Below are 56634 nucleotides of genomic sequence, written 5' to 3'. Positions count from 1 at the left end.
TGACGCTGGCTTTGGCAAGCCGCCGCATCAGCTGCGTCTGCACTTCCTGGGCGGGGCGGAACGTATCGGTGAATGTCGGCTTCAGCCCTTGCGTCTCCAGCGCATTACGCACCCATTCGGCGGTGTCGCGGCTGGTGATCGTGCCGTCGTCGAGAAGGGCGAAGGGCTTGTCGGCCCAGTAGCGGCGAATGGTTTCAGTGATGCGCTCGCGTTCGGCCTGCGGACCCGGCGCGAGACGGAAGAGCGGCCAGCCATGCCTGAGCGCGTCTTCCATGGGGATGGGCGCGCGGATGCCGATGGTGATCACCGGGATCTTCGCTTCGGATAGGGGCGCGAGCGATCCGTCGAGCGAGTCCGTGCAGAGAAAGCCCACCGCCGCCTGGACGCCGGCCGCCTTGATCATGTCGGCGAGTTTCGGGCCGGAGCCGTCCTCGCAACTCTCGCTCAGCATCACCAGTTCGGCTCTGTCGCCGGCTGCGGCGTTCGCTCCGCGCCGCGCCTGATCGCCCAGCAGTCCCAGCGCGTCGCCCTCTGGCGCCACGACGGCGATCTTGATCGGCGCGGACAGCGCTGAAGACGCGAAGGCCGCGACGAGGGCGGCGAGGAGGAACGGCTTGATCGACATAGGTTTTCGTCCCCTGGGGATGAATGCGCATCAAAAGCCGTATTGGCGCAATTTCGCAAGCGCCTATCGCGTCGCTTCGAACTTTTTCAATCCTTCACCTGTATATAGCCTGTCACCAAACAAATGAAGGCGGGAAGACATTGGTCGAATCCAAACTCTATCGCGACGCCATGGCGCGTTATGCCGGACATGTGCAGATCGTCACCACGGCGTTCAACGGCGAGAGACGCGGCGTGGCGGTCACGGCGGCCTGCTCTGTGTCGGATGCGCCGCCGACGGTGCTCGTCTGCCTCAACCACAACAATGAGAAGAACAAGATCTTTTTCGACAGCGGCGTCTTCGCGCTGAATTCGCTCGCCGCCCATCACCAGCCGCTAAGCCATGCGTTTTCCGGTCTGGAAAAGCTGACCATGGACGAGCGCTTCGCAAAGGCCGAGTGGGACGTGCTGGCCACCGGCGCGCCGGCGCTCAAGGATGCTGTGGCGACCTATGATTGCCGCATCGCGCAGATGATTCCTTACACGACCCATACGATTTTGATCGGCGAAGTCGCATCCCTGCGACTGGGCGGGCAGGATGCCGCGCTCGTCTATATGGACCGTGCCTATCATTCGCTGTAGTCTGGCGCGGACGGATGCCCGCGCGACCGCGGGTCGAGAGGAGTTCGCCTGATGGTCCAGACCGCGCTGCCCGCTTCGATCGACGAAACGCTGCGGCTTCTGGAAGGTCAGGATTATCTGGCAGGGCGGTCGCTCGCCACCGTGCTCTATCTCGCGCTGAAGCTCAGGCGTCCCTTGTTTCTCGAAGGCGACGCCGGCGTCGGCAAGACCGAAATCGCCAAGGTGCTGGCCAAGGGGCTTGGTCGCGAACTCATCCGGCTGCAATGCTATGAGGGGCTCGACGTCTCCTCCGCCGTCTATGAATGGAATTACCCGGCCCAGATGCTGGATATCAGGCTGGCCGAAGCGGAGGGCGTCACCGATCGCGGACGGCTCGAAAAAGATCTGTTTTCGGAAAAGCACCTGATCCGCCGCCCGGTGCTGCAGGCTCTATCCAATGCCTCTGGCGCGGCGCCCGTCTTCTTGATCGACGAACTCGACCGCACCGACGAGGCTTTCGAAGCCTTCCTGCTAGAAATCCTCTCCGATTATCAGGTGACGATCCCGGAATTCGGCACAATCAAAGCCGCCGAGCCGCCGCTCGTCATCATCACCACCAACCGCACCCGCGAAGTGCATGACGCGCTCAAGCGCCGCTGCCTTTATCACTGGGTGGATTACCCCAGCGCGTCACTGGAACTCGCCATCGTCAGGCGCAAGGTCCCCGGTTGCAACGAGCGGCTGGCCTCCGAAATCGTCGGCTATGTGCAGCGGCTGCGGACGCTGGACCTGTTCAAGAATCCTGGCATCGCCGAGACGATCGACTGGGCCACCGCGCTGACCGAACTCGATCGCGTCGCCCTCGATCCGGAAACGATTTCCGACACGGTCGGCGCGCTGCTCAAATATCAGGAAGACATCGCCCGCATTCAGGGCAGCGAGGGGCGCCAGGCGCTCGACGCCGTCAAGGCCGAACTGTTGGCGGCGGGCTAGGCGAGGCCATGATCGAGGGTCGTTCGAGCGTTCAGGACGGTTTCGTCGTTCCCCCGGTCGCGCCGGGCGCAGGCCGCTTCGCCGACAATATCGTGCATTTCTCGCGGGCGCTGCGTCGGGCCGGCCTGAAGATCGGGCCGGGCGCGGTGATCGACGCCATTGAGGCGGCGGAGGCGATCGGCGTCGGCTCCCGCGACGAATTCCACACGGCGCTATCGGCCACGCTGGTGAAGCGGCATGAGGACATGGCCGTCTTCGACGAAGTCTTCGAGATTTTCTGGCGGCCGCGCGATTTCGAGGGCAAGCTGATCCAGATGCTGTCGCGCATGACGCCGGATCTGGGCGAGAAGCAAAAGCCTCGGCCGGCGCAGGCGCGCGCCACAGATGCGCTCTATGCCGAGCGGCCGGAGCAGACGCGGGAGCGGCAGGAGATCGAGATCGATTCCCGCTTCTCCGTCTCCGAGCGGGAAACCTTCCGGCAGATGGATTTCGCCCAGATGAGCGCCGTCGAGCTGCGCGAGGCGCGGATTGCGCTGGCCAAACTGACGCTGCCGATGGACGAGGTTCTGACCCGGCGCTACGAGCCCTCCAAGCGTCCCGCCCGCTTCGACGCCCGCGCCACGCTGCGGGCGGCCATGCGCACCGGCGGCGACCTGATGCTGCCGAAATGGCGCAAACGCCGGCGGGTGCAGCCGCCCCTGGTGGTGCTCGCCGATATCTCCGGCTCGATGAGTCAGTATTCGCGCATCTTCCTGCATTTCATGCATGTGCTGACCGAGCGCCGCAAGCGGGTGCATACGTTCGTGTTTGGCACGCGGCTGACCAACGTCACGCGCGCCATGCGTCACCGCGATCCCGACGAGGCGGTGGCGCTCTGCCTCGGCTCGGTCAAGGACTGGTCGGGCGGCACCCGTATCGGCGAGACGCTCAAGGAATTCAACCGTCGCTGGGCGCGCCGGGTTCTGGGGCAGGGCGCGACCGTTCTGCTGATCACCGACGGGCTGGAGCGCGACGACGCCGCACTCTTGGCCCAGGAGACCGACCGGCTGCATCGCTCCTGCCGGCGGCTGATCTGGCTCAATCCGCTCCTGCGCTTCGAAGGTTTCGAGGCGCGGGCGCGCGGCGTGATCGCCATGGCCGCCCATGTCGACGAACTCCGCGCCGTGCACAATCTGGACGCCATCGGCGATCTCGCCAAAGCGCTGTCTGGCGCTCACGCGCGTGACGCCGATCCGCGCCGGTTTCTTCCCGAAAGACGAAAGGACTGAAAGCCATGCCGCTTGATCCGCTCGATATCGCCGAGGCCTGGACCGGAGAGGGCCGCAGCGTGGCGCTCGCCACCGTCATCGAAACCTGGGGCTCGGCGCCGCGACCGGTGGGATCGCATCTGGTCATCGACGCCGACGGCAATTTTGAGGGCTCGGTGTCCGGTGGCTGCGTCGAGGGCGCCGTCATCTCCGAGGCTCTTGAGGTGATTGAATCAGGCGCGCCGAAGATGCTGGAATTCGGCGTCGCCGACGAGACCGCCTGGCGCGTGGGGCTGTCCTGCGGCGGCCGCATCGCGGTCTATGTGGAAAGGATCGCCTGATGAAGCGCGCGGATCTCGTCCGGTTGAACGCGCTGAGGGCGGAGCGGCGCGCGTCCATCTATGTCGCCGATCTCGATCAGGGTGGCGGGCGGTTGATTGCGGAGGGAGAGGTTGTCGACGACAGTCTCGCCGCAGCCGTCAGGACGGCCTTTCTCAGCGGCAAGTCGGCGCAGGTCGAGATCGACGGAAAGCGTTTGTTCCTCAATGTCCAGGTTCCGCCGCCGCGCATCGTCGCCATCGGCGCCGTTCACATCACTCAGGCTTTGGCGCCGATGGCGGCCATTGCAGGCTTTGATTTGAGCGTCATCGATCCGCGCACCGCGTTTGCGACGCCGGAAAGGTTCGAGGGCGTCAATCTTGTCGCCGATTGGCCAGAGGATGTGTTGGATGCGCGGTCGCTTGACGCCTATACGGCGCTGATCGCGGTGACGCATGATCCGAAGATCGACGACTATCCCATCGCGGCGGGCTTGAAGGCCGGCTGCTTCTATGTCGGCGCGCTCGGCAGCCGCAAGACGCATGCAAAGCGGGTGGAGCGGTTGTTGGCGCTTGGCCTGACCGAGGATCAGATCGCCCGCATCAATGCGCCCATCGGGCTCGATATCGGCGCAATCAGCCCGGCAGAAATCGCGGTGTCGGTTCTGGGCGCGGTCATCCAGGCCTTCCGACGTCGCGACATCCGCTGATCAGCACAAACAAAAAGCGCGTCAGCCGGTGGGCGACGCGCTCTCATTCCGGAACCGGAAGACCAAGACTACTTGATCTTGGTTTCCTTGAACTCGACGTGCTTGCGCACGACCGGGTCATACTTGGTCTTGACCATCTTCTCGGTGAAGGTGCGGCTGTTCTTGGTGGTCACGTAGAACGTGCCGGTGTCAGCCGTCGAGAGAAGCTTGATCTTGATGGTGGTTGCTTTCGCCATGGTCGTACTGCCCTTAAAAAGTTGACGCCGTGAAAACCGGTGAGGCCACGGCGAAATCTGGCGCGAAACTACGCATAAAGCCTGGAAAGTCAAGTCCGGCGCGGATGAAAAATCAGGCGGTAGAGAGCGAAGACCACGAAGACCACGAAGAAGGCCGTCAAAGTCCAGGCGAAACCATCGGTTCCGCCGAGATCCATGCCCGCGCCGATCGCCGCCGGACCGGCCACCGTGCCGACCGCATAGAAGAAAATGAAGGCCGCGTTGGCCGCCGCCAGATCCGACCCCGAGAATCGCTGGCCGATGAGACTCAGCCCGACGGTGTAGAGACCGGCGACCACCCCGCCCCAGATCAGCAGCAATATGGCGAGTTTGACCCAGGAGGACGAGGCATGCGGCAGCAGGAAGGCGCCGATGAGACCGATCACGCCCATGGTCAGAAGCAAGAGGCGGCGGTCGCGAATGCGGTCCGCCATCAGTCCGATCGGGATCTGCAGCGCCACATTGCCGATCGCCATCACCGTCAGCAGCGTGCTCGCCTGGGATTCGGTGAAGCCCAAACGCGTCGCATAGACCGGAAGCAAAGCCAGCCCGCCCGCTTCGACCGCGCCGAAGACGAACACTCCCATGATGGCGGTCGGCACGGCGAATGTATAGCGCAGGAAATGCTGGCGCGGCTTCTCGTCGAGATAGGGGCTTTCCTTGCGCGCGATGAAGATCGGGATCGCGGCCAGCGTGATCACCAGCGCGCCGATCACGAAGGGCAGCACGCCCTGCGTTCCGACCAGCGAGAAGATCGCCGTGCCGCCGGCGAAGCCCATGGACAAGACCGTGGCGTAGACGCCGAGCACGAAACCGCGTTTCGACGGCGGCGCCGCATGGTTGATCCAGAATTCCGACAGAATGAACAGCGTGGTCGTTGCGCCGTGGAAGACGATGCGCAGCGGAAACCAGGCCCAGAAATTCTCGATATAGTAGAAGCCGAGCGAACTGATCGCGGCGACGAAAACCGCCCAGATCATGGTGGTCGCCACGCCGTAATCATGGGCGAGCTTGGTGGTGATCGGGGCCGCGATCATCGCGGCGATGCCGGCGGTGGCGGTGTTCAGGCCGTTCAGCGACGAGGGAATTCCACGCTGTTCGAGCAGCAACGACAAGAGAGGAAGCCCGAGACCGATGGCGATGCCCACGGCGGAGATGGACGCAATCGCAGCGATCAGCGAAGGCCAATGGATCGCCTCGCTCTCGCCTCCCAAGGGTTCACTCATGCAAACTTCACTTTCAAGGGCTCGATTCCTGCTCGCTGCGCACACGCATGTCTCGCCGGCGGCTCCAGACAGTTAGACGGCTCAGGGCCGGATTTCAAAGCCTGGACGCGCATTTTCCGGTAATTTTTAAAGATGTCAGGATTCGGGCTTCGGTTCTTCTCCACCGAATCCGTGCATACGCGCGCCCCATTGCAGTCCGATGACAGCGCCCTTGATGGGCTGGATGGTCGTCAACGCCAACAGCAGGGTCACCGGCGTCCAGATGGCCAGATGCGTCCAGTTGGACGCCGGCCAGACGAGATCGGTCATCATGAAGCCGCCGACCACGATATGGCCGACGACGACGATGGAGAGATAGGCCGGCAGATCGTCGGCGCGCTGATGCGTCATGTCTTCGCCGCAGACCGAGCAGACGTCGACCGGTTTCAGATAGGCCTTGAACAGGCGACCTTGGCCGCAATGCGGGCAGCGGCAGAACAGGCCTCGCTTGACGGCGCCCCAGATGTCGCGCGGCGGGCGTTCGCTCGCCGGTGCATTGGTCCAGACTGCGCTGTCTTCGATCTCGGCCATGGGTCTCTCCTTGGGCTTTGGGTCACCGTCTCCCGCGAGGCGGTCTTGTGCCCGGCGTCTTGCGCGCCGGTTCGCGTCCGCGCTTACCCGATTTGTGGAAGGAGCGCGTGGCCGTCGGCATTTTGCGGCCTTCGCTCAGAATATCGAAACGCAGCGCTCCGGCAAGCGGAACCGCTTCGGCGAGCCTCACCCTCACGGGATCGCCCAGCCGGAAGCCGAGGCCGGATTTGTCCCCGGTCAGGGCCTGATGCGCCTCGTCGTAGATATAGTAGTCGCGGCCGATCGTAGATACGGGCACGAAGCCGTCGGCGCCATAGGCGGGCAGTGAGACAAATAGTCCCGACTTGGTGACGCCGGAAATGCGGCCGTCGAATTCCTCGCCGATGCGGCCGGCGAGATGATGGGCGATCAGCCGCTCGATCGTCTCGCGTTCGGCCGCCATGGCGCGGCGTTCGAAGGTGGAGATCTCGGCGGCGATATCCTCGAGCTGCTCTTCCTCCTCGGGCCGCAGCCCGCCCGCGCCGAGCCCGAGCGAGGCGACCAGCGCCCGGTGCACGATCAGGTCGGCATAGCGGCGGATCGGCGAGGTGAAATGGGCGTAGCGCAACAGGTTCAGGCCGAAATGACCCATATTGGCGGGGCTGTAGACGGCCTGGCTCTGCGAACGCAACACCATTTCGTTGACCATGGCCTGATAGGGCTTGCCGTCGGCCTTCTGGAGGATCGTATTGAAATTGTTGGAGCGCAACGCGCCGTGCGCCAGCGTGATGTCGAGGGTGACCAGGAACTGCCGGAGCGTTTCCTGCTTGGCCAAGGAAGGCTGATCATGGACGCGATAGATCAGCGGCTGTTTCTTGGTCTCCAAGGTCTCGGCGGCGCAGACATTGGCCTGGATCATCATCTCTTCGATGAGCTTGTGCGCGTCCAGCCGTTCCGGCACATAGACGCGATCGACCGTGCCGTCGGGCTTCAGGAGGATCTTGCGCTCGGGCATGTCGAGTTCGAGCGGCTGGCGACGGTCGCGGCCGTTCTTCAGGATCGCATAGGCGTCCCAGAGCGGCTTGAGGATCGGTTCCAGGAGCGGTCCGGTCTTGTCGTCCGGCGCGCCGTCGATCGCCGCCTGCGCCTGCTGATAGGAGAGCTTGGCGGCGCTGCGCATCATGATGCGATGGAAGGTGTGGCCCGCCTTGCGGCCTTCCTTGGAGAAGACCATGCGCACGGCCAGCGCCGGGCGGTCGACATTTTCCTTGAGGGAGCAGAGATCGTTGGAAATCCGCTCCGGCAGCATGGGAACGACGCGATCTGGGAAATAGACGGAGTTTCCGCGCTTCAGCGCCTCGCGATCGAGACCCGAAAAGGAGCGGACATAATAGGAGACGTCGGCGATGGCGACGACGACGATCACGCCGCCGGGATTGTCGGGCGAGGGATCGGGCTCGGCCCAGACGGCGTCGTCATGGTCTTTGGCGTCGGCGGGGTCGATGGTGATCAGCGGAAGCTGCCGCCAGTCGTCGCGGTCCTTCATGTCGGCGGGGCCGGCTTCGTCGGCCTCGCGCAGCACGACGTCCGGGAAAATGTGGGGAATGCCATGGGCGTGGATGGCGATCATCGAAATCGCCTTTTCCGAAGCGACCGAGCCGATCACCGAAACCACCTTGGCGCGCTGCAGGCCGAAGCGGCCGATCTTCAGCGTTTCGACCTCGACCAGATCGCCGTCCCTGGCGTCGCCGACGAAGGAGGGATCGACCTCGATCTCCATGCCGCGCTTTTCGATCGGCATGATGCGGCCGCCCGCGCCCTGGGAGCGAAACACGCCCAGCGCCGCGTTCTTGCGCTTGTCGATGATCTTGACGACGCGGGCCGTATAGGCCGGGCCGCCGCGATCCTTGTTGACGAAGATCTTGGCGACGACGCGGTCGCCGAGACCGGCCACCGGCGCTTTCGACTTCGACCGTTCGGAGGAGCGGCGGATCAGCACGGCGGGCGCCACGCCGTTCTCGTCGTCCCATTCTGCGGGCCGGGCGATCAGCTCGCCCGAGGAATCGCGCAGCGTGATGTCGAGCACGGTGACGGGCGGCAGCGAGCCGGGACGCATCAGCGTCTTGCGGTTCTTCTCCACCATACCGTCGTCCTCGAGCGAGCGCAGAAGCTCTTTCAGCTCAATGCGCTGCTCGCCCTTCAGGCCGAACGCCTTGGCGATATCACGCTTGGTGGCGAGATCGGGATTGTCCTGAATGAATTCGAGGAGAACCTCGCGCGTCGGCGCCACGCCCTGAATGATTGCGGAACGGCTGGTGGTTTTCTGATCCGGTTTGCCCGTCCGGGATCTCGGCGCCTTGGACACTGAGCTCAGCTCTCCTTCGATTTCGTCTTCGCAGCAGCCTTGGTCTTGGCCGCGCTGGTCTTGGCCGTCGCGGTCTTGGCGGCGGTCTTCGTCGTCTTGGCCTTCGCCGCTGCCTTCTTGGGCGTAGCGCCCTCGGCGTCCGCAGCGGCGGCCTTCTTCGCCGGCGCCTTCTTGGCGGCCGGCTTCTTGCCAACGCCCGCCTTGGCCGCGCGTTCCGCGATCAGGACCAGAGCCTGTTCGATCGTGACGCTTTGCGGATCCGTGCCCTTGGGAATGGTCGCGTTGACCTTTTCCCAATTGACGTAGGGACCGTATTTGCCGTCGCGGACGGTGATCTTGCCGCCGTCGGGATGGTCGCCGAGTTCCTTCAACGCCGCCGGCGTCGAGCGGCCGCGGCCCGGACCCTTGGCGGCCTTGTCGGCGATCACCGAGACGGCGCGGTTCAGCCCGATCGAGAAGACGTCCTCGACGCTTTCCAGATTGGCGTAGCCGCCGTCATGCAGCAGGAACGGTCCATAGCGGCCGATGCCGGCGGAGATCATCTTGCCGGTTTCGGGGTGTTGGCCGACATCGCGCGGCAGGTTGAGAAGCGCGAGCGCCTTTTCATGGTCCATGCTGTCGGGCGTCCAGCCCTTGGGCAGGCTGGCGCGCTTGGCCTCCTTGCCGTCGCCGCGCTGGACGTAAGGTCCGAAACGGCCCGAACGCAGCGAGATGTCCTCGCCGGTCATCGGATCGGCGCCGAAGGAAACGGGTTCGCTCGACACCGAGCCTTCGGCATCCGCCGCATCGGCCGACAATTGCCGGGTGAAATTGCAGTCCGGATAGTTGGAGCAGCCGATGAAGGCGCCGTAGCGGCCGAGCTTCAGCGACAATTTGCCGGTGCCGCAGACCTGACAGACGCGCGGATCGCCGCCATCGGCGCGAGCCGGGAACAGCAGCGGCGCGAGCGCCTCGTTCATGGCGTCGATGACGTCGGAGACGCGAAGCTCCTTGGTCTGTTCGATCTGGGCGAAGAACTCGTTCCAGAAATCGCGCAGCACGTCCTTCCAGTTCAGGTCGCCGGCGGAGATGCTGTCGAGCTTCTCTTCGAGCGAGGCGGTGAAATCATACTCCACATAACGGGTGAAGAAGTTTTCGAGGAAGGTTGTGACGATGCGGCCTTTGGCGTCCGGTACGAGCTTGCGCTTGTCGATCGCGACATAGCCGCGATCGCGCAGCGTCGCGAGGGTGGACGCATAGGTTGAGGGCCGGCCGATGCCGAGTTCTTCCATGCGCTTGATCAGCGTCGCTTCCGAATAGCGCGGCGGCGGCTCGGTGAAGTGCTGGCTGGCGTCGATCTTTTCCTTGGCGAGGCTCTCCTTGGCGCGGATATCCGGCAAGCGGCCGTCTTCCTCCTCGCCGGAATTGTCCTCGATCTCCTCGCGCTGATCGGTATAGGCGGCGATGAAGCCGTCGAACTTGATCACCGAACCGACGGCGCGAAGGCCGGCGACGCGTCCGGCGTTTTCCGCGATGATTTCGGCCGTGGTGCGCTCGATGTCGGCGCTCGCCATCTGGCTGGCGATGCCGCGCTTCCAGATCAGGTCATAGAGACGGAACTGGTCGGCGTCGAGGAACTTGCGCACGCTGTCCGGCGTGCGGGTGAAGTCGGTCGGGCGGATGGCTTCGTGCGCTTCTTGGGCGTTCTTGGCCTTGGTGGAATAGAGCCGCGCTTTGTCGGGCACGTAACGCGCGCCGAATTGCTGGCCGATCGCGCTGCGGGCCGCGTCGATCGCTTCCGGCGCCATCTGCACGCCGTCGGTACGCATATAGGTGATGAGACCGGCGACTTCGCCGCCGATATCCATGCCTTCATAGAGCTTCTGCGCCACCTGCATGGTGCGCGAGGCGGAGAAGCCGAGGCGGGAGGAGGCCGCCTGCTGCAGCGTCGAGGTGGTGAAGGGCGGCGAAGGATTGCGCTTGACGGGCTTGGCCTCGATGCTTTCGACGCGATAGGACGCGCCTTCCAGCATCGACTTCAGATCTTTCGCCTGGACGCCGTCGCCGATGGAGCGGGCCTGCAGCTTCTTGCCGTCGGCAGAGACCAGACGCGCCTCGAACGTATCGTTGCGCGGTGTCCGCAACAGCGCGACGATGTTCCAGTATTCCTCGGCCACGAAGCGTTCGATCTCGGCTTCGCGGTCGCAGACGAGCCGCAGCGCCACCGACTGCACGCGGCCTGCGGATTTCGCGCCGGGAAGCTTGCGCCACAGCACCGGCGACAGGTTGAAGCCGACGAGGTAATCGAGCGCGCGGCGGGCGAGATAGGCGTTGACGAGCGGCGCGTCGATATCGCGCGGCTCGGCCATCGCGTCGAGCACGGCCTTCTTGGTGATGGCGTTGAACACCACGCGCTTGACCGGCTTGTCGCCGATGACCTTCTTCTTCTTGAGAATGTCGAGAACGTGCCAGGAAATGGCTTCGCCTTCGCGATCCGGGTCGGTCGCGAGAAACAGTCCGTCGGACTTCTTCACCGCATCGGCGATTTCATTCAGCCGTTTCTGCGAGGCGGCGTCGACTTCCCAGCTCATCTCGAAGTCTTCGTCCGGGCGCACCGAGCCGTCCTTGGCAGGCAGGTCGCGCACATGGCCGAAAGAGGCGAGAACCTTGTAGTTCGAACCGAGATATTTGTTGATCGTCTTTGCCTTCGCAGGCGATTCCACCACCACTACATTCATTATCGACATTCCGCCTGACGGCTTCAGATTGTGGTTTTGTTGACCCTTTCGCCGCTTGCGAGAGGGAAATCTTGCTGGCTTGGCGTCCAGACTTCGCCGCGCTTATAGCCTTGCTACGCCCGCCAATGCAATCCATGGGCCAGACAAACCTTTCTGAACCGAGAAGGTCGCCGATACAACGCGGTACAACCATAAAATGTTATGCAATTTGTTGCAATCTGAAATCAGTCGTCTATACTAACCTTAAGTCAGTACTGGCTCGTGAATCTATCACAGGTAGAGATTGGTTGTGCGATGGATAGACGATTGGAAGCAGGCTCCACGGCCGTGGCGACCTCCTGGGAGCGCATCTCCTATATCAAACAGATGCTGGCGGAATTATCGCAGGTGGCGCGCGCCGAACGCGCCGATCTTCTCGTCTATCTGATCGAAATGGCCTTCACCGAGGCCGGCGAAATCCTCGATGCGCGGCCGCGTCAGGTCATATCGAGCGACACCAGGCCGCCGGGGTGGCGGTAGAGCCTGCCGGCCAGATCAAGCTCCAAGAGCACGAGATAGACGGTTTGCGCCGACGCGCCAGTGTGGCGAATGACATCGTCTATCTCCACCGGGCTCGGCCCGAGCGCATCGATGATGCGCTGGCGGTCGCTGTCGGATGGCGGCGACAGATGCGCGCCGTCGCCCTCTCGCGGCGGTTCCTGCGCTTCGGGCGGCGAAAACAGGTCGCGCTCGGTGATCGGAGCCATCGCCCGTATCACATCCTCCGGTTCGGTGACGATCTGCGCGCCGTCCTTGATCAGGCCATTGGCGCCCTTGCAGCGCGGGTCGAGAGGCGATCCGGGGGCGGCGAAGACCAGCCGACCGAATTCGGCGGCGTAACGGGCTGTAATCAACGAGCCCGACCGTTCCGCCGCCTCCACCACCACCAGCCCGAGGCCGATGCCGGCAATCAGGCGGTTGCGCCGTGGAAAATCGCGGGCGCGCGGCTCCCAGCCGAACGGCATTTCGCTGACGGCCGCGCCGCCTCGCGCGACGATATCGCGCAGCAGATCGAGATTTTCGGGCGGATAGGGGCGGTCGAGCCCGCCGGCGAGAATGGCGATCGTGCCGCTGTCGAGACTGGCGCGATGGGCGGCGGCGTCGATGCCGCGGGCGAGGCCGGAGACGGTGGCGTAACTCGCGCGACCCAAATTTTTGGCGATCAGGCTCGCGAATTTGGCGCCCGCCACAGAGCAGTTGCGGGAGCCGACGACCCCGACGGCGACATTGCGCAGGATTTTGGGATCGCCTTCGACCGCGATCAGCGGCGGGGCCGCCTCGATCTGGCGAAGCGCCTGCGGATAATCCGGCTCGCCAATGCCGATGAAACGGGCGCCGCGTCGGGCCGCTTCGTTCAGTTCGGCTTCCGCTTCTTCGCGGCTCGCCACCCGGATCGGTCGGGTCGAGCCGCCGCGCGCCGACAGTTCCGGCAGCATGTCGAGTGCGGTCTCGGCGGAGCCGAAATGATTGATGAGATCGCGAAACGTGGCGGGCCCGACATTGTCGGAGCGGATCAGCCTGAGCCAGGCGACCCTTTGTCGGTCGGAGAGCGCTATTCCCTTGGCGCTCCCCTGGGACATGGAGCCTTAACCCTTCTTGCCGATCTTGCTTTCCGTGCCCGACAGCAGCCGGGAAATATTGGCGTGATGCTTGGCGTAGGCGATGACCGTCATGACGGCCGCGACAGCGGCGATCTTCGGATCTCCGGTCAGATATTGCACCACCGGCACAACCAGCATTGCAACCAGAGCGGATAGAGAAGAGTAGCGTGTGATGGCCGCCGTTGCAATCCAGACCAGCAGAAAAAGCAGACCCATCCGCCAGTTGAGGCCGAACATCACGCCGATATAGGTCGCCACGCCCTTGCCGCCCTTAAAGCCCAGCCAGACCGGGAAGATATGGCCGATAAAGGCCGCAAAACCGGCGATCACGCCCGCTTCGACACCGAGGAAGGCGTAGGCGAGGGCCGCCGGAACCGTGCCCTTGACCGCATCCAGCAGCAGCGTAGCGGCCGCCAGCTTCTTGTTGCCGGTGCGCAGCACATTGGTCGCGCCGATATTGCCCGAACCGATCGAACGGACATCGCCGAGGCCGGCGAGCCGGGTCAGGATAAGGCCGAACGGCACCGAGCCCGAGAGATAGCCGAGAATGAGGGCGATGAGCGCGGGCATGGCCGCGATGTTCCAGGTGGTGAGCGAATCCATGCGATCCCCCTCTAGTAGATGGTCTATGCGCCGGTATCTAGCGCGAAATCCCGCTGGCGCATAGGCGCGGAGCGCCGACTGCGCCGCGATCAGCTGGCAAAAACTATGATATCGAGCAAGCCCGCCGGCCCGCCGTGGTCGTTAGGCGCCGAACACCTGCCTGCCGCCCACATAGGTCGCCACCGCCCGGCCCGAGAAGCGCGCGTTTTCGAACGGCGTGTTCTTGGAGCGGGAGATCAGGTCTTCTTTGATGCAGAGCCAGGGCTCGTCGAGATCGATCAGCGTCACATCGGCCAGAGCGCCCGGCTTCAGCGTGCCGCCCGGCAGGCCGAAGATCTGGGCGGGACGAGTGGACAGCGCGTCGATCAGGCGTTTGAGCGACACTGAACCGTCGTGATGCAATCTCAGCGCCGCCGACAGCAGCGTTTCCAAGCCGATGGCGCCATCGGCGGCCTCGGCGAAGGGCAGGCGCTTGGTGTCGACGTCCTGCGGATCATGCGAGGAGACGATGATGTCGATATCGCCGCGCGCCAGGGCTTCGACCATGCCGACGCGATCGTCCTCGCTGCGCAGCGGCGGATATAGCTTGAAGAAGCTTCTATATTCCCCGATGTCGTTTTCGTTGAGCGCCAGATTATTGATCGACACGGCGCAGGTGGCGCGGGCGCCGCGTTCTCGGGCGATATTCACCGCCTCTATCGAACCGGGGACCGAGAGCTGCGCGGCGTGATAGCGGCCGCGGGTGAGGGCGGCGACGCGGAGATCGCGTTCGAGCGGGATGATCTCGGCCTCGCGCGGAATGCCTGAAAGGCCCAGCCAGCTTGCCAGCAGGCCTTCGTTCATCACGCCTTCGGAGCCGAGATATTTGTCGCGGGCTTCGAGCGCGATCACCGCGTCGAAATCCCGGGCATAAGTGAGCGCCCGGCGCAGCACCTGGGTGTTGTGCAGCGACTGGCGGCCATTGGTGAAGGCCACCGCGCCCGCCTCTTTCAGCAGACCGATTTCGGTCATCTCGTCGCCGGTCAGGCCCTTGGTCAGGGCGGCGGCCGGATAGACGCGCACGGGCGAGGCGTCGCGCGCCATCTTGCGCACAAATTCGACCAGCGCGATGTCGTCGATGACAGGATCGGTGTCCGGCATCATGATGAAGGAGGTGACGCCGCCGGCGGCAGCGGCGCGGCCGGCCGAGGCGATGGTTTCGCGGTGTTCGCCGCCGGGCTCGCCGGTGAAGACGCGCGCGTCGATGAGGCCCGGCGTCGCGACGAGGCCCTGGCAATTGCGGATTGTCGCGCCTTCGGGCGCGCCCTGATTCAACGCGTCCTTGCCGCTGGCTGCGATCACGCCGTCCCGGATGATGATGGCGCCGACTTCGTCCATGTCGCGGGAGGGGTCGATGATGCGAACCCGATCGAGAACCGTGACGCTCATGCGCGTTCTCCCAAATTCTGACTGATCAGCAGCGCTTCCATCACCGCCATGCGCACGGCGACGCCCATTTCCACCTGTTCGCCGATCACGCTTTGCGGACCGTCGGCGATCTCCGAGGCGATCTCGACGCCGCGATTCATCGGGCCCGGATGCATGACCAGCGCATCCTCCTTGGCGGCCTTCAGCTTTTCGGCGTCGAGGCCGTAATGGTGGAAATATTCGCGCACCGAGGGCACGAAGGAGCCGGCCATGCGCTCGCGCTGGAGTCTCAGCATCATCACCACATCGGCGTCTTTCAGCCCTTCCTTCATGTCGTGGAAGACTTCGCAGCCCATATCGGCGATGCCGGAGGGTAGAAGCGTCGAGGGCGCAACGACGCGCACGCGCGCGCCCATGGCGTTGAGCAGCAGGATATTGGAGCGCGCCACGCGCGAATGCAGCACGTCGCCGCAGATGGCGACGATGATGCGCGACAGCTTGCCCTTGGCGCGGCGGATGGTCAGCGCGTCGAGCAGCGCCTGGGTCGGATGTTCATGCTGGCCGTCGCCGGCGTTGACGACGGAGCAGGAGACTTTCTGCGCCAGAAGAGCGGCGGCGCCGGCGGCGGAATGGCGGATCACCAGCACGTCGGGGCGCATGGCGTTCAGCGTCATCGCGGTGTCGATCAGCGTTTCGCCCTTCTTCACCGAGGAATTGCCGACCGACATATTCATGACGTCGGCGCCGAGCCGCTTGCCCGCGAGCTCGAAACTGCTCTGGGTGCGGGTGGAGGCTTCGAAGAACAGATTGATCTGGGTGAGGCCTCTGAGCGTCGAGGTCTTCTTTTCCCGCTGCCGGGAAATCTTGACGGCCTCGTCGGCCTTGTCGAGGAGAAATCCGATATCGAGCTCGTTCAATCCCTTGATGCCGAGCAGATGGCGGTGCGGAAAAAAGACCATGCGGCGCGTCCTTCCTGAATTTTCACGGTCTATAGGGGGCGACCGCATCAGGAGCAAGGCGGGAAGGGCGGAAAAAGCGGCCCGTCCCCAGCCGGAGCGAGGTTATTTCAGCACGAGCAGGCCGGAGACGATGATGATGGCGGCGCCGGCGATGGTGTAGGCGTCGATGCCCGTGTTGAACAGGAGATAGCTGATCAGCGTGCCCCAGACGATCTGGCTATATTGGGTGGGGGCGACCAGCGAGGGTTCGCCCAGCCGGAAGGCGCGCACCAGGAACATGCTGCCGCCGACGATCGCCGCGCCGCCGGCGAAGAAGGTGGCGGCGGCTGCAAAGGTCAACGGCTTCCATTCGCCGGAATAAGCGAGATAGGCGGCGGCGCCGATCGCCAGCAGCAGCGCCGGCGCGATGGCCAGCGCCGTATCCGACTCGTCGGGATGGGCTTTCTTCACCATCAGCAGGGTGACGGAGAACAGGCAGGCCGAGCCGATGGCCGCGAGATGGCCGGCGGTGAACTCGCCAGCGCCGGGGCGCAGCGCCACGATTACGCCGATGAAGCCGAGCACCACGCCGGCCCAGGCGATCCGCGTCAGCCGCTCCTTGAAGACGAGATAGGACATCACCGCCACGAGAATCGGCGACATGAAGGCGATCACATAGGCTTCCGGCATCGGAATGGTGGCGAAGGCGTAGTAGATCAGCGCCGTTTCGATGGCGAGCAGCAAGGCGCGCAGATAGGTGAAGCCGGGCTGGCGTGGAACGACGCTCTTTACCCGCCCGCTTGCGGCGGCGATGGCGAGCAGGATCACGGCCGCTGAAATCTCCAGCATCAGCGTCACCTGCGCCAGCGCATAGGCGCCGCTCTGCAGTTTCACCGTTGCGTCGGCGAGGGTGAAGGTGCCGTAGGAGGCGAGCCCGATCAGGGCGGCTTTCAGCTTGACGGCGGAGACGGTCGGCATTGCGGGCTTGGCGGCGAGGTCGGACATGGATTCTCAGGGGGCTCGAAAGGCGGGTGTCGCGAAGGACGCGATCGGGCCCCGCGCTTTACCGCGCCGACGCCTCCTGATTCCCCTCCGCATGTACCTCACGGTACGGTCGTTTCAGCCCGGCCACAACGAGAAAAGCAGGCCCGAAGGCCTGCTTGACGATTCTCGGAAACGACCGTGTCCGCAAGGCTACAGCACGAAGCTGCCGGCCATGAAGGCGAGGACCACGAAAACCAGGAAGATGATCAGCGCCAGCACGAACAGCACCTTGGCGATGCCGGCGGTCGCCGCCGAAACGCCGGAGAAGCCGAGAAAGCCCGACACGATCGAAATCAGAAGAAAAATCAGCGCCCATTTGAGCATGTGTTGCCTCCATCATGTTTCGCAAACCGAACGTGAGAGCGGCGGATTTGTTCCGTTGCGAACGCAGATGCGGGCAGGATCCGGCTGAGATGCGAGATGGGGGCGGGCGAAAAATGGCGATCCCTGCAGGGCTCGAACCTGCGACAACCTGCTTAGAAGGCAGGTGCTCTATCCAGCTGAGCTAAGGGACCGCTTCGGGGCTGATGGAAAGCTACTCTGTTTGAGATGCAGGTGGTGGGGATCAATTCTAAAATTTTGACAGGATAGTTGCATGCAATTATAAATTGATTTAGAAGAAGTAATGTGGCTGTTTGAAATTAATCGAGCTTTTCAATGTCTCATAATAGTCCCCCCGAAAATTCGCCCAATGAAAATCCAATCGTTATAAAGTTCACAAGAAGCGAATTTAAAGAATTTGTACTTGAAACTTCACAAACTCCGAGCGAAGAACGGAGAGTGTTTTCGTTGGGTTTTGATATAACAAGGGAAGATATAAAACAATTGTATGACAAGCTCTTCTATGTCATATCAACAAATAACAATCTTTTTTCATCTGAGTTTTCTGCTACTATATACATGAAGAAGAATAAAATAAGAAAAGTTAATTCAGTAAATGATTTTTTTAATATTGAAAATTATCCATCTGAATTACTTAAGGGTATTAGCATTACGTTATCGTATTTCATCTTCTTTTTGCGAGATGATGGCCTCAATATACCTGAAAAGCAGATTGTAAATATTCGGTTTTCTGGAGGATCTATAGGCTCAATTGAGGTTTCCGTTAGGTCAACCGAGTTTAGCTGGCCTGAATCAATTTTTAGCCAAGTGGAACTGGAGATTGAAGCTTTACGTGAAAATATTTTCAGGAAGAATCCTGTTTCACGCAATGTATTTCTGAGGGGCCACGAATTATTTAGTGAATACATAAATATTGCTCCAAATCTGATATTTTTATTTTTCCTGTTTTCCGCCTCGCTGGTTTTTGGTGTCTTTGGTTCAACAGTTGGTGCATCCTCCAATAACAACAATATACAGATTTATTCTCAAGAAGAGAAGAGATTCAAAGATGTAGGTCTGGACTATATCACTAATTCTAGTGATATTGGTGTGGCTGTAAATCGAGTTAGGGATGCAGAATTTATTAAAAAAGTGATCCCCGATCAGGGTGGGGTAGGTAAATTATTTAGAGATTTAAAGCGATTTATAGTTGATATACCATTGTATTTAATTTTTGTTTTCTCTGTTTTTTGCGTGTTCGTATACTTAAATATTAGGGAAATGAAAAAATTAGCTCTAAATAAAGTGGGGCGCATCTGGCTGTCTTCGAAGCCAATACCTGACCGAGAAAGCTTGCCTCCGGCCGGTGGAGTAGTCGAGTCATTTGGAATTTCTCTCTTCGCATCGGTTGTTTTTGCATTGCTCGTTGCGTTGTTGGGGTCTCTCGCGAATTAGCGGCCAGTTTGAAGCGTTTGTTTTCACTCCGAGAGATCTCAGGGCATCGCGGTATGTGCAGATTGCTTACATACAGTCGTGCTAAAATTGATTGCTAAACATGTAGTGCTGCCAACTTACGTCGTATGCTCGGGCATGACATTTAATGTGAACATGAATTGTCTTGCACAGAGCAAAAGGACGAGTTGAATCCCGTGGTAGCAAACATGGAATGGCGATCCCTGCAGGGCTCGAACCTGCGACAACCTGCTTAGAAGGCAGGTGCTCTATCCAGCTGAGCTAAGGGACCGCTTCGGGCCCCGTAGACCGGGGCCGTGACACGAGCGCGGACGATCAGTGCGTCCAGGGCTGGGTGCGCGTATAGCGGAAATTGTCGGTGTAGGAAACGGCCTTGCGGGTGGCTTCCTTGGGCTGGATCACGCGATAGGCGATGCCATGGCGCTTGGCGTAGGCTTCGGCGAGTTCCTGGGTCTCGAAGGTCAGCTTGACCTGCTGCTTCATGTCGGCCGAGCCGGTATAGCCGAACAGGGGGTCGATGACCTTGGGCTTTTCCATCTCATGCTCCAGCACCCAGAGATGGGTCTTGGCCTTGCCGGACTGCATGGCGGTCTTGGCGGGACGGTAGATCTTGGCCGTCATAATCTCGGACACCTCATCAAGCATCAAAAGCGGTCGTCGGTCGGCTGATCGCCGCGACATCGGCACTGTGCCACAAAATCCTGAAAAGGAAAACAACGCGCCGAGCATTTCAGACTGGTCGGAGTGGAGAGATTCGAACTCCCGACCCTCTGGTCCCAAACCAGATGCGCTACCAGGCTGCGCTACACTCCGTCCGTCTGAATGCGCTCCGATTACACGCTTGGCCGGGTCGCCGCAACAGCAAAATGGCGGAATGTGTCGAGGATGTACAGAGGATGCGCCGCGCCCCTGCGTCAGGGCTGCAACGCCTTGGCGATTGTGGGGCTTTCGGCTCTGTCGCCCACGGCGATGCCGAGCTTGGCCGCCAGTCCGGCGTTGATCTCCACGACGAATCTCACCGGCGCATGCGAATCGATGATGTCCTCTGAAAGCGGCGTCGTCTCGGCGCGGATGTGCCTGATGACGCCGGACTCGTCGAGGAACAGCATGTCGAGCGGGATATAGGTGTTGCGCATCCACATATAGACGGGGCGCGTCTCGCCGAAATCGAACAGCATGCCGCGGTCCTCCGCCATGCTCTTGCGGTCCATCAGGCCGACGCGGCGGTCGTCCTCGGTGGCGGCGACTTCCACAGTGAAGGTCGCGGAGCCGCCGGTGGCTTTCGTGATGGTCAGCGTCTCGCGATTCGGCAGTTCGGCCGCGAGCGTGAGAGCCGGGGATAAAAAAAGCGCCAGGACGGCGCTTTTCAGGATGGTTCTGCGAAGGATCACGTCAATGCGCCCGGTTGATCGGGGTTGCGACGTCGGGATGAATCTCGGCGGCCATCAGGCCCTTGTCGCCGTCGCCGAAGCGCACCAGCACGGTCTGTCCCGGACGAAGCTCGGTGATGCCGTAGCGGCGCAGCGTTTCCATATGGACGAAAATATCTTCGGTGCCTTCGCCGCGGGTCAGGAAGCCGAAACCCTTGGTGCGGTTGAACCACTTGACGATGACGCGCTCGAGCCCGCTCGACGGCGTCACCTGCACATGGGTGCGCACCGGAGGCAGCTGCGAGGGATGCACGGCGGTGGAGGTGTCCATCGACAGGATCCGGAAGGCCTGGTAGCCGCGGTCGCGTCGCTGGATCAGCGCCACCACACGGGTGCCTTCGAGGATCGTCTGATACCCGTCCCGCCTGAGGCAGGTCACATGCAGGAGGACGTCGCCAGAATTGTTGTCCGGAACGATGAAGCCGAATCCCTTGGCGACGTCGAACCACTTGATCACCCCCGTGATCTCGATGAGATCGACGGGATCCGAGGCCATCTCCTCGAATAAGGAGATATTCTTGGAAGAAATCCTATCCGCCATCCTGCCTTGCCCCTCTACGCGCCACATGCTCGGTTAACTGATTCTTCATTTCAAAGATTAACATCCCGAAATGATACATATGCAAGTCCTGGGTGTTGCATTCCCGGACCTTTTCCTGCCAGAAATGCCTTGCCTCAAGCTGGCTTTCTGGCCAGAACTGGCGCCGGTTGTTCGCTTATGAGGAATTCCAATGCGTTATCTCCACACCATGGTTCGCGTCAAAGATCTCGACGCCTCGCTCGATTTCTATTGCGGCAAATTCGGCCTGAAGGAGGTCCGCCGCATGGACAATGAAGCCGGCCGCTACACGCTGGTCTTCCTGGCGGCGTCCGAGGATGTCGAGGCCGGCAAGGCCGCCTCCGCGCCGCTGCTCGAGCTCACTTATAACTGGGATACGGAAGACTATACCGGCGGCCGCAATTTCGGGCACCTCGCCTATGAAGTGGACGACATCTACGCGCTCTGTGCCTCGCTGCAGGAAAAGGGCGTGGTGATCAACCGTCCGCCGCGCGACGGCCGCATGGCCTTCGTCCGCTCGCCCGACGGCATCTCGATCGAGATTCTGCAGAAGGGCGGGGCGCTCGCGCCGTCCGAACCCTGGCTCTCCATGCCCAATACCGGCGCCTGGTAACTTTTTCTTCACCAAGCCCGCCTATCCACACAGGGCCTGCTCGCGGAGCAAATGCGCCGGAACGCTGTTCTGGCGCAAGTTTCGCGAGGCATAACGAGATCGGCGCGGCGCCCTTTGACCGGGTTCGCTGCGCGATCACGCGGATGTGACGGCAGTTTACAATGCGCGAGGAGTGCTTTAACTCTGGCGCGACAACGAGGACAGGCCTGGCGGGGATGGATAGTTGCGATTGAACCGGATCATGTCGTTCGTACCGAGGCCATCCATCCGGCTCGCCCTTCTGCTCGCATCCGTCGCCTGCATCAGTTCCTGCATGGCTTCGCCCGGCGCGGAACTCGCCTCGATCCAGACCAATGAAGCGCCCCGCGCCTCGGCCGGCCGTCAGGTCGTCGCGACGACCCCGGACGACGCCTCGAAGATCGCCAGCCAGGCCTATGCCGATATCCAGTCGATGAGCGCCCGCGACGCCTCCGTGGTGCCCGACGCCTGGAGCGCCGAGGAAAGCAACGGTGAGCCCGCGGCGCCCATGGTGGCTGCGGCGCAGAACAGTATCTTCGCCACCGGCGCCGCAAGGCCGCAGACCGGGCAGCCGGCCGGCGTCAACGCCGCCCAGAACAGCATCTATGCCGGCGCGGCCGCGCAATCGCGCGACATGGGCGCGATCCCGCTTCCGAACGCCGATCTCGCCAGCGAGGCGCAGGATCTCGCGCTCGCCGGCTTGCCGATTCCGGAAGAACTCGCCAGCGCCGATCCGGCGGCCGCGCAAAGCCAGCAGGCTCAGGCGATGCCCTCCTATCAGACGGCGCTCGCCGACACCGAGGCCGAGCCGGCGGCCAAGCCCGCGCCGCGCAGCCGGCGGGTGAAATCTCTCGCCGACTTCTTCCGCTCGTCGATCGACGACGACAAGGAGCGCAAGACGGCGTCCTTCAACCGTTCGCGCTTTGGCGAATCGCCGCGCCAGATCAGCACGGCGTCCATTCCGAATATGCGCACCGCAAGCGCGGCGGAGACGGATCTGCCCGGCGTCAACGCCATGATGCCGACCGGCCGCGCGCCCGATATGGGCGACGAGGACGACCGGCCCGCGGGCCTGATGAAGCTCGCCTCGCTTTCGGGCATGGCGCGTCTCGGTCCGAACGGATTGTGGACGCAGACCGACGAAGTGCAGGTGTCCTGTCTTCGCCCGCAGCTGGTCAGCATGCTGAAAATGGTCGAGAAGCGCTACAACAAGCCGGTGGTCGTGACCTCGGGTTTCCGCGATCCCCGGCACAACCGCGTCGCCGGCGGCGCGCGGCATTCGCTGCACACGCTTTGCGCGGCCGCCGACATTCAGGTGGAAGGCGTCTCCAAATGGGAGCTCGCCGATTTCCTGCGCTCGATCCCCGGCCGCGGCGGCATCGGCACCTACTGCCATACCCAGTCGGTGCATGTGGATATCGGCAGCCAGCGGGACTGGAACTGGCGCTGTCGGCGCAGCTCCCGCCGGAGCTGATGATCGCTCTGGAATTCGACCGCGATCGCGCATGCGCCAATTCGGCCCATGGATTTCGGGATGGCGAAGCCCTATGTCCTTGAGGAGGCGGCGCGAGCCGTGCGAGACCGCAGGATAAGGAACAGCGTGATGAGCCAATTCGACATCGCCGTCATCGGCGGCGGCCTGGCGGGATCGATCGCCGCGATCGCTTTTGCCGGGCAGGGCTTCACCGTGGCGATGATCGCGCCGCAAGGCGGCGGCGACCGGAGAACCACGGCGCTGATGGACGATTCCATCCGCTTCATCGACCGGCTCGGCCTGTGGGACGGTATCCGGCCGCATGCGGCGGCGCTCGCCACCATGCGTATCATCGACGGCACCAACAGGCTGCTTCGCGCCCCCGTCGCCTCCTTCCGCGCGAGCGAAATCGGGCTCGACGCCTTCGGCTACAATATTCCCAATGCGCCCTTCCTCGATGTCCTCGCCGAACGCATTGCGGCGATGCCTGCTATCACCCGCATGGGCTCGGTGGTCGAGGCTTTCGATTTCCAGGGCGACGTCGTGCGACTCACGCTGGCCGATGGCGAGACGATCGAGGCGCAGCTCGCCGTCGGCGCCGACGGCAAGCAGTCGCCGACGCGGCATGCCGCCGGCATCGGCGTCAAGACCACCTCCTATCCGCAGACGGCGCTGGTGGTGAACTTTTCCCATGATCTGCCGCATCAGAACATCTCCACCGAATTCCACACCGAGACCGGGCCCTTCACCGCCGTGCCGCTCGGCGATCTCAGGTCCAGCCTGGTCTGGGTCGTCAGGCCCGAACAGGCGAATGATTTGCTCGACATGACGGAAGAAGCGCTCAATCGGCGGATCGAGGAGAAGATGCAGTCGCTGCTCGGCAAGATCCGCATCGAGGGCAGGCTTCAGGCCTGGCCGCTGTCGGCCATGACCGCCGAACGGTTCGGCAGTCGCGCGGTCGTGCTGGTGGGCGAGGCGGGGCACGCTTTTCCGCCGATCGGCGCTCAGGGGCTGAATCTCTCGCTGCGCGACATCCGCGACGCCGTCGATCTCGCGGTCAAGGCGCGCGACGCCGGCCGGCCGCTTTCGATCGGCGAGGCCTATGACCGGGCGCGGCGCTTCGACGTCGTCAGCCGCACGGCGGGCGTCGATCTGCTCAACCGCTCGCTTTTGTCGAACTTCCTGCCGGTGCAGATGCTGCGGGCGGCCGGCATCCATCTTCTCGCCAGCCTGCCGCCGCTGCGGCTGTTCATGATGAACGAGGGCGTGTCGCCGGGCCGCGCCTTCAAGCGCCTGCCGGAATTGCTACGGGAAAAGGTCGGGCGGCAGCGCGCCTGACTTGAACAGATAGAGCGCGGCCGATACGCTCAGCACCGAGATCACCGTGGTGATCAGCACCGCCGCCGAGGCGCGCTCCTGCCAGATCCCGTATTGTTGGGCGATGACGAAGACATTGGTCGCGGTCGGCAATGCGGCGAGCAGCACCGCCGTCTCCACCCAGATCGCCGGGTAATCGCCAGTCGCGCTCATCGCCAGATACATCAGCGCCGGCAGCAGGGCGAGCTTCAGGGGCGCCAGCGCATAGATCTCCTGCGGCACGCGTTTCAACGGCCTGAGCGCCAGCGTCACGCCCATGGCGAACAGCGCGCATGGCGCGGCGGCGAGCGCGAGATTGTCGATCATCGTCTGCAGCATTGTCGGCGCGGAAAAGCCGGTCGCGGCGGCGGCGAAGCCGGCGGCGGTGGCGATGATGAACGGGTGCGTGACGATCTTGCGGCCGACATCTTTGGCCAGCACGAGGGCCGGGCGCTTCTCCTGCCCGTCGAAGGCCATCAGCGCCGGCGCGGCGATGAAATGCGCCATATTCTCGAAGGCGAAGATCAGCGCCAGCGGCAACGCCGCCTGTTCGCCGAAGGCGGCCAGCGCCAGGCCGGGGCCGAGATAGCCGATATTGCCATAGGCGGCGGCGAGCGCCTGCACGGTCGATTCCCCCACCGGGCTCTTGCGCAATCCGCGCGCAAACAAAAAGGCGATCAGGAACACGGTATAGGTGGCGGCGAGGCTGGTGAGGATGAAATCGAAGCGGGTGAGATCGGCGATCGGCGTCCGGCCGATGATCTTGAAGAACAGCGCCGGGAGCGCGATGTAGACGATGAAGAAATTCAGCCAGCCCAGCGCCGCCGCATCGAGTTTTCTCACCCGTCCCGAGATGTAACCGAGCAGGATGAGGCCGAAAAACGGAATGACGAGGGCGGAAATTTCGGCCATGCGGAACGCCCTGTCTCAGCCGATCCGCGACAGGATCGGGAAGGTCTGCTGGAACCAGATCGCCACGTCGCCGATATAGCCGAAAATGAAGGCGAGGCCGGTGAGCACGAGAAGCGCGCCGAGCGCTTTCTCCACCAGGCCGAGATGGCGGCGGAAGCGGGTGAGGAAGGCGAGGAACGCGCCGGAAAAACCCGCCGCCAGCCAGAAGGGCAGAGCGAGCCCCAGCGAATAGACCGACAGCAGGGCCGCCCCTTGGCCGACCGTGTCGCTCGCCGCCGCAACGCCGAGAATGGCGCCGAGAATCGGGCCGATGCAGGGCGTCCAGCCGAAGGCGAAAGCCAGGCCCATGACATAGGCGCCGGTCCAGGTGGCCGGCCGCCCGCCCGACTGGAAGCGCGCCTCGCGCGAGAAGAAGGGGATGCGCACCAGTCCGAGGAAATTCAACCCCATCAGGATGATCAACAGCCCGCCGACCTGGGCGAGAATGTCGATATGCTGGCGCAGCGCCATGCCGATGGTGCTGGCGCTCGCGCCGAGCGCGATGAAGACGGTGGAAAAGCCCAGCGTGAAGAAGACGGAGGCGATCATCACCGAGCGCCGCGGCCGACGGTCTCCGGCGGCGTCGGTCTGGTTGGCGAATTCCTCGATCGACACGCCGGCCATATAGCAGAGATAGGGCGGAACCAGCGGCAGCACGCAAGGCGACAGGAAGGACAGGGCGCCGGCGATCAGCGCGCTCAGATAGGAAATATCGGCGCCAGCCAAGGCGGCCTCCTTGCCCAGAAGATATCGGCCGACTAAATCGGTCGCGTTTATTCGCGCTGTTTAGCCGAGCCTTTCTGCGCGCGCCAGTCACCATTTGTTGACGACGGTACGCTTCTCAAAAAATCTTCGCCAAACGGGTTGACCGGCCCGGCGGCTTTACTTATGACACGCCCACTTCCAGGGGACGGCGCTTCGCCGGTTTCGCGATTGGGAGAGCGTAGCTCAGCCGGTAGAGCAACTGACTTTTAATCAGTAGGTCATGGGTTCGAATCCCATCGCTCTCACCACCTTCGCGACCACCTTGCGGGGGCGATTAGCTCAGTTGGTAGAGCGCTTCGTTTACACCGAAGATGTCGGGAGTTCGAGTCTCTCATCGCCCACCATTTCATCTTAAAGAGCAGCAATACTTCCCCACCGGTGAGACTTAAGTTGGCGTCTTGCGGAAGCTGTCCGCGGGCAACTGGCGCGGCGCGGCAATCGCTAGGGTCGGTGAGCGAAAGCCCGCGCTGATCGGCGGGCTTTCGCTTTTGGCGGTCGTCCGCTCAGCGAGAGCGGCAGCGTCCGGTTCTCGTGGTCTCCTGGTCGCCGTCGTCATAGGCGATGCCGATTTTCGCGCCGGCGAGCGAGGCGATGGTGCCGCGATACCATTTGCCCTGGCCCTGGTAGTTGCATTCGACCTTTTTGCCTATCGACCAGTTGTAGGGCTTGGTCTCGCTGACCGGAAGCGTCTCGCGGTCGCCGTCGTCGTATTGAATCGTGACCTTGGAGCCTTTCACCGAGGCGATCACGCCGGGATACCAATAACCGCCGCCCTTGTAGTTTCCAAGGATCCAATCGCCCTTGGTCTGCGCCATGGCGGCGGACGAAAACAATGCAATCATCGTTGCGGCTAAGACTGTTGCTGGAATGACTTTCACGATTTTACCCTCCCGGGACTGCGTCCCATTCGTCCGTCCTATCGACGGGTCCGACTCCAGAAAAGCTGGATGAGATCTACTTATCGGTCTCGAATGAACCGAAGATGAATGGACACCCTCAGTTGGCGCGACGCACTATAAATATGTCTCACGACGAAGGGTAAAAATCATCTCTTCCATATAGTTTTATTTACAAACGAGATGTGTTTCGGATATTTTCCGAGAAACGAAGTTTTTACGTGAATATATAAATATTCGATGGATATCGAGGCGAATAGACCCAATAATGGTGTCTTGACACTTCTGTAGTTCTGAGTTCTTCGCGTCACTACGACCAAGGCCGAGCCCCTTGATGGGCGGGACAGCCCGGGGTGACGGGGTGATCCAATGCAGGATCGACCATTGCGCCAGTCGAGATCGGGCGTCGACGACCGCTACTACAGGCGACCGGATTTGCGCGCTCCATGCTGCTCATGCACGCAGCGCCCATGGTCCGCCAGCGTTTCAATCACCCTGCATTCGGAGACGTGGCCGTGGCGGCAGCCTTCGACCATCGCTTCGAGTTCGGCCTTCAGCGCGAGCAGGCTGCGGATGCGCTGGTTGACGTCGGCGAGGCGGGCCTGGGCGATGGCGTCGGCGGCGCTGCAGGGCTGGTCGGGGCGGTCTTGCAGGTCCAGCAGGGTGCGGATGGCGTCGACCTCGAAACCGAGTTCGCGCGCGTGCCGGATGAAGGCGAGGCGTTGCAGATCGGCGTCTGCGAAGACGCGGCGATTGGAGCCGTCGCGACCGGGCGCGGGCAGGAGCCCGATCTCCTCGTAATAGCGGATGGTGGGGATTTTCACGCCGCTCTCGCGGGCGGCGTCCTTGATGGACATGGCGCGCATGGTTGTTTCCTCTAGTCTCTAGAGCATGGCGATCGGAAAGCGCAGTTTCAAGCCCCGTGATCGGGCCGCTCGGATTTAGGGCCGGTGGCAAAAAATCTCTTGCTCCTCCAGCGGCTAGAGGATGTAACCCTCGGGAATCGAAGAGAGGAGCCGACATCATGGCCAAGGAATCGGGCAAAATGCGCTATCGGGTCGATGGCATGGACTGTGCGAGTTGCGCGTCCAAGATCGACACGGCCGTCCGCAAGCTGCCGGGCGTGCGCGACGTCTCCGTCTCGGCGACGGCGGGGGCGTTGACGGTCGAGGTCGCGGGCGACGGCGCGCGCGCATCGGTGGAAAACGCTGTCCGCAAGCTCGGCTATGGCCTGAGCCCGCGCGACGGCGCCGGCCATCCACAAAGCGGTCACGGCGAGCAGGGTCACGGCCATGCCCATGGTCATGCTTGCTCCGGTCACGCCGGCCACGATCTTCATGGCTGCGATCACGCGGGGCATGACCATCATGGGCATGACCACGGGTCGAGCCAGCGCGACAGGGCCGGCGGGGAGCTCGGATTGCATGGGCATGACCACGGCCCCTCCGACGGCCCGTGGTGGAAGTCCGGCAAGGCGCGGCTGACGCTGGCCAGCGGCGTCGCGCTGATCGCCGCCTTCGTGATCGGCCATCTGCTACCGCCCATAGACGCTTATGTTTTCGCTCTGGCCATGCTGGTCGGGCTCGTTCCGATCGCCCGTCGCGCCTTTGCCGCGGCGCGGGCCGGCATTCCCTTCACCATAGAAACGCTGATGACCATCGCCGCTGTCGGGGCCGTGCTGATCGACGCCAGCGAAGAAGCGGCGGCGGTGGTGTTTCTTTTCCTGGTGGGTGAATTGCTGGAAGGAGTCGCCGCCGGCCGGGCCCGCGCCGGCATCCAGTCTCTGACGGCGCTGATCCCGAAAACGGCGCTGCTCTACGAGGACGGCAAAATGCGTGAGGCCCCGGCCGACAGGCTGGCGATCGGCGCGATCATCCTGGTGCGCCCAGGCGATCGCATTCCGGCCGATGGCGCGGTCGTCGGAGGCGAGGGCTCGGTCGATGAGGCTCCGGTGACGGGCGAGAGCGTGCCGGTGCGCAAGGCGGTGGGCGACGCCGTGTTCGCCGGCACGATCAATGGCGAGGCGGTGCTCAGGATCCGCGTCACGGCGGCCGCCGCCGACAATACGATCGCGCGGGTGGTGCGGCTGGTCGAGGAGGCTCAGGAGTCAAAAAGCCCGACCGAGCGGTTCATCGACCGTTTTTCCCGCTATTACACGCCCGGCGTTCTCGCCGTCGGCGCGCTGGTGGCGGTGGCGCCGCCGCTCGTGTCGGGCGCATCCTGGTCGGAATGGATCTACAAGGGACTGGCCGTGCTGCTGATCGGCTGCCCCTGCGCGCTGGTCATCTCGACGCCGGCGGCGATCGCCGCCTCGCTGTCGGCCGGGGCGCGGCGCGGCTTGCTGATTAAGGGCGGCGCGGTGCTCGAGGGCTTGGGCAAACTGACTGCCATTGCATTCGACAAGACTGGCACGCTGACCGAAGGCAGGCCCGTGGTGACCGATGTCGTCGCGCTCGGCCGCAGCCAAAACGAGGTTCTCGGCTTTGCGGCGGCGCTGGAGACGGTCTCCAGCCATCCGCTGGCGCTGGCGATCCTGACCGCCGCGAAACAAGCGGGCGTCGCGACGCCCTTGGCCTCGGACGCCAGGGCAATCGGCGGCAAGGGCGTGAGCGCCGTCGTTTCGGGTGAGATCGTCTTCCTCGGCTCGCCCCAGGCGGCGCGTGAACTCGCCGTGCTATCTCCCGAGCTCGAAAGCCGCGTCCGGGCGCTGAATGATGAGGGGAAAACAGTTTCGGTGCTCGTGGCCGGCTCGGACGCCATCGGCGCGCTGGCGATGCGCGACGAGCCGCGTCCCGATGCGCGCGTGGGCCTCACGGCGCTCGGCGACCTCGGCGTCAGGACGGTGATGCTGACCGGCGACAACAGCCGCACCGCGCAGGCCATCGGCGCGCAGCTCGGCATGGATGACGTCAGGGCCGAATTGCTGCCGGAAGACAAGCAGGCGATCGTCAACAGGCTGAAGGCCGAGGGGCTGGTCGTCGGCAAGGTCGGCGACGGCATCAACGACGCGCCGGCGCTGGCCGCCGCCGATATCGGCATCGCCATGGGCGGAGGAACCGACGTCGCGCTCGAAACGGCCGATGCGGCGGTGCTGCACGGTCGTGTCGGCGATATCGCCGAGATGATCCTTCTGTCCAAGCGCACCATGCGCAACATTGCACAGAACATCGCCATAGCGCTCGGCTTGAAGGCGTTCTTCCTCGTCACGACGGTGGTCGGCGTCACAGGGCTGTGGCCGGCGATCCTCGCCGACACCGGGGCGACGGTGCTGGTCACCATCAACGCCCTGCGGCTCCTGGCCCCGGGATCCGGGACAGAGGCAAGACGTAACGGCTCCACTTGAAATCAGGCGCGCCGATCCCGATTTCAAAAGACGATTCCCACGCTCGAGGAGAGACCATGAAATCGCCTTTCATCCGCTGGACCACTTACATCTTGCTCGGTCTGACCGCCTTTTCGATCGTGGCCGCGGATTTCCTGATGGTGGCCCAGTAAAGGCGGCTCAGCCCGCCTTGCCGCCGTCCAATACGCGGAGCGCTAAGCCGCGGGCCCGTATGACTGTTTCGGGGGCGGGGCGTATTTCCGGCTCCGGCGGCTGCGGCTGGTCGGCTGTGACGAAACGCATCCGCTCGACGGCGAGCTCCATGCCCAGCCGCAACGGCCGGTCGGGATCGGTGCGGGAGAAGACGCCGATCAACCGGTCGCATTCCGCCTCGCTCGAGCGCAGCGGCATGAGCGACAGCTCGACCGCTTCGCCGCTATGGGCGTCGCGGGCCTCGACGATCAGCGGCAGCCTGTTGGCCAGCACGGATTGGGCGGCGAGCGTCATGCGCCGGCGGTCGTCGAGCGTCCAGACCATGCCGAATTCCTCGCCGCGCGCTTCCTGTCCCAAAGCGGCGCACAAACGCGTGCCGGCAAGGCGAAAGCGAAACCATCTGTTGTCGACCGCTTCCAGCATGAAAATATCCGGAAGCAGGCGTGGTATTTCGGAAGGATTGACGTCGCGCCGGAGCGGAGCGTCCTCCTTGCCGCGGATGCGGTTAAAATAATCTAGAAGAAGTCTGGTGGCGTTGTGCCGCATTGGGGCATTCCATGGTTCATTTCGGCGAAATCGGCGCGTTTTTCGCCCCGACAGAGATATGGCAGCGATTTCCGTGCCAATACCAACGCCGCCCGGAATTGCCCTCCGTTAACGTTAATCCCCGGTTTAGGTTGCAAAAACGCAAGCCGCGTGGGATTTCTAGGGCAACAGGAAGGCTTGACCTTCGGCACACCACTCGATCAGACCTCCAATCATGATCGCGCCGCCCGCGTTCTACGCCGGGCGGTTTTTTTGTCCGAAAACAGGATCTTGCCGACAGGAGAGCGCTTTGTCAGACACGACGACACCGCAGCCGACGCCGCCGCGACGCGAGCCGGCCATCCGCATGCCGACCGTGGTCTGGGGCGTCATCGCCGTGATGGCCGCCACTCACGCTTTGCGGGTCTATGTCCTCGGCGAGGCGGCGGACGACTGGCTTCTTTACCATTTCGCCTTCATCCCCGCCCGTTACACCTTTCCCATTTCGGAACAGGATTTCGGCTGGTTGACCGGCCCGGTCGCCTCGTCGCTCCTGCATGCCGACTGGCTGCATTTCGCAGTCAACAGTTTCTGGCTGGCCGCTTTCGCCAGCCCGCTGGCGGAGCGCTGGGGAACGGTGCGGTTCATCGGTTTCTGGATCGCTTCCGCCGCTGTCAGCGCCTTCGTTTATGGCGCGTCGATCGGCTTCGCCGACGCCTATCTGATCGGCGCGTCTGGCGTCGCCTCCGCCGTCACCGGCGCCGCCTGCCGTTTCGCGCTGCCGATCCGGCGGGGACGCCACAGCGGTTTTGCACGCATGGCGCCGCGGCTGGGCGTCATCGAGGCGCTTCGACAGAAGTCCGTTGCGGTGTTCATCGCGGCCTGGGCGCTGTCGAACGGTCTGGTGGTGTTCGGAATCGGCTTGCCGGAAGGCGATGCCTACAACATCGCCTGGCAGGCGCATGTCGGCGGCCTCCTGTTCGGTTTTTTGGGTTTCGGCCTGTTCGATTTTGGGAGGCCGCGGAGCGCCCAGGTCTGAACCCTTGCATTCCGTCTGTAAGGCGCGCACACTCTCGTCGTTAGCGGATGGCGTGAATGCTGCCTCCGTGCGGCCCGCGCCATCCCCTGCATCTGCCATGCAAGGAGGAGAACAGCATGCGCGTGAAGGCCATACTCGATCAGAAGGGACGCGCCGTCCTGACCACCAGCCCGCAGGCCACGGTTCGCGAAGCCGCCCGGTTGTTGAGCGAACACCATGTCGGCGCCGTCATCATCGTCGATCAGCATGAACACATCGTCGGCATCGTCGCCGAGCGCGACATCGTCGCGGCGATCGCCAGCCACGGGGCGGAGGCGCTCGACAAGCCGGTGCTCCTGATCATGTGGAAGAATGTCCATCGCTGTTCGGAGGACACCTCCGTCGGCGAGTTGATGGCGATGATGAGCGCCCGGCGCGCCCGCCATATTCCAGTCGAACATCAGGGACGGCTGGCCGGCATCATTTCGATCGGCGATGTCGTGAAGGCGCATATCCGCCAGATCGAGCGCGAGGCCGAAGAGATGAAAGCCTATATCGCCAGCTGATTTCTTCGAGCGGGGGCGCGCCGCGCATCGGCGGCGCAGCCCCTGCGTCATCCGTAAATCTTGATGGCTTCCTGCATGCGCTGGATTTCCGCGATGCGGGCGCGGCCTTCATTGTAGCCGCGTTCGATGAGTTCGGACGCGCGGTGGAATTCGGAGAGGCCGATATCGGAGAGTCGCGGTTGCAGCGCGAGATCCGGCGGGTCGCCGGCGAGGCGCGCGCGCGAAATACGATCCTGGATGATGTTGAAGGCTTCGACCATGACGCCGGTCAGGCCGAGATTGGCGCGACGGTCACGGTCGCCGTCGCGCTCGAACTGTGTTTCCAGCGACTGGCGGCTAGCGGAGTGCTTGACCACGGCGGACCGTCCGTAAAGGTCGTAGTGGAGATTGACGGCCACCACCAGCGGCTGCTCATAGGCGCGGCAGACCGTGACCGGCACGGGATTGACCAGCGCGCCATCGACGAGCACCCGATTGTTGCATCTGATCGGCTCGAAAATGCCGGGCAGGGCGTAGGAGGCGCGGATGGCGGTGATCAGCGAGCCCGAATCGATCCAGACCTCGTGGCCGGTGCGGATCTCGGTGGCGACCGCGACGAAGGGGCGGCCGAGATCCTCGATCGCCATGCCTTCCAGATGCTCCTGCATGCGCTTGGTCAGCCGCATGCCGGCAAACAGTCCGCCGCCGCCGATGGTGAGATCGAGCAACGCCGCCATTCGCCGCATGGTCAGCGATCGGGCGAAATTTTCCAGTTCGTCCAGCTTGCCGGCCAAATAGCAGCCGCCGACCAGCGCGCCGATCGAGGTGCCGGCGATCATGCCCACTTCTACGCCGGCCTCGTCGAGCGCCCGGAGGACACCGATATGTGCCCAACCCCGGGCGGCGCCGCCGCCGAGCGCCAGCGCGATTTTGGGCTTCTTGATGATGGGGGCAGGAGACGACCCGCCTCCGGCGGGTTCGAGCGTCGTGGCCGCATCGGCCGAGCGGAAGAAACTCCAGTTCATCATGCGGCGCCCCTCCGGCGCAGTAGCTTTGTTTTATGCAGATAGTGTTGCGCGGCCCGGTTAATAATTGGCGAAGCGCAAACAGATCTGCCCAACAAGCGGGCAAACGCATGGCGATCGGACAGGTTTCAGCGTTGATAGACGCTATCCGGCTCGAAATGCCTGTGATCGTCGACGGTGTCGAGCACCGGCGCGCCGCCCTTCAGGGTCACGGCGCGATAGAAACAGGAGCGGCGGCCCGTGTGGCAGGTGGCGTCATGGCCGCCGACCTTGACCTTAACCTGCAGCGCGTCCTGATCGCAATCGGTCAGGATCTCCACCACATGCTGGAGATTTCCCGACGTCTCGCCTTTTTTCCAGAGTTTGCCGCGCGATCGGCTGAAATAATGCACGACGCCGGTTTCCAGCGTCAGCGCCAGCGCTTCGGCATTCATGTGCCCGACCATCAGGAGGGCATTGTTGCGATGATCGGTGACGATCGCAGTGATCAGACCATTCTGGTCGAATTTCGGCGTAAAGGACACGCCTTCTTCGAGCGAGGCCTTGTCGGCCGGCGGCGGATCGAAAGCGATCGTCATGCTGTCCTGCTTATTTGAAGCCGCGAACCATCGACATGAACCGCGCCTGTTCGCGCGGATCGGTCTTGAATTCGCCGGTGAAGGTGGTCGTCATGGTCGACGCGCCGAGCTTGTTCACCCCGCGCATGGCCATGCACATATGATCTGCTTCGAGCAGGACCGCGACGCCGCGCGGGCGCAGCGTGTCGTTGATGGCATGCGCGACCTGCGCCGTCATCGACTCCTGCGTCTGCAGCCGCTTGGCGTAGATGTCCACGACGCGCGCGATCTTGGAAAGCCCCAGCACGCGCCCTTCCGGCAGGTAGGCGACATGCGCCTTGCCGATGATCGGCACCATGTGATGTTCGCAATGCGAAAAGAAGGGTATGTCGCGCACCATGACCATGTCGTCATAGCCCGCCACTTCCTCGAAGGTGCGGCCGAGCACCTCGTCGGCGTCGGCATTGTAGCCGGCGAACAGTTCGCCATAGGCCTTGACCACGCGCGACGGCGTGTCGAGCAGGCCTTCGCGCTCGGGGTCTTCGCCGATGAAGCGCAGCAGCGTGCGAACGGCGTCCTCGGCTTCCTGCTTGGTGGGTTTACGCGAAAATTCCTCGTCGCGCGAAAATTTCTTCACGATCGCGTCCATGTATGGCCTCTTGATCCCTTTTGGAACCTCGGTAATCGGAACGGACTACTCGCCTCTGGCCATATTCCTGACTCTGCAGGCATGGGCACCGTTGGCGGGCTCCGGGGCATCGGACTCCATTGCCACGCAATGAATTCCTCCGCACGGTTTCCCAGACAACAGGTAACAGATTTCCTTGAAATTCTGTCACCCCATCGCGACATAACATATAGTAAGCGAACCAATGCCGCAAAGGGGACTGTTGTCTTTTTCGGTATTACGGTGGAAAATCATCCCCGGTTCAGGTCAGCAAACGAAAATGTTGCGATAGAGCGATGGACGACATCTACAACGCGAAAATTCTCGAATTCGCCGGCAATATCCCCGCAACCGGGGAACTGGCCGACGCCGACGCCGTCGCCCAAGCGCATTCCAAGCTCTGCGGCTCCAAGGTCAAGGTGTTCGTCAAGATGGACGGCGACCATTTGAGCGCTTTCTCTCATGTCGTCAAAGCCTGCGCGCTCGGCCAGGCCTCGTCCTCGATCATGGCCCGGCATGTGGTGGGCGCGAGCACTGAGGAAATCCGCGCCGCGCGCCGCGATATGCTGGCGATGCTGAAGGACGGCGGCGAGGGGCCGGAAGGCCGCTTCGAAGACATGCGCTATCTGAAGCCGGTGAAGGATTACAAGGCCCGTCACGCCTCGACCATGCTCACCTTCGACGCGGTGGTGGATTGTCTCGATCAGATCGAAGCGAAGAAGGCTGCGCCCGCCGCTTGAGATCTCCTTTCATCCAATGCTTGAAAAGCCCGGCTTATCTCCGTAAGGTTGGGCTCTATTCCCGTTTTCAACAGGGATTCACCATGTGCGGGGCTCATGCCCATGGCAATGCGGGCGAATCCGCGTAAATGGCCCTTATGAGCACCCCCGATCTCGACCTGACGCCCGAAGAACTCAACCAGCCGCAGCCCTGGAGCGGCGTCAACGCCTATCGCTCCGACCCGCTTCTGGTGGATATCTCCTCGCAGCTGCCGCGGATGGTGCGCGACGAATTCGATCTGATCGGCCGCTATGTCACCTCGCATGAGGCGCAGGAACTGGCGCGGATGGCCAATGAGGGTGTTCCGCAGCTCAGGACTCACGGCCCGCGCGGCGAACGGCTCGACGTCGTCGACTTCCATCCCGCATGGCATGCGCTGATGCGCCGGTCGGTGTCGAACGGGCTCACCTCGTCGATCTGGGAAAACAAGCCGGATGAACAGGGCGCCGCCCACCGGGCCCGCGCCGTGCGCTTCTTCCTGACCGCCCAGCTCGAATGCGGCCATCTCTGCCCGCTGACCATGACCTCGGCCTCTGTCGCCGCGATCAAGGCCAACGACACCGCGCTGCGCAACTGGTTCGGCAAGATCGCCTCGCGCCGCTACGATTCCGCCAACAAGCCCGCGCATGAGAAAGCCGGCCTCACCATCGGCATGGGCATGACGGAAAAGCAGGGCGGTACGGATGTGCGCGCCAACCGCAGCGTCGCCGAACCCGTGGGCGACAATGTCTACCGGCTCTCCGGCCACAAATGGTTCATGTCGGCGCCGATGAGCGACGCCTTCGTGATGCTGGCGCAGACGCGCGAGGGCATGGGCTGTTTCCTCGTTCCGCGCCTGCTTGAGGACGGCGCACGCAACGGGCTGCGTTTCCAGCGGTTGAAGGACAAGGTCGGCAACCGCTCCAATGCCTCGAGCGAGGTTGAATTCTCCAACACCTACGGCTTTCTGCTCGGCGCGCCCGACCAGGGCATCCGCACCATTCTCGATATGGTTACGCTGACCCGGCTCGATTGTGCCGTGGCATCGGCCGGCTTGATGCGGGCTTCGCTCGCCGAAGTCGTCCATCACATCCGCGGCCGCTCGGTGTTTGGCAAGACTCTCATCGACCAGCCGATCATGACGCGGGTCGTCGCCGACATGGCGCTCGATGTCGCCGCCGCCACGGCGCTGGTCTTCCGCCTCGCCCAGGCCTTCGACCGAGCCGCCGAAAGCCCCGAGGAACAGGCCTATCAGCGGATCATGACGCCCGTCATCAAATATTGGGTCTGCAAGATCGCGCCGGGGCTGGTCTACGAAGCCATGGAATGCCTGGGCGGCAGCGGCTATGTCGAGGAGCGCCCGATCGCCCGGCATTATCGCGAGGCGCCGGTCAATGCGATCTGGGAAGGTTCCGGCAATGTCATGGCGCTCGACGTCATCCGCGTCGCCTCCAAGCAGCGTGACCAGTTCGAATTGCTGTTCGCAGGTCTGGCGCGCGATCTCGGCTCCGCCGGCGCGAAGACCGTTGACGTTCTCAGGGCGGCGCTGGCGCTGACCGAGCGCGACGAGGGCTCCGCCCGATTCCTGGTCGAACAACTGGCGCTCGCTGCCGGATCGGCCGAACTCGTGCGTCTCGGCGCCGGCCGCATCGCCGACGCTTTCCTCGAAAGTCGTCTGACCGGCGGCTGGCGCTCGACCTATGGCATGCTGGAATCGCGCTTCGACGCCCGGTTCATCGTGGACCTGCTGTATCCGGCGTCCGGGCATTGACGTCGGCCGGCTCGCCGGCCGCGTTGCGCATCATGCCATAGAGACGTCTCGGCGCTGCCAGTGCTGATGCAGCCTTGCCGTGGACGACAATGGCGATCCGATGGGCGTCGTCATTTCATTGATCCGCATCTGGCCGCTTTGCTGGCGTCAGCAAAAAGAAAGGCCGCGATGGATGTCCCTCGCGGCCCAGTTTTTCCAATTGCGCAATCGCTCAGGGAAACAGCCCGCGCGTCTGCTTGGCCTGGGCCACCTTGTCGACGCCGATCGCCATGGCCGCGACGCGGTGGGAGATCTTGTCCTTCTCGACGCGATCGATCACCCGCTGGAAGGCGTCGTCGAGCAAGCCGCGCAGGCGGTCCAGCACTTCGTGTCGCTTCCAGAACAGCTGCTGCAGATCCTGCACCCATTCGAAATAGCTGACGATGACGCCGCCGGAATTGCAGAGAATGTCGGGGATGACGAAAATCTCGTCGCGGCGCTGGTCGAGCACGGCGTCTGCCTCCGGTGTCGTCGGCCCGTTGGCGGCTTCGGCGAGGATGCGGCAATTGAGCTTTCCGGCAACTTCGGCGTCGATCACCCGTTCGATGGCCGCCGGTACGAGGATGTCGCAGGGCTGGACGAGCAGTTGATCGGGATCGAAGGCGGCTTCGGTGGAGAAGCCCTTGAGCGAGCCATGTTCGGCCGTGTGCGCGATCAGCGCGTCGACGTCGAGACCGTTTCGGTCGAGATAACATGCGGTGTGGTCGGAGACGCCGATGATCTTCACGCCCTGGCGCGCCAGTTCGATCGCGGCGTAGGAGCCGACATTACCGAAGCCCTGGATGATGGCGGTGGAGTCCGACGGCGTCATCTTCAGCCGCTCCATGGAACGGCCGATCAGATGGGCGACGCCGAGGCCGGTGGCTTCGCGCCGACCTTCGGTGCCGCCGGAGGAGACGGGCTTGCCGGTGACGATCTCGTTGACCGTCTTGCCCTGATACATCGAATAGGTGTCCATGAACCAGGCCATGACCTGCTCATTCGTGCCCATGTCCGGGGCCATGACGTCGATATGCGGGCCGACGAAGGGGATCATTTCCTGCATGTAGCGGCGCGACAGGCTTTCGAGCTCGTGCTTGGAGAGCGAATAGGCGTCGACCGTGACACCGCCCTTGGCGCCGCCATAGGGCAGGCCGGCAAGCGCGCATTTCCAGCTCATCCAGATCGCCAGCGCCGAGACTTCGCCGATATCGACGCTGGGCGCGAAACGCGTGCCGCCCTTGGTGGGCCCCAGCGTCAGGTGATGCTGGACGCGATAGCCCTGGAACACGGCGACTTCGCCATTGTCCATATGGATCGGGCAGGAAATGGTGATGGCGCGCTTGGGATAGAGCAGTCGGTCGCGGCGGCCCTCGGGAATTTCGAGATAGTCGGCGACGCTGCGAAACTGGTTGCGGGCCATTTCGAACACCGGGCCGGTATAGATGCTGGACATGTCACTCCCCCTGCCGCCTCTAAATCGGCTAAACCATGGTCGGCGGCTACCATGGGTAGAATATGAGCTCCTATTCCGCATATGCGGATTTTTCAGAAATCGGCCTGAATCGTGACGAATTTGAGCCAAATGTCCAGAAAAATCCGAAAAATGCGGATATATGTGATCTAGGATCGCGCGTTTGACTATAAAATCTTATAAATCGCACCCAAAATCACGATTCCTCTAGAAAATCAGATAGCAACTATCGGTAAGATGGTCACCGCAAATTTGCCGGTTTAAACCGTAAAGCATGCGGAGTGTTGCGGCTTTGCAATCAGTATGACGAATTCGCCGGGCGCGGGAGTTTGCCATGGCGAAGCAGCGGCGCGAGTGATAGCCGATGGATGTCCCGGCCGTTTCTCGCTTTGCCGGGACGCCGGAGGAGGCCGTCATCCCCGATGGCCGGCTTTAGGGACAACCATCATGCATCAAACCCTGTCCGTCGGCCAACGCGCCGGCGCGCCGCCCCTGTTCGCCTTACGCGTGGCGCTGCTGTTCTGCGCGCCGCTGATGGTCAACGGCATCGGTCTTCCCTATTTCCCGGTCTTTCTCGATTATCTCGGCATGAGCGACGCCGAGATCGGCGTCATCCTGGCGATGCCGTATCTGCTGCGCATGATCGGCACGCCCTTGGGGTCTTGGGCCGCGGACCGCGCGCTCGATCGCGTCCATGTGCTCATCTGGTCGTCGGTCGTGTCGCTGGTCACGGCGCTGGCGCTCTGCTTCAGCCAGTCGTTCTGGGCGGTGCTGATCATCTATGGTCTGCAAGGCATTGTCTATGCGCCCTATGTGCCGGTCGCCGAGGCTATTCTGGTCACCGGCGTGCGGCGCTGGGGCTTTGATTACGGCTTCATCCGGCTATGGGGCTCTGCGGCTTTCATTCTCACCAATCTGATCGGCGGCTGGCTGTTCGCCATCGCCGGCGGCGGCATGGTGGCGCCGGCGATGGCCGCCTTCTTCGTGCTCACCATCGTGACGGCCCTGACGGCGCCGCGGCTCGGCCGCACAGGTTTTCGCGCGAGCGCGGCGGGCGATGTGGCGCAGACGGTCGGGCCGTCCCCCTTCATGAAGCCTTATTTCATTCTCGTGGTCGCCGGCGCGGCGCTGTCGCAAGGCAGCCACGCCATGCTCTTTACCTTCGCCTCGATCTATTGGGCGAAGCAGGGCTATTCGGGCGGCGCGATCAGCCTGTTCTGGGCTGCGGGCGTGGTGGCGGAAATCCTGATGTTCTGGCTGTCCGCCCGTTTTCTGTCGCGCATTTCGCTCTGGGGGCTCATCCTGTTCGGCTGCGGCGTCGCGGTGCTGCGCTGGATCATTTTTCCGATGCATCTCGGCTTCTGGGGACATCTCGGCCTGCAATGCGCCCATGCCTTCACCTTCGCCACCGCCCATATCGGCATCCAGCGCTTCCTGATCGCCAATGTCGATGAAAGTCGCGAAGCTTCGGCGCAGGGCTATTACACCACCATGATCGCGCTGTTCATGGCGCTAGGCACCTGGGTGTCCGGCTTTCTCTACAACGCCTGGGGCGTGCACGGCTTCTACGCCATGTCCATCGCCGCGGGTCTCGGCTTTGCGATGGTGCTCGCCGCCCGGGTCATTCAGCCCCAGAGCGCGGGCGCGGGCGGCGTCACGGTCGAGCCCTCATAGACGAGACCCGGCTCGCAATCGCGCGCCAGCAGCAAGGGACCGTCGAGATCGACGAAATCGACGCCCTGGGCCAGCAGCGTCGCCGGCGCCATGGCCAGCGACGAGCCCACCATGCAGCCGACCATGATCTTGAAACCCAGCCGTGCGGCCTCGCGCTTCATCGCCAGCGCCTCGGTCAGTCCGCCGGTCTTGTCGAGCTTGATGTTGACGGCGTCGTAGCGGTCGCGGAGAGCCGCGAGATCCTCGGTCGCATGCACGCTCTCGTCGGCGCAGACGGGCACGCGGCGATCGATGGTCGCGAGCAAGCCGTCGCGGCCGGCGGGCAGGGGCTGTTCGATCAGGCTCACTTTGCATTCGGCCGATACCGCCAGAAGCCCGGCCAGCGTCTTTTCCGTCCATCCTTCGTTCGCGTCCAGGATCAGCGCGCTGTCGGGCGCGCCGGCGCGGACGGCGCGGATGCGCGCCTCGTCGCCCTCGGCCCCGAGCTTGATCTTCAGCAGCTTGCGATGCGCATACCGAGCCGCCTGCCGTCCCATGGCGTCGGCGTCGCCGAGCGACAATGTATAGGCCGTGACGAGGGCCGAAGGCGCCGCGACGCCGATCCTGTCGGTGACGCGCCCCCATCCGAGCTTGGCTTCCAGATCCCAAAGCGCGCAATCCACCGCGTTGCGCGCCGCGCCCGGCTTCATGCGCGTCAGCAGAGCCTCACGGTCGATCCCAGCGGCCACCGCCTCGCCGATTGCGGCGATTTCGGCGGCGACGCTGTCCATCGTCTCACCATAGCGACGGTAGGGCACGCATTCGCCGCGTCCGACCGCCTCGTCGTCGCGGATCTTGCAGACGATGACCTCGGCTTCGGTCTTGGCGCCGCGGGAAATGCGGAATTCGCCGGCGATGGGGTAGCGTTGGAATGTGATTTCCAGGGCACGCGTCATGATAGAATCCTAAATCGCGTCATGCTGATCCAAACAGCGCCTTGCTCCTGTGAGTAAACTATTGTCAATAGTGCCCTTACGTGACTCGCCGTCCGGCGACGAAAATTCAGTGCGAGGCGGCTATGACGGCCGTCCTATCGAAGGATGACCCTATGCAGGATCAGGACACGGCCCAGGCGGCCGTCCTGAACGCCGAACAAAGCGGCGGCGCGCTCACGCTGCGTCTCGAAGGCGCGTGGGTGAACGGCACGATCGCCGTCGTCGAAGGCGACCTTCGCAGCGCCGCCGAGAAGGACGCCGACCGCGTGTCGTTCGATCTCTCCGGCGTGACACAGATGGATACCGGCGGCGCGTGGATCGTCAAGCGCGCCATCTCCGCATTCGCATCCAGAAATATCTCATCCGAGCTCACAGGCGCCGGAGAGGACGTCGAGGAACTCATCGCCGCTCTTCCCGAACAATTGCCGGAACCGAGTTTCGACGCATATCCGAGAAAACCGCTTTTCAACCGGGTGTTCGAGCCGATCGGCAAGCTGACCGTCAGTTTCGTCGCCGATTTTCTGCGGGCCATGTCGATCATCGGCGCTGCGGTGCGCGGCGCGCAGCTCAAGCTCGGGCGCGGCAGCGGCCTGTCGCCCGCCGCCGTCTTCAACCAGCTCGAACAGATGGGCGTCAACGCGACCCCGATCATTGCGCTGATGTCGTTCCTGATCGGCGCGATCATCGCCCAGCAGGGCGCATTCCAGCTTCGCTATTTCGGGGCCGAGGTTTTCGTCGTCGATCTCGTCGGCATTCTGCAACTGCGTGAAATCGGCGTGCTGTTGACGGCGATCATGATCGCCGGCCGGTCGGGCAGCGCGATCACGGCGGAAATCGGCTCGATGAAGATGCGCGAGGAAATCGACGCGCTGCAGGTCATGGGGCTCAATCCCATTGGCGTGCTGGTGTTTCCGCGTCTCCTGGCGCTGACCATCGCTCTGCCGCTTCTGACGGTGATCTCCAATTTCGCGGCGCTGTTCGGCGCTGCGCTGGTGGCCAATGTCTATTCCGGGGTCACCTACGAGGTCTTCCTCGCTCGCCTGCAAGGGGCGATCGACCTGTCCACGATTATCTCGGGCATGCTGAAAGCGCCGTTCATGGCGGTGATCATCGGCGTGGTGGCGTCGATCGAAGGGCTCAAGGTCGGCGGCAGCGCGGAATCGCTCGGCAAGCATGTGACGGCCTCGGTGGTGAAGTCCATCTTCGTGGTGATCCTGGTCGACGGGCTCTTCGCCATGTTCTACGCAGCAATCGATTTCTGAGGTGGACATGGACACCAACACGCGCCGCAACAACGTCACCGCGACACAGGACCGCGAGGTCATCCTGTCGGCGCGCGGCGTTTCCGTGGGCTTTGGCGAACATCTCGTGCTCGATCAGCTGGATCTCGACGTCTATCGCGGCGAGATCCTCGGCTTCGTCGGCGCGTCCGGCACCGGAAAATCGGTGCTGATGCGCACCATCCTTCGATTGATCCCGCGGCGCGCCGGCGAGATCCGTCTGCTCGGCGCCGACTACAGCCAGATGCCGGACAAGGAGCGCTTTCAGCTCGACATGCGCCTGGGCGTGCTGTTCCAGCATGGAGCGCTGTTCTCCTCCCTGACCGTCAAGGAGAACATCCAGTTTCCGATGCGGGAATATCTCGATCTTCCCAAGCAACTGATGGACGAGCTCGCGCGTTTGAAGATCGAATTGGTGGGGCTGGCTCCGGAAGCTTTGGACAAATATCCATCCGAATTGTCTGGCGGCATGATCAAGCGCGCCGCGCTCGCACGGGCGCTCGCGCTCGATCCTGCGCTGGTGTTTCTCGACGAGCCGACCTCGGGCCTCGATCCGATCGGGGCTGCGGAATTCGACCAGTTGATCGCCAAACTGCGCGATACGCTGGGGCTGACGGTGTACATGGTGACCCATGACCTCGACAGCCTGTTTTCCGTCTGCGATCGGATTGCCGTGCTCGGCAACAAGCGTGTAATGGTGGAGGGGACGATCCAGGACATGCTCGGTTGCGACGATCCCTGGGTCCAGTCTTATTTCCGCGGCAAACGCGCGCGTACAATTCCGGGACTGGTCACTTAACTGCAATCCTAGGGATTTTTTGAATCCTTTTTACGAATGAAACGGCTTGAGGCATGGAAACGAAAGCAAATTACGCAATCGTCGGCTTGTTCACCCTGGTGGTGCTGCTGCTTGCCTTCGGCTTCGTCTACTGGATGTCCGCCTATGGACGCGAAGGCAAGATGGAGCGGCTGGTGGTGCGCATTCCCGGTTCGGCCAACGGGCTGAGCGTCGGCTCGGCGGTGCGCTTCAACGGGATCCCGGTGGGCACGGTGCGCGCGCTTGATTTCGACCGCAAGGACCCGCGCTTTTCGCTGGCCGTGACGGAAGTGCGCTCCGATGCGCCGATCTACCCGTCGACGCGGGCCGTTCTCGAGATCCAGGGCCTGACCGGGGCCGCCTATATCGAGCTTTCCGGCGGCGACACCAAACAGGAACTGCTGATCGAGAAGGCGCTGAAGGACGGCGAAGTGGCGACCCTGCTCGCCGAACAATCCGGCGTGACCAATATCGTCGCCACCGCATCCGAAATCATGAACCGCACCGAGACGACGCTGATCCAGCTGCAGGGCTTCGTGAACGACAATCGCAAGCCGCTGACCAGCACGATCTCCAATGTCGAGGTGTTCTCGCAGGCGCTGAAGAACAATTCCAAGGGCATCGACGAATTCCTGCAATCGGTGACCTCGCTGTCGGGAACGATCAAAGGTCTCTCGGGCCGGCTCGATTCCACGCTGGCTTCTGTCGAAAGCCTCCTGAAGGCCGTGGACGCCAAGAAGATCGACGCTATCCTCGCCAATGCCGAGAAGGTCAGCAAAGATCTCGCCGATGCCTCGGGCGGAGTCGGACAGGCCGTCGCGACGTTCAACAAGACCGCCGAAGCCTATCGGGTCGTCGGCGAAAAGGCGTCGAAGACGCTCGACAAGGTCGACCAGCTGATGGCCGCTGTGGAGCCCGCCGACGTCAAGAGTTCGGTGGCCGATATCCGAGCGGCCGTCGCCGACGCCCGACAGGCGATTCAGACCTTCCGCGGCGTCGCCTCCGATATCGAGAACCGTCGTCCCGATATCGACAAGACGATCAAGAACATTTCCGAAATGTCGGAGAAGCTCAACAAGGCCTCGACCCGCGTCGACGGCCTGCTCGCCAAGGCCGACAGCTTCCTCGGCACGGGGGATTCGTCGTCGCTCTTCGCCGACGCGCGGGAGACGTTGAAGTCCTTCAAGCAGGTGGCCGACAATCTGAATTCTCGGATCGGTCCGATCGCCGACAATCTGGCGCGCTTCTCGGGCTCCGGCCTCAAGAATATCGATGCGCTCATTTCCGATACCCGCCGCACGGTGCAGACCCTGGATTCGGCGATCACCAAACTGGATGAGGACCCGCAGCGGCTGCTGTTCGGCGGCGACGAGGTCAAGACCTACAACGGTCGGGCGCGGCATTGATGTGGAAACGGACCAATATGACAAGGGAGCGTAGCGTGATCCGACTGGCGCGGGCATCTTTCATGGGCGTATGCCTGCTGGCTCTGGGCGGTTGCCTGGGCGGAACTCCCGACGACACCTTCTCATTGACGGCTGTGTCCGGCGTCGAAGGACCAAGGCTGACCCAGCGCCAGATCCTTGTTCCCGAACCGACCGCGGTCAAGGCGCTCGACTCCGAGCAGGTGGTCATCCGCGTCAGCCAGTCGGAGATCCAGTATCTCGCCAAGTCGCGCTGGAGCGACCGTCTGCCGAAACTCGTGCAGGCGCGTCTCGTGCAGGCTTTCGAGAACACCGGCCGGCTCGGCGGCGTCGGCATTCCGGGGCAGGGACTCGCCATCGACTATCAGGTGATCACTGAAATCCGCGCCTTCGAGATCCTGGCCTATGGCGGCAGCCGCGCCCAGGTGGAAATGTCCGCCAAGCTGCTCAACGACCGCAACGGCGAGGTGCGCGCCAGCCGCGTCTTCACCGCCAGCGCGCCTCTCGGCGGCTCCGGCAACGAAGCCTTCATCAAGGCCCTGGACGCCGCCTTCGCCCGTGTCACCACCGATATGGTGGGCTGGACGCTCAAGGCGATGTGACGGGGCGACGAAGCCCCGGTGAACGATCGGCTTCGGTCGCATGAGGAGATGCGCTTGAAGAGCATCCAATTTCGCGTGGCGCTTGCTCAGGTGACGACCGGCGCCGATGCAGACGTCGTCTGCGCCGCAGCGGCCGCGCAGCAGGCCGAGCTCATCGTTTTTCCGGAAATGTTCTCGAACGGCTACAGCCGGTTCGAACCCGACAGCCAAGCCTCCCGCAAGGCTTGGCTCGACGGGGCGGAACCGCTGGATGGCGCTTATATCGCAGGTTTTCGAGACGTCGCCCGCAGGCGTCGACTGTCGATCGTCGCGACTTTTCTGGAACAGGGCGAAACCGCCCCGTTCAACGCCGCCGTGCTGATCGATGCTGACGGCGAGATTGTCCTGCATCAGCGCAAACGGCGCATCTGCTTCTTCGCTGTACCCGAAACGGCCTGCGCGCCGGGCGATCGATCTTCAGTGGCGAGACTGAAGACGACGGTCGGCGAGATCACTGTCGGCGTGATGATCTGCATGGATCGCGAATATCCCGAAGTCGGAGCCGATCTGATCCGCCAGGGCGCCGACATCATCCTCGTACCCAACAGCAGCCCTCTGATCGACGATCCGACCGTCGGCGACGTCAGAGTGGCCGGCGTGCGCGCCATGGCTTTCCAATCCGCCGCCGGCATCGCGGTGGCCAATTATCCTGCGCCGAAAGACGATGGCCATTCCTTCGCCGTCGATGGGCTCGGGCGGATCATCGCGATGGGCGGAGCCGAAACCGGTCTGGTGATCGCGGACTTCGACATCGAGGCTCTCAAGGCCGTCCAGCGACAGGAATGGTTTCGCCGGACCCGGTGAAACCTCGACGACGATGCAGGGAGGCGAGCATCGGTCACATTTATCGCCCGAATCTCGCCCATTCTCCGCCCGCCGCGGCGGCAGGATAGGAGCGAGGTTTGCAGACAGCGAGGGACGACCGCCCCGGAGCGGAAGGGCGGAGAATGGGCGAGATTCGTCGCCATGATAGGGCGTCGTCGCTTCACGTTGAGCTTGACCTTGTCCGTCTGCGGCCATGCGACTGTTGCCGGCTTGTTGCTCTTTGGCGTCCATCAGCCTCCAGCGCCTGCGCCCGCCCGGGAAATTTCGGTCTCGCTGGTCGAGATCACGCTCGGCGTCCCGAACCGAGGGCAAGAGCGAATGAAAGCTCCGCCGCCGGTGAAGGTATCCGAGCCGGACGATCGCTCCACTCGGCCCATTCCGAACATCGCGCCCTCCAAGGAGAGGTTGCGCCCCTCCAACTCTCTGCATGCGGCGCAGCATCTATACGCCACGGACGTCTTGTCCCGCCCCGACAACATCAGGGCTCGCAAGGCTTTGCGCACTCTTGAGCCCGACGACAAACGGATTCAGCTGTGCAATATCGAAGCGATGGAGCAATTGCGCCGGACCGATAAAATTCCGCCGAACTGGTTGCGCCCTATGCCTTTCAGGATCTTGCGCTTCACGCAGCGGAAATCGTCGCCGACGGTGCGGCGGTCAAAGCCGGGAAACGCTGGCTCAGGCTGCGCTACCGATGCGTGGTCGCGCCGACGGCACAAGCCCCGTCCGAATTCGCTTTTGCGCTCGGCGACGCCATTCCCGAATCGGAATGGAGCGAGCACTTCCTCTCCGCAGGCTCCTGAATAGACGAATGATATCCGAATCGAAGAGGCCGCCCGGTGTCCCGAACGACCCCTTGTTCAAGTCGCTGCATACATTCTTACGAGAAGCGGCCCGCCGCATGCGCCAGCATGGTGTAGACCTTGCCGGTGTCGGAGGTGAGGTAGCTCTGCGTCAGGGTCTTGTCGCGATCGTTGCGGGCGACATCGTTCAGCAGTTTCTCGAAATCGCCGATGTAGCGGTCGACGGCCGAGCGGAATTCCGGCTCGCGATCATATTTGCGTTTGATCTCGTCGAAGGTCTGCTGGCCCTTCAGCGTGTAGAGCCGACGGGTGAACACGTCACGCTCGCCGCGGTGATAGCGACGCCAGAGATCGACCGAGGCTTCATGATCGATGGCGCGGGCGATATCGACCGACAACGAGTTCAGTGATTCCACCACCTGCCGCGGATTGCGGTTTTCGACGCGCGAAGCGGCCGGGGGCGCCGTGCGGGTGTCGGCTTCCGCTTCGTCGCGGGAGGCGTTGCGCAGCAGATCGCTGATCCAGCCCTGGCCTTCTTCCCGACGCGCCGTCGGCTGGGCGGGAGCGGGGCGCTCCTCGCGCGGAGCCGAGGGACGATTAAGCGGATCGACGCCGAGGCTGCCGCGCAGACCGAGTGGCTCGCGGGACGGCGCGGACACGCGGCTCTCCTGGCGCGGGGCCGAGGCGAGCGGGATCGACGGGCGCTCCGCCGCCGGTTGCGCTTCGGCGCGACGCGGCTCTATCGCCGGCTGGAGCCGGCTCGCTTGCGGGGCCGCCGGCTGACGCGCTTCGGTCGGGCGCTGTTGCGGCTGCGGCTGCGGCGGCGTCGCCATGCGCTGCGGCTCCGAACGCGCCGTTTCGATCGCCGCGGGCGGCTGGGCCGGGGCCGTTGCGCGGGGAGGAGCCTGATAGGCAGGCTGCGTGTCGACGCGGGCCGGCTGGTAGGCGACCGGCTGCGCTTCCACGCGCTGCGCCTGATAGACGGGCTGCGGCTCGACGCGCGGCGCGGGCTCCTGGCGGACCGGACGCGGCGTCTCGAAATGCGATGCGGAGACGCCGATGATGCCGGTCAGCTCCTGCAGGGCGCGGACCTGTTCGGCCACGGCCTTGCGCATCTGGGCGGCGTTCTCCTTGGCTTCTTCCGGGAGGTCGAACGCGCCGCGCTTGAGTTCGGCGCGGGTGTCGGTCAGTTCGCGGCGGATCTCGCCGGCGGTGCGGCGGATCTCGTCGGTGGCGCCGGCGAAGCGGTTGATCGAATCCTCGATCGCAGCCTGAAGCGCCTGGCGCATGTCTTCGGCGGTCGCCGTCGAGCGGGCGCCGGTTTCGCCGAGCATGCGGTCGACATCGGCGAGCGAGCCGGATACGGCGCCCCGCAATTTACCGGCCACCTGATCGGCCTGTTCGCTGGCTTTTCCGAGCGCGGTCTCGACCGAACGGGCCGCTTCCTGCGCCGCGGCGCCGACGGTGCCGCGCAGCGCGTTGGCCATCTGGTCGGCGCGCTGTTCGGCTTCGCCGAGCACACGGCCGATATCGGCGAACGAGGTCTGGATGCCGGTGCGCACAGTGTTTGTCACCTGGCCGGCGCGGTTTTCGGCGCGGTCGAAGGCGGCTTCCACCAGACCGGACACCGAGCGCATGGTGTTCTCGATGTCTTCGGAGCGACGGACGAGGCCGACGGCCAGCGCCTGCAGCGCTTCCTCGCGTTCGGCGAGCGTCGACACCAAGTTGGACTGCGCCGCGCCCAGCAGGTTCGAGGCCTGGCCGAGCACCTTGGAGTGATCGTCGAAGCGTCCCACCAGCGCGCCGATCTGACCGAGCGTGTCGTTGGAAACCGAGGAGAGGCGTTCGGCATTGCCTTCCAGCAGGCGCGCCGCCGCATTGACCGAATCCGAGGCGCGTGTCGCGCTGTCGGTGAAGCGGTCGGCGGTGCCGGTCAAGGTCTCGTCGATCGCGCCGAGATTGGCGGCGGCTTCGGCCACCAGTTGCTTGAGGCCGGCATTGCTCTGGCCGAGCGCGTCGATGAGGCCGAGGGCGGTGGAGCGCAGCGACTGCTCGCTGTCGCCGAGCGCGCGAGCGGCTTCCTGCGTACGGCTGGAAATGGCGTCCACCAGCGCAGCGTTCTCGCCGCGCAGCAGGGCCGCGCCTTGTTCGGCGGCGCTGCGGATGTCTTCCGCAGCCGTTTGACCCAGGCTCTGCAGGCTCTCGGCCGCCGGCCGCGCCTTTTCCTCGATCAGGCGGTTGAGTTCGGCCGAGCGGGCGGCCAGCATGGAGTTCAGCTCGCGTGTGCGGTCGTCGAGGGTCGTGCGGATCGCCTCGTTGCGGGCGGCCAGCGCCTTCTCCGCCGAGGTGAGGCTCTGGCTGATCGCGGCGCCGTCGTTCATCACCTTCTGCTGCGCCGCGCCCACCTGTTCGGCGAACTGGCTGGCGTTGCGGGCGAAATTGCTGGTCAGCGAGTCGGTCTGCGTGGCGAGCTTGCCCGTGAAGGTTTCGGCTTCGCCGGCGATGCGGCCGGTGAAAGCCTCGGCGTCGTGGACGAGCTTGCTCGCGAAGCTCTCGGTCTCGGTCGCCAGCTTGCCGGTGAAGGCGTCGGCGCCGGAGGCGAGCTTGCCGGCATAGGCGTCGGCTTCCGACACCATCCGGTCCGAGAACCGATCCGCCTCGCTGGAGAGACGCGCGCTGATGAGTTGCGCGTCACCGGTGAGCCGGGTGGCGAACTGATCGGCGTTGCTCTGCACGGTGCTGGCGAAGCTCTCGGCTTCTTCGGTGAGGCGGCTCGAGAAGCCGGCGCTGCGCGCGGCCATCTCGTCGGCATATTCGAAAGTCTTGCCGGAAATCTGGTCGATCGCCCGCCGCGCTTCGTCGTCCATCGATTGCGCGGCGTCGATGACGGCGGAGCGGAGGGTGGAGGCGAGGCCGGACGCCTTGCCGTCTATGGTGCGCGACACGTTTTCAAGACCGATCGTCAGCGCGCGGTCCATCGTCTCCAGCCGTTCGTCGAGATGCGCCGTATGGCTTTCGAGCGTTTCCGAGATCCGGCTCGCGCCGGTTTCGGCGACACGGTCGAAGGACTGGATCTGCGTTTCGATCAACGAGCCCAGTTTCACACCGGCTTCGTCGATGGTCTGGGCGAAGCGGCCGGCGTCGTCGCGGATGCCGGTCTCCAGGCGGTCGAAGCTGGTGAGGATGCGACCGCCGGTCTCGTCGAAGCGGCTCGACACCGTCTCCAGCGCGCCGTCGATTCGCTGGCTGAAGGTTTCGGCGACATTGGCGATTTCCGCCGCTCTTTCGCCGAAGCGATCACTGAGCGCCTGCGTGGAGCGGTTCATCGACTGGTCGAGATCCTCGGAGGCCGTCGCGATCGCCTGCTTCAGCGCGTTTTCGCGTTCTTCGAGCTTCATGTCCAGCATCATGATGTTGGACAGCATCGAGGCCGCGCCGCTTTCGAGCCGTTCGTCGATCGACACGGTCGAGGCTTCGATGGTTTCCTGCAGCGCCTGTCGATGGGCGGAAATCTGCGCCGACAGGCGCTCCGCCATTTCGTTGAGCGTCAGCGTGCTGTCGTTCAGCGTATCGCGGATGGCGCCATGGCTGAGTTCGACGCCGGCGTTCAGATTGGACAGGGCCGAGAGGAACTGATCGTCGAGCGACTGCGCCACGCCTTCCACGGCGCGGATCATCGAGTCCTGCCGTTCGGCGAGACCGCTTTCCAGACGTTCGGTCGCGCCGGTCAGCGCCTGACGCAGAGAGGCTTCGCCCTGGCTCAGCGTGGCGTCGAGACGCTCGATATGGCCCAGCACGGCGTTGGAGCCGCGCTGGAAGCGCTTGTCCAGCGCTTCGCCGGACTGTTCGAGAGCCTGGATCAGAATCTCCTGGCGCAGCGACAATTCGCCGTCGAGGCGGCTCGTCGAGACTTCGATCGCCTCGCGCATAGACTGTTCGCGCGCCTCCAGCGTCATGTCGAGCGACATGATGTTGGACAGCAGGTCCGTCGCGCCGCTGTCCATCTTTTCGCCGATGGTGCGCGCGGTGGCGTCGAGCGATTGCAGCAGGCTCTCCTGGCGCTGGGCGAGATCATTGTCCAGTCGACCCGTCGACTCCGCGATCGTCTGGCGAAGGGCAGCTTCGCGCTCGCCGAGCCTCGCGTCGAACTGATCCACGGAAGAGGAGATGGCCGCCGCGCCCGTGTCTAGCCGCTCGCCGATCGCGCGCGTCGTCGCGTCCAGCGTCTGCGCCAGGCCTTCCTGACGGCGGGCGAGATCGCCGTCCAGTCGGGCGGCGGAGGATTCGATCGCGTCCCGCAGCGAAGCTTCGCGGGCTTCGAGCGTCATGTCCACCGACATGATGTTGGATAGAAGATCGGCCGCGCCGGTGTCGAGCCGTTCGCCGATCGCCCGCGATGTCGCATCGAGAGACTGGACGAAGGTTTCCTGGCGGCGGGCGAGATCGCTGTCGACGCGCTCCACCGAGGCGGAAATCGTCTGCGTCAACGCGATTTCGCGCGCGCCCAGTTTGGCGTCGAATTGGTCGATCGACGTCGCAATGGCCGAGACGCCGGCGTCGAGCCGGTCGTTGATCGTCCGCGACGTCGCATCCAGCGACTGGACGAGGCTCTGCTGATGCAGGCCGAGTTCGCTTTCGAAGCGATTGCTCGCCGCGGCCACGGCGTCGCGTAGAGCCGCCTCGCGCTCTTCGAGCTTCATGTCCAGCATCATGATGTTGGACAGCATGTTGGCCGCGCCGGTTTCCAGCCGTTCGTCGATCGAATGGGCGGAGGCGTCGACCGTGTCGCGCAGAGCGTCGCGGTGCGACGCGATCTGGGCGATCAGCCGTTCGGCGGTTTCTTCGAGCGTCAGGCCGCTTTGGCCGAGCGTCTGGCGCAAAGCGTCATGGCTGCGCTCGACATCGGCGTTGAGCCCGCCCACGGTGGCGATCAGGCGCTCGTCGAGCGACTGGGCGAGATTTTCAATCGCGGTGGCGAGGCTCGCTTCGCGTTGCGCCAGCGTGTCTTCGATCTTGCGGGCATTGGCGTTGAGCGCCATGGCGCTCGCCTGCATGCGGCTGTCGAGCGAATCCGCGGTCGCGTCCAGCACCTGGCGCAGGCTGCGCTCGCGCTCGGCGATCTTGTCGGAAAAGCTGCCGGCGCTGGATTCGAAATCGGTCGCGCTGCGGGACAGCGCATCCTTCAGCTGGCCGGTGGTCTGCTCCACCGACGAGGTCAGCGAATCGGTGGCGCCGTCCACCGCCGAGGTCAGTTTCTGGGTGGATTGCTCCACGACCTCGCGCAGGCGGCTCTCGCCGTCCTCGAACGACATTTCCAGCATGCTCGCGCCCATGGCGATGCTGGCGCCGATTCCGGTGGCTTGTTCGTTGATGGTGTCGTCGAGCTGCTTGCGGCCTTCTTCCAGCGCGACGGTGATCGCGTTGGAGCGGTCTTCCAGCGTCTGGCGGATCAGGTCGTGGGTGGTGGCGAGCTGGATGCCGAGATCGGCGCCGCCGTTTTCAAGCGCTTCGGAGATGTCGCGCACGCCCTGTTCGATCGCGCCCTGCACGAAGCGGGCGCTTTCCTGGGACGAGGTCGCGATGCGGTTCGCGCCGTCGCCGAGCGTCTGCTCGATTTCGCCCGTCCGCTCGCGCAGCGTCTCGTCGATCCGCTTCTGATGCTCGCCGTAGACGGCGGCGATGGTGATGGCGTTTTCGCCGAGCGTCTTGGCGAGCCGCGAGCGGGCGTCTTCGGATGCGCCGGTGATCAGTTCGGAGCCGCGCGTCATTGCGGTGTCCAGACGCTGCTGGTTGTCGGCGAGCGTCCGTTCGATCGCCTGCCCCTTTTCGTCGAGCATGCGGGCCAGATGCTCCGGCGTCGAGCCGATGGCGTTTTCGATGCGGGCTCCGCCTTCGGCCAGCGACTTCTCCAGCCGTTCGCCGCCGGTGGCGACCGCGGTTTCGATGCGCGCGGCGCTGTCGGCCAGCGACCGTTCGAGGCTGGAGCCGCGTCCGTCGATCAGATCGGAGAGGCGGCGTTCGCCGTCGCCGATGGTTTCGGATATGGTTTTCTCGGTCTTGTCGAAGGCGGAGATCAGCGCGCCCGAGCGTTCGGACAACAGCGCGCCGAGACGCTGCTCGCCGCCCGACAGCGTCTGGTCGAGCTTGCGATTGGTTTCGTCGAACGCCGCCGCAATTCCCGACGAACGGTCGTCGAGCAGGCTCGACATGCGATCATGGCCGGTGGAGATGGCGGTTTCGATCGCCTGGGTGCGCTCGGCGATCTTCTGCGCCAGAGCGTCGGCGCGCGCGCCGAAGCCGCTGTCGAGTTCCTGATTGGCGCGGCCGATGACTTGGGTGATGTCGCCGACCTTGGCGTCGAGGGCGGTCTCGATGACCTCCTGGCCTGCGCCGAGCGCCGTCTCGATGGCCACGGCCTGCCCCATGAAGGATTGGGCGATCCGTTCGAGCGAGGATTCCAGCGTGCTGGACAGCGCGTCCTGGCCCTGGCCGAGCGCCTTGTTGATGCGGGTGAGGCTTTCGTTGAGCTTGGCGTCGAGCGAGCCGCTGCGTTTGTCGAAGGCGTCGGCGAATTCGCCGAGCCGGCCGTCGAAGGCCGACGACACCTGGTCGACCGAGGACTTGAGACGCTCGTCGAGGAAGGCGGTGCGGACGTCGAGATCCATGATCGCATCGTCGGCCGTCGTCTTGAGCGCCTGGCGGAAGCTCTGATTCTTCTGGTCCAGCGTCGCGTTCAGCGATTTCAGCATCGATTCCAGCGAATTGCTGATGACGCCGCCGCTGTTGGTCAGCGTCTCGTTGATCTGCCGGGTGCGGGCGATCAGCGTCTCGTTGAGCTGCCGGGTGCGGTCGGCGAGCGCCGCGTTCAATTTCTCCGTCGTGGCGTCCACCATCGAGGCGCGTGTCTCGAATTCGGACAACAGCTTGTTGCCGCGCTCGTTGATCGTCACGCCCAGCGTTTCGATGCGGGTGTCGAACTCCTCGGTCAGCGCCAGGCCGGAAGTTTCGAGCGCGCCAACCAGTTCTTCGGTCTTCTTGGACAGGACCGAGCCGATCGTATTGGCGACATTGCCGCTCTTCTGCATGATGATCGCGGCTTGGGTGTCGATCATCTGGGCGACGGCTTCGCCCGACGTGGCGATGTTCTTGGCGATGGTCAGGCTGGCGCTGGCGAGTTCGTCGCGGAGCAGGTCCTGTGCGCCGGTGATCGAGGACCGCACGCGCTCGGCATGGCCGATGATCGCCTCGCGCTCGCTGCCGAGTTCCTGCACCAGGCTGCGGACGCGCAGTTCGTTGTCGCTGTAGCTGCGTTCGAGCGCGTTCACTTCGGAATGCACCAGCGTTTCGAGTTCGGAAGCGCGCGCGATCGTGCGCTCGATGCCCTCGTTCATGGCCGAGACTTCGCGACGCACGGCCTGGCCGACGGTCATGATGCGCTCGGCGGCGATGTTTTCCGGCTCGGCCAGTCTGAGGGCGACTTCGGCCATCGAGCGGGCGGCGTTCTTGAGTTCCTGCGCCCGCGCGATCATCGAGGCAAAGGCGAAGAAGATCATGATCGGGAAGAGGATGCCGATCAATGTCGCCAAGGCGCCCGGAATGGCGCCGAGGTCGCGCAGAGACGAGATCTGCCAGATTTCCGGCGCGTAGAGAAAATGCGCGGCGATCAGCCCCAGAATGACCCAGAGCGCGGAAATGGCCGCGGCGATCCGCATGGGCGATTTCGAGCGCGGCGTGTCGAAGCCGCGGGTGAGGGCGGCCGAAGCCGTGGGAAGGGGGTCGTTGGCGGGGCGGTGCGAGGGCGCTCTCGGCGCGGGCTCCGGGCCGAGCGAACGCGCATTGTCCGCCTTGCGCTGCTGCGCAGTCTTCCCGGTCTGGTTTGCAACGTCGGACACACGGCTCTCCCGCTTTTGCGGCTGCGTTCCGGAATGGTCGTCCTGAAAGTCGATCGCCAGGGCCTCTTCCAACGCCCTGTAGGCGTTTTCCGACACGGCGTCGTTTTCGCTCTTAATCGTCATTCCGAACTGCCTCGTTTTACTACCTCGCCGCGGCCGCTCCGAGCGGAAGCGAAACGTCGAGGCCCTGTATCCGATCCGGAGATTGTCGCATGCCGCGCCTCATGCGGCGATGGATGCGCTTCCCGGGACCGTCACTTTCGCGGCCGCTGGTTAAGGACGGCCTTTTTACCCACGTTACGTAGTGGCACAGAAGCCGTTTTGATACAATCACTTGTGGGGAAGCTCCGCGCAAGGTTGAGGGGATATTAACGACAATTTTGCCGCGCCCGCTCAAAAAACCAAGCGTTTAGGCGCGTTTAGATATCGTTAACCATCTTTGCAGAATGCCTTCCCTGAAAACGCCCCAATTAAGCGTTCTTGCGTCCATCGCTGCGACACTGCCGATCATAAGAAAACTCGCATGTGTCACAAACAAACAAGAACAGGGAAATGAACATGGCAGCCGCATCCGTCGCCTTCGAAGCACCCGACAACTACGCCTCCGTCGCGCCTTCGCGGGCTCGCCCCATCGATCTCGTCCATCTGGCGCGCCAGACGTCGGGCGACAAGAACCTCGAGCTCGAAGTCCTCAACATCTTCGCCCGCCAGGCGCGTAACTGCATGGCGGAACTGTCGTCGTCGGCAAACGACAATCGCTCGGCCATCGCGCACCGCCTGAAAGGCGCCGCGCTAGCCATCGGCGCCTTCAGCGTCTCCACCGTCGCCGAAAAGGTCGAACATGACGCCGACGACGCCGCCGCGCTCGCCATGCTCGGCGCAGCCGTCATCGAAGCCGAAAATTTCATTCTCAAGCTGTCGCGTTGATCGCCCCGGGCTTTCTCAGCCGTTGTTGACGCATTTCTGAATATGTTGGAAAAGGCTCGCCAGTCTTTTCCAACTCGTCAGGACAATCATGCCGAAACTCACCTTCGTCGCCTTCGACGGCGCCCGCTTCGATGTGGACGTCGCCACTGGATCCACGGTCATGGAAGCCGCGATCCGCAATTCCGTTCCCGGCATTCTCGCCGAGTGCGGCGGGGCCTGCGCCTGCGCCACCTGTCATGTCTATGTCGACGACGCCTTTTCCGACAAGGCCGGTCGTCCCGATCCCATGGAGGAGGACATGCTGGACTTCGCTTACGACACCCGCCCCACCTCGCGCCTGTCCTGTCAGATCAAGATGACCGACGCCCTCGA

50 protein-coding genes and 5 tRNA genes (2 of these 55 cut by a window edge) are annotated in these 56634 nt (G+C 63.5%); 26 read left to right on the top strand and 29 right to left on the bottom strand.

All coding sequences use genetic code 11. The features are described from left to right. Positions 1–625, bottom strand: partial view of an ABC transporter substrate-binding protein gene (locus tag OCK01_RS01415; RefSeq protein ID WP_263822370.1) — the 5' portion only. It extends 449 nt beyond the left edge of the window; only the first 625 of its 1074 coding nucleotides appear in the window; its start codon is at positions 623–625; its stop codon lies off the left edge, out of view. Positions 626–795: 170 nt separating this feature from the next. Here OCK01_RS01415 and OCK01_RS01410 point away from each other — a divergent pair, with 170 nt between their 5' ends. From OCK01_RS01410 to OCK01_RS01390, 5 genes are read left to right on the top strand one after another with little or no spacing between them, the layout of a single operon-like run. Continuing rightward, complete coding sequence (locus OCK01_RS01410; protein WP_263823142.1) at positions 796–1245, top strand: flavin reductase; 450 nt, start codon at positions 796–798, stop codon at positions 1243–1245. Between the two features lie 51 nt (positions 1246–1296). Further along, positions 1297–2217, top strand: coding sequence for an AAA family ATPase (locus OCK01_RS01405; protein WP_263822369.1), 921 nt, complete (start codon positions 1297–1299; stop codon positions 2215–2217). A gap of 8 nt (positions 2218–2225) precedes the next feature. Continuing rightward, positions 2226–3485, top strand: a complete 1260-nt coding sequence (locus tag OCK01_RS01400) for a vWA domain-containing protein (protein ID WP_263822368.1) — start codon at positions 2226–2228, stop codon at positions 3483–3485. 5 nt (positions 3486–3490) lie between these two features. Then, positions 3491–3805, top strand: coding sequence for an XdhC family protein (locus tag OCK01_RS01395; RefSeq protein WP_263822367.1), 315 nt, complete (start codon positions 3491–3493; stop codon positions 3803–3805). After that, a complete protein-coding gene (locus OCK01_RS01390; RefSeq protein ID WP_263822366.1) occupies positions 3805–4491 on the top strand; it encodes an XdhC family protein in 687 nt (228 codons plus the stop codon). The genes OCK01_RS01395 and OCK01_RS01390 overlap by 1 nt, the downstream gene beginning before the upstream one ends. Before the next feature lie 68 nt (positions 4492–4559). On the opposite strand, the gene rpmG is transcribed toward OCK01_RS01390, so the two are convergent. From rpmG to topA, 5 genes are all read right to left on the bottom strand, one after another. Beyond that, complete coding sequence (gene rpmG / locus OCK01_RS01385) at positions 4560–4727, bottom strand: 50S ribosomal protein L33 (protein ID WP_137153468.1); 168 nt, start codon at positions 4725–4727, stop codon at positions 4560–4562. 89 nt (positions 4728–4816) lie between these two features. Then, on the bottom strand, positions 4817–5992 hold the full coding sequence (locus tag OCK01_RS01380) for an MFS transporter (protein WP_263822365.1): 1176 nt from the start codon (positions 5990–5992) through the stop codon (positions 4817–4819). Positions 5993–6127: 135 nt separating this feature from the next. After that, entirely contained in the window at positions 6128–6562 is a 435-nt protein-coding gene (locus tag OCK01_RS01375) for a DUF983 domain-containing protein (RefSeq protein ID WP_182826130.1), read from the bottom strand. 22 nt (positions 6563–6584) lie between these two features. Next, entirely contained in the window at positions 6585–8843 is a 2259-nt protein-coding gene (rnr, locus tag OCK01_RS01370; RefSeq protein ID WP_263823141.1) for a ribonuclease R, read from the bottom strand. 68 nt (positions 8844–8911) lie between these two features. Beyond that, on the bottom strand, positions 8912–11623 hold the full coding sequence (gene topA / locus OCK01_RS01365; RefSeq protein WP_263822364.1) for a type I DNA topoisomerase: 2712 nt from the start codon (positions 11621–11623) through the stop codon (positions 8912–8914). 294 nt (positions 11624–11917) lie between these two features. Between topA and OCK01_RS01360 the strand changes: the two genes are divergently transcribed. Next, positions 11918–12142, top strand: coding sequence for a hypothetical protein (locus tag OCK01_RS01360; protein WP_263822363.1), 225 nt, complete (start codon positions 11918–11920; stop codon positions 12140–12142). On the opposite strand, the gene dprA is transcribed toward OCK01_RS01360, so the two are convergent. The 7 genes from dprA to OCK01_RS01325 form a co-directional block, all read right to left on the bottom strand. After that, entirely contained in the window at positions 12100–13242 is a 1143-nt protein-coding gene (gene dprA / locus OCK01_RS01355; RefSeq protein WP_263822362.1) for a DNA-processing protein DprA, read from the bottom strand. The two genes, OCK01_RS01360 and dprA, sit on opposite strands and share 43 nt — an antisense overlap. A gap of 6 nt (positions 13243–13248) precedes the next feature. Beyond that, complete coding sequence (plsY, locus tag OCK01_RS01350; protein WP_182826135.1) at positions 13249–13866, bottom strand: glycerol-3-phosphate 1-O-acyltransferase PlsY; 618 nt, start codon at positions 13864–13866, stop codon at positions 13249–13251. Between the two features lie 141 nt (positions 13867–14007). Continuing rightward, entirely contained in the window at positions 14008–15294 is a 1287-nt protein-coding gene (locus tag OCK01_RS01345; RefSeq protein ID WP_263822361.1) for a dihydroorotase, read from the bottom strand. Next, positions 15291–16232, bottom strand: a complete 942-nt coding sequence (locus OCK01_RS01340) for an aspartate carbamoyltransferase catalytic subunit (protein ID WP_263822360.1) — start codon at positions 16230–16232, stop codon at positions 15291–15293. Before OCK01_RS01340 ends, OCK01_RS01345 begins: the two co-directional genes overlap by 4 nt. A gap of 102 nt (positions 16233–16334) precedes the next feature. Then, on the bottom strand, positions 16335–17216 hold the full coding sequence (locus tag OCK01_RS01335; RefSeq protein ID WP_263822359.1) for a DMT family transporter: 882 nt from the start codon (positions 17214–17216) through the stop codon (positions 16335–16337). Positions 17217–17405: 189 nt separating this feature from the next. After that, positions 17406–17579, bottom strand: a complete 174-nt coding sequence (locus tag OCK01_RS01330) for a DUF1328 domain-containing protein (RefSeq protein ID WP_137153478.1) — start codon at positions 17577–17579, stop codon at positions 17406–17408. Between the two features lie 114 nt (positions 17580–17693). Beyond that, positions 17694–17770: transfer RNA gene (locus OCK01_RS01325), tRNA-Arg, on the bottom strand. A gap of 142 nt (positions 17771–17912) precedes the next feature. Between OCK01_RS01325 and OCK01_RS01320 the strand changes: the two genes are divergently transcribed. Continuing rightward, the gene (locus tag OCK01_RS01320) at positions 17913–19031 is read left to right on the top strand and encodes a hypothetical protein (protein WP_263822358.1); all 1119 of its coding nucleotides are present in this window, start codon (positions 17913–17915) and stop codon (positions 19029–19031) included. 212 nt (positions 19032–19243) lie between these two features. Here OCK01_RS01320 and OCK01_RS01315 read toward each other — a convergent pair. From OCK01_RS01315 to OCK01_RS01295, 5 genes are all read right to left on the bottom strand, one after another. Beyond that, positions 19244–19320 (bottom strand) — tRNA-Arg (locus tag OCK01_RS01315). Positions 19321–19364: 44 nt separating this feature from the next. After that, the gene (locus OCK01_RS01310) at positions 19365–19670 is read right to left on the bottom strand and encodes an ETC complex I subunit (RefSeq protein ID WP_263822357.1); all 306 of its coding nucleotides are present in this window, start codon (positions 19668–19670) and stop codon (positions 19365–19367) included. 115 nt (positions 19671–19785) lie between these two features. Further along, a tRNA-Pro gene (locus OCK01_RS01305) sits at positions 19786–19862 on the bottom strand. A 101-nt stretch (positions 19863–19963) separates the two neighbouring features. After that, positions 19964–20440 (bottom strand): DUF192 domain-containing protein, encoded by a 477-nt coding sequence (locus OCK01_RS01300; RefSeq protein ID WP_263822356.1) that lies wholly within the window; start codon positions 20438–20440, stop codon positions 19964–19966. 1 nt (position 20441) lies between these two features. Then, on the bottom strand, positions 20442–21020 hold the full coding sequence (locus tag OCK01_RS01295; RefSeq protein WP_263822355.1) for a cold-shock protein: 579 nt from the start codon (positions 21018–21020) through the stop codon (positions 20442–20444). Positions 21021–21210: 190 nt separating this feature from the next. Here OCK01_RS01295 and gloA point away from each other — a divergent pair, with 190 nt between their 5' ends. From gloA to OCK01_RS01280, 3 genes are all read left to right on the top strand, one after another. Continuing rightward, on the top strand, positions 21211–21651 hold the full coding sequence (gloA, locus tag OCK01_RS01290; protein ID WP_263822354.1) for a lactoylglutathione lyase: 441 nt from the start codon (positions 21211–21213) through the stop codon (positions 21649–21651). Between the two features lie 241 nt (positions 21652–21892). Continuing rightward, complete coding sequence (locus OCK01_RS01285) at positions 21893–23143, top strand: D-Ala-D-Ala carboxypeptidase family metallohydrolase (RefSeq protein ID WP_263822353.1); 1251 nt, start codon at positions 21893–21895, stop codon at positions 23141–23143. 129 nt (positions 23144–23272) lie between these two features. Then, complete coding sequence (locus OCK01_RS01280; RefSeq protein ID WP_263822352.1) at positions 23273–24481, top strand: UbiH/UbiF family hydroxylase; 1209 nt, start codon at positions 23273–23275, stop codon at positions 24479–24481. Here OCK01_RS01280 and OCK01_RS01275 read toward each other — a convergent pair. Together OCK01_RS01275 and OCK01_RS01270 are read right to left on the bottom strand one after the other, a co-directional pair. Then, positions 24449–25411, bottom strand: a complete 963-nt coding sequence (locus tag OCK01_RS01275; protein ID WP_263822351.1) for an AEC family transporter — start codon at positions 25409–25411, stop codon at positions 24449–24451. The two genes, OCK01_RS01280 and OCK01_RS01275, sit on opposite strands and share 33 nt — an antisense overlap. Positions 25412–25426: 15 nt before the next feature. After that, the gene (locus tag OCK01_RS01270) at positions 25427–26176 is read right to left on the bottom strand and encodes a cytochrome c biogenesis CcdA family protein (RefSeq protein ID WP_182826148.1); all 750 of its coding nucleotides are present in this window, start codon (positions 26174–26176) and stop codon (positions 25427–25429) included. A 211-nt stretch (positions 26177–26387) separates the two neighbouring features. Here OCK01_RS01270 and OCK01_RS01265 point away from each other — a divergent pair. Both OCK01_RS01265 and OCK01_RS01260 read left to right on the top strand, forming a co-directional pair. Continuing rightward, positions 26388–26463, top strand: a tRNA-Lys gene (locus OCK01_RS01265). A 20-nt stretch (positions 26464–26483) separates the two neighbouring features. Next, positions 26484–26559, top strand: a tRNA-Val gene (locus OCK01_RS01260). A gap of 159 nt (positions 26560–26718) precedes the next feature. On the opposite strand, the gene OCK01_RS01255 is transcribed toward OCK01_RS01260, so the two are convergent. Continuing rightward, positions 26719–27093: a tudor domain-containing protein gene (locus OCK01_RS01255; RefSeq protein ID WP_263822350.1), complete on the bottom strand. Its 375-nt coding sequence runs from the start codon at positions 27091–27093 to the stop codon at positions 26719–26721. A 437-nt stretch (positions 27094–27530) separates the two neighbouring features. After that, positions 27531–27977: a MerR family transcriptional regulator gene (locus tag OCK01_RS01250; RefSeq protein ID WP_263822349.1), complete on the bottom strand. Its 447-nt coding sequence runs from the start codon at positions 27975–27977 to the stop codon at positions 27531–27533. Between the two features lie 158 nt (positions 27978–28135). Between OCK01_RS01250 and OCK01_RS01245 the strand changes: the two genes are divergently transcribed. After that, positions 28136–30454: a heavy metal translocating P-type ATPase gene (locus OCK01_RS01245; RefSeq protein ID WP_263822348.1), complete on the top strand. Its 2319-nt coding sequence runs from the start codon at positions 28136–28138 to the stop codon at positions 30452–30454. A gap of 159 nt (positions 30455–30613) precedes the next feature. Here the strand turns inward: OCK01_RS01245 and OCK01_RS01240 are convergent, their stop codons facing one another. Further along, the gene (locus tag OCK01_RS01240) at positions 30614–31192 is read right to left on the bottom strand and encodes a PAS domain-containing protein (RefSeq protein ID WP_263822347.1); all 579 of its coding nucleotides are present in this window, start codon (positions 31190–31192) and stop codon (positions 30614–30616) included. A gap of 289 nt (positions 31193–31481) precedes the next feature. Here OCK01_RS01240 and OCK01_RS01235 point away from each other — a divergent pair, with 289 nt between their 5' ends. Together OCK01_RS01235 and OCK01_RS01230 are read left to right on the top strand one after the other, a co-directional pair. After that, positions 31482–32210 (top strand): rhomboid family intramembrane serine protease, encoded by a 729-nt coding sequence (locus OCK01_RS01235; RefSeq protein ID WP_263822346.1) that lies wholly within the window; start codon positions 31482–31484, stop codon positions 32208–32210. Between the two features lie 116 nt (positions 32211–32326). Then, on the top strand, positions 32327–32755 hold the full coding sequence (locus OCK01_RS01230; RefSeq protein WP_182826158.1) for a CBS domain-containing protein: 429 nt from the start codon (positions 32327–32329) through the stop codon (positions 32753–32755). A 47-nt stretch (positions 32756–32802) separates the two neighbouring features. Here the strand turns inward: OCK01_RS01230 and OCK01_RS01225 are convergent, their stop codons facing one another. From OCK01_RS01225 to folE, 3 genes are all read right to left on the bottom strand, one after another. Continuing rightward, positions 32803–33762: a patatin-like phospholipase family protein gene (locus tag OCK01_RS01225; RefSeq protein WP_263822345.1), complete on the bottom strand. Its 960-nt coding sequence runs from the start codon at positions 33760–33762 to the stop codon at positions 32803–32805. A gap of 125 nt (positions 33763–33887) precedes the next feature. After that, complete coding sequence (gene hisI / locus OCK01_RS01220; RefSeq protein WP_263822344.1) at positions 33888–34337, bottom strand: phosphoribosyl-AMP cyclohydrolase; 450 nt, start codon at positions 34335–34337, stop codon at positions 33888–33890. Positions 34338–34347: 10 nt separating this feature from the next. After that, positions 34348–34965, bottom strand: a complete 618-nt coding sequence (gene folE, locus OCK01_RS01215) for a GTP cyclohydrolase I FolE (RefSeq protein WP_182826163.1) — start codon at positions 34963–34965, stop codon at positions 34348–34350. A gap of 314 nt (positions 34966–35279) precedes the next feature. Here folE and OCK01_RS01210 point away from each other — a divergent pair, with 314 nt between their 5' ends. Continuing rightward, on the top strand, positions 35280–35723 hold the full coding sequence (locus OCK01_RS01210) for an iron-sulfur cluster assembly scaffold protein (protein ID WP_263822343.1): 444 nt from the start codon (positions 35280–35282) through the stop codon (positions 35721–35723). A gap of 137 nt (positions 35724–35860) precedes the next feature. Next, positions 35861–37513: an acyl-CoA dehydrogenase family protein gene (locus OCK01_RS01205; protein ID WP_263823140.1), complete on the top strand. Its 1653-nt coding sequence runs from the start codon at positions 35861–35863 to the stop codon at positions 37511–37513. 211 nt (positions 37514–37724) lie between these two features. Here the strand turns inward: OCK01_RS01205 and OCK01_RS01200 are convergent, their stop codons facing one another. After that, the gene (locus OCK01_RS01200) at positions 37725–38987 is read right to left on the bottom strand and encodes a Glu/Leu/Phe/Val family dehydrogenase (protein WP_263822342.1); all 1263 of its coding nucleotides are present in this window, start codon (positions 38985–38987) and stop codon (positions 37725–37727) included. Positions 38988–39452: 465 nt separating this feature from the next. Here OCK01_RS01200 and OCK01_RS01195 point away from each other — a divergent pair, with 465 nt between their 5' ends. Next, entirely contained in the window at positions 39453–40679 is a 1227-nt protein-coding gene (locus tag OCK01_RS01195) for an MFS transporter (protein ID WP_263822341.1), read from the top strand. Here OCK01_RS01195 and dgcA read toward each other — a convergent pair. Further along, positions 40631–41614, bottom strand: a complete 984-nt coding sequence (dgcA, locus tag OCK01_RS01190) for an N-acetyl-D-Glu racemase DgcA (protein ID WP_263822340.1) — start codon at positions 41612–41614, stop codon at positions 40631–40633. The two genes, OCK01_RS01195 and dgcA, sit on opposite strands and share 49 nt — an antisense overlap. Before the next feature lie 152 nt (positions 41615–41766). Here dgcA and OCK01_RS01185 point away from each other — a divergent pair, with 152 nt between their 5' ends. The 6 genes from OCK01_RS01185 (at position 41767) to OCK01_RS26495 (ending at position 47443) form a co-directional block, all read left to right on the top strand. Then, positions 41767–42915 carry an ABC transporter permease gene (locus tag OCK01_RS01185; RefSeq protein WP_263822339.1) on the top strand — a complete coding sequence of 383 codons (1149 nt, stop codon included), beginning with the start codon at positions 41767–41769 and terminating at the stop codon, positions 42913–42915. A 7-nt stretch (positions 42916–42922) separates the two neighbouring features. Then, positions 42923–43732 (top strand): ABC transporter ATP-binding protein, encoded by an 810-nt coding sequence (locus OCK01_RS01180; protein WP_263822338.1) that lies wholly within the window; start codon positions 42923–42925, stop codon positions 43730–43732. A gap of 53 nt (positions 43733–43785) precedes the next feature. Continuing rightward, on the top strand, positions 43786–45156 hold the full coding sequence (locus OCK01_RS01175; protein WP_263822337.1) for an MlaD family protein: 1371 nt from the start codon (positions 43786–43788) through the stop codon (positions 45154–45156). Between the two features lie 62 nt (positions 45157–45218). After that, positions 45219–45776: an ABC-type transport auxiliary lipoprotein family protein gene (locus OCK01_RS01170; RefSeq protein WP_263823139.1), complete on the top strand. Its 558-nt coding sequence runs from the start codon at positions 45219–45221 to the stop codon at positions 45774–45776. Positions 45777–45830: 54 nt separating this feature from the next. Then, positions 45831–46619, top strand: a complete 789-nt coding sequence (locus OCK01_RS01165; protein ID WP_412178956.1) for a carbon-nitrogen hydrolase family protein — start codon at positions 45831–45833, stop codon at positions 46617–46619. Between the two features lie 608 nt (positions 46620–47227). After that, positions 47228–47443 (top strand): DUF930 domain-containing protein, encoded by a 216-nt coding sequence (locus OCK01_RS26495; RefSeq protein ID WP_412178971.1) that lies wholly within the window; start codon positions 47228–47230, stop codon positions 47441–47443. 77 nt (positions 47444–47520) lie between these two features. Here the strand turns inward: OCK01_RS26495 and OCK01_RS01155 are convergent, their stop codons facing one another. Continuing rightward, the gene (locus OCK01_RS01155) at positions 47521–55458 is read right to left on the bottom strand and encodes a hypothetical protein (RefSeq protein WP_263822335.1); all 7938 of its coding nucleotides are present in this window, start codon (positions 55456–55458) and stop codon (positions 47521–47523) included. A 435-nt stretch (positions 55459–55893) separates the two neighbouring features. On the opposite strand from OCK01_RS01155, the gene OCK01_RS01150 reads away from it, so the two are divergent. Continuing rightward, positions 55894–56262 carry an Hpt domain-containing protein gene (locus tag OCK01_RS01150; protein WP_182826176.1) on the top strand — a complete coding sequence of 123 codons (369 nt, stop codon included), beginning with the start codon at positions 55894–55896 and terminating at the stop codon, positions 56260–56262. 88 nt (positions 56263–56350) lie between these two features. Next, positions 56351–56634 carry the 5' portion of a (2Fe-2S)-binding protein gene (locus tag OCK01_RS01145; protein ID WP_263822334.1) on the top strand. 37 nt of this gene lie beyond the right edge of the window, so the window shows 284 of its 321 coding nt (coding positions 1–284); its start codon is at positions 56351–56353; its stop codon lies beyond the right edge, outside the window.

The sequence above is a fragment of the Rhizobium sp. TRM95796 genome, from assembly GCF_025779995.1.
Lineage (GTDB): Bacteria > Pseudomonadota > Alphaproteobacteria > Rhizobiales > Rhizobiaceae > Rhizobium_E.
The sequence above is the reverse complement of the archived record's forward strand: the minus strand, read 5'-3'. Positions and strand labels throughout refer to the sequence as shown.

What these genes read in the sequence shown, in the direction of transcription:
- OCK01_RS01410 (WP_263823142.1), top strand. Translation starts at nt 796, where the DNA reads ATGGCGCGTTATGCCGGACATGTGCAGATCGTCACCACGGCGTTCAAC.
- OCK01_RS01405 (WP_263822369.1), top strand. Translation starts at nt 1,297, where the DNA reads ATGGTCCAGACCGCGCTGCCCGCTTCGATCGACGAAACGCTGCGGCTT.
- OCK01_RS01400 (WP_263822368.1), top strand. Translation starts at nt 2,226, where the DNA reads ATGATCGAGGGTCGTTCGAGCGTTCAGGACGGTTTCGTCGTTCCCCCG.
- OCK01_RS01395 (WP_263822367.1), top strand. Translation starts at nt 3,491, where the DNA reads ATGCCGCTTGATCCGCTCGATATCGCCGAGGCCTGGACCGGAGAGGGC.
- OCK01_RS01390 (WP_263822366.1), top strand. Translation starts at nt 3,805, where the DNA reads ATGAAGCGCGCGGATCTCGTCCGGTTGAACGCGCTGAGGGCGGAGCGG.
- rpmG (WP_137153468.1), bottom strand. Translation starts at nt 4,727, where the DNA reads ATGGCGAAAGCAACCACCATCAAGATCAAGCTTCTCTCGACGGCTGAC.
- OCK01_RS01380 (WP_263822365.1), bottom strand. Translation starts at nt 5,992, where the DNA reads ATGAGTGAACCCTTGGGAGGCGAGAGCGAGGCGATCCATTGGCCTTCG.
- OCK01_RS01375 (WP_182826130.1), bottom strand. Translation starts at nt 6,562, where the DNA reads ATGGCCGAGATCGAAGACAGCGCAGTCTGGACCAATGCACCGGCGAGC.
- topA (WP_263822364.1), bottom strand. Translation starts at nt 11,623, where the DNA reads ATGAATGTAGTGGTGGTGGAATCGCCTGCGAAGGCAAAGACGATCAAC.
- OCK01_RS01360 (WP_263822363.1), top strand. Translation starts at nt 11,918, where the DNA reads ATGGATAGACGATTGGAAGCAGGCTCCACGGCCGTGGCGACCTCCTGG.
- dprA (WP_263822362.1), bottom strand. Translation starts at nt 13,242, where the DNA reads ATGTCCCAGGGGAGCGCCAAGGGAATAGCGCTCTCCGACCGACAAAGG.
- plsY (WP_182826135.1), bottom strand. Translation starts at nt 13,866, where the DNA reads ATGGATTCGCTCACCACCTGGAACATCGCGGCCATGCCCGCGCTCATC.
- OCK01_RS01345 (WP_263822361.1), bottom strand. Translation starts at nt 15,294, where the DNA reads ATGAGCGTCACGGTTCTCGATCGGGTTCGCATCATCGACCCCTCCCGC.
- OCK01_RS01340 (WP_263822360.1), bottom strand. Translation starts at nt 16,232, where the DNA reads ATGGTCTTTTTTCCGCACCGCCATCTGCTCGGCATCAAGGGATTGAAC.
- OCK01_RS01335 (WP_263822359.1), bottom strand. Translation starts at nt 17,216, where the DNA reads ATGTCCGACCTCGCCGCCAAGCCCGCAATGCCGACCGTCTCCGCCGTC.
- OCK01_RS01330 (WP_137153478.1), bottom strand. Translation starts at nt 17,579, where the DNA reads ATGCTCAAATGGGCGCTGATTTTTCTTCTGATTTCGATCGTGTCGGGC.
- OCK01_RS01320 (WP_263822358.1), top strand. Translation starts at nt 17,913, where the DNA reads ATGTCTCATAATAGTCCCCCCGAAAATTCGCCCAATGAAAATCCAATC.
- OCK01_RS01310 (WP_263822357.1), bottom strand. Translation starts at nt 19,670, where the DNA reads ATGACGGCCAAGATCTACCGTCCCGCCAAGACCGCCATGCAGTCCGGC.
- OCK01_RS01295 (WP_263822355.1), bottom strand. Translation starts at nt 21,020, where the DNA reads ATGGCGGATAGGATTTCTTCCAAGAATATCTCCTTATTCGAGGAGATG.
- gloA (WP_263822354.1), top strand. Translation starts at nt 21,211, where the DNA reads ATGCGTTATCTCCACACCATGGTTCGCGTCAAAGATCTCGACGCCTCG.
- OCK01_RS01285 (WP_263822353.1), top strand. Translation starts at nt 21,893, where the DNA reads ATGTCGTTCGTACCGAGGCCATCCATCCGGCTCGCCCTTCTGCTCGCA.
- OCK01_RS01280 (WP_263822352.1), top strand. Translation starts at nt 23,273, where the DNA reads ATGAGCCAATTCGACATCGCCGTCATCGGCGGCGGCCTGGCGGGATCG.
- OCK01_RS01275 (WP_263822351.1), bottom strand. Translation starts at nt 25,411, where the DNA reads ATGGCCGAAATTTCCGCCCTCGTCATTCCGTTTTTCGGCCTCATCCTG.
- OCK01_RS01250 (WP_263822349.1), bottom strand. Translation starts at nt 27,977, where the DNA reads ATGCGCGCCATGTCCATCAAGGACGCCGCCCGCGAGAGCGGCGTGAAA.
- OCK01_RS01245 (WP_263822348.1), top strand. Translation starts at nt 28,136, where the DNA reads ATGGCCAAGGAATCGGGCAAAATGCGCTATCGGGTCGATGGCATGGAC.
- OCK01_RS01240 (WP_263822347.1), bottom strand. Translation starts at nt 31,192, where the DNA reads ATGCGGCACAACGCCACCAGACTTCTTCTAGATTATTTTAACCGCATC.
- OCK01_RS01230 (WP_182826158.1), top strand. Translation starts at nt 32,327, where the DNA reads ATGCGCGTGAAGGCCATACTCGATCAGAAGGGACGCGCCGTCCTGACC.
- OCK01_RS01225 (WP_263822345.1), bottom strand. Translation starts at nt 33,762, where the DNA reads ATGATGAACTGGAGTTTCTTCCGCTCGGCCGATGCGGCCACGACGCTC.
- hisI (WP_263822344.1), bottom strand. Translation starts at nt 34,337, where the DNA reads ATGACGATCGCTTTCGATCCGCCGCCGGCCGACAAGGCCTCGCTCGAA.
- folE (WP_182826163.1), bottom strand. Translation starts at nt 34,965, where the DNA reads ATGGACGCGATCGTGAAGAAATTTTCGCGCGACGAGGAATTTTCGCGT.
- OCK01_RS01210 (WP_263822343.1), top strand. Translation starts at nt 35,280, where the DNA reads ATGGACGACATCTACAACGCGAAAATTCTCGAATTCGCCGGCAATATC.
- OCK01_RS01205 (WP_263823140.1), top strand. Translation starts at nt 35,861, where the DNA reads ATGAGCACCCCCGATCTCGACCTGACGCCCGAAGAACTCAACCAGCCG.
- OCK01_RS01200 (WP_263822342.1), bottom strand. Translation starts at nt 38,987, where the DNA reads ATGTCCAGCATCTATACCGGCCCGGTGTTCGAAATGGCCCGCAACCAG.
- OCK01_RS01195 (WP_263822341.1), top strand. Translation starts at nt 39,453, where the DNA reads ATGCATCAAACCCTGTCCGTCGGCCAACGCGCCGGCGCGCCGCCCCTG.
- dgcA (WP_263822340.1), bottom strand. Translation starts at nt 41,614, where the DNA reads ATGACGCGTGCCCTGGAAATCACATTCCAACGCTACCCCATCGCCGGC.
- OCK01_RS01185 (WP_263822339.1), top strand. Translation starts at nt 41,767, where the DNA reads ATGCAGGATCAGGACACGGCCCAGGCGGCCGTCCTGAACGCCGAACAA.
- OCK01_RS01180 (WP_263822338.1), top strand. Translation starts at nt 42,923, where the DNA reads ATGGACACCAACACGCGCCGCAACAACGTCACCGCGACACAGGACCGC.
- OCK01_RS01175 (WP_263822337.1), top strand. Translation starts at nt 43,786, where the DNA reads ATGGAAACGAAAGCAAATTACGCAATCGTCGGCTTGTTCACCCTGGTG.
- OCK01_RS01170 (WP_263823139.1), top strand. Translation starts at nt 45,219, where the DNA reads ATGGGCGTATGCCTGCTGGCTCTGGGCGGTTGCCTGGGCGGAACTCCC.
- OCK01_RS01155 (WP_263822335.1), bottom strand. Translation starts at nt 55,458, where the DNA reads ATGACGATTAAGAGCGAAAACGACGCCGTGTCGGAAAACGCCTACAGG.
- OCK01_RS01150 (WP_182826176.1), top strand. Translation starts at nt 55,894, where the DNA reads ATGGCAGCCGCATCCGTCGCCTTCGAAGCACCCGACAACTACGCCTCC.